Origin of the sequence: Pseudobutyrivibrio sp. AR14, from assembly GCF_900101325.1 — a bacterium.
Lineage (GTDB): Bacteria > Bacillota > Clostridia > Lachnospirales > Lachnospiraceae > Pseudobutyrivibrio.
Map to the genome: position 1 here is coordinate 173014 of NZ_FMUY01000006.1, position 51709 is coordinate 224722.

Here is a 51709-nt window from a genome sequence, read left to right on the forward strand (position 1 = left end):
CATTGTCCTTCCTGTTAACTTTAATAATCCAGGAGCTAATTAATGGAAACTATTCAAATTAGAGATGAATTTATAAAACTTGGACAGCTACTAAAGCTAGCTAATTTAGTTGAGTCTGGAGCTATGGCCAAAGAAGTCATTGAAGAAGGACTTGTAAAACATAATGGTGAAGTTGAAACTCGCCGAGGCAAAAAAGTTTATCCTGGTGATGTTGTTGAATTTAATGGAGAAAGCGTAACAGTTACTAATGATAATTAAATCCATTGAGCTAGAGAATTTTAGAAATTATGATTCGTTAAATATTAATTTTGATGAACATACTACTATTCTATTTGGCGACAATGCCCAGGGTAAGACTAATATTTTAGAGTCTGCCTATATGAGTGGTACTACCAAATCTCATAAAGGAAGTCGTGATAAAGAAATAATTAAATTTGATAAAAATGAGAGTCATATTAAAACGGTCATTTCAAAAAATGACCGTGACTATCAAATAGATATTCATCTTAAGAAAAATAAATCAAAAGGTATTGCAATTAATAGAGTTCCAATTAAAAAAGCCGCTGATTTATTTGGTCTAATCAATATTATTTTCTTTTCACCGGAAGATTTAAATATTATTAAAAATGGTCCAGCTGAGAGAAGAAAATTCATGGATGCTGAACTTTGTCAAATAGATAAAATATATCTTTCTGATTTGACAAATTATAACAAAGCTTTAAATCAGAGAAATGCTCTACTAAAAGAGATGATTTATAAACCTGATTTAAAAGAGACATTGCCAGTATGGGATGAGCAGCTTATTACATATGGCAAAAAGATAATAACAAGACGTCAACAATTTATTAATGATATCAACATTATAGTTAAAGATATCCACTCTAAAATTACATCAGGTAAGGAAAATATAGATGTAAGTTATGATCCAAATATTGAGGACATTTTTTTCCTTGATGAATTAGTAAAAAATAAAGAAAAAGATATGAGATTTTGCCAGACTTCAGTAGGGCCTCATAGAGATGATATTAAGATAACTGTTGATGGAATAGATATTAGAAAATTTGGAAGTCAGGGTCAACAACGTACTTGTGCTCTCTCACTTAAACTTTCAGAAATTAAACTTGTTGAAAATACAATAAATGACAAGCCAATACTTCTCCTTGATGATGTTTTATCTGAGCTTGATAAAAATCGTCAAAGTGATTTATTAGATAATTTACTTGATACACAAACTATCATTACTTGTACTGGACTTGATGAATTTGTAAAAAATCGATTTAAGCTAAACACAGTTTATAAGGTAACAGATGGTTCTATAGAATTAATTACGGAGGAACTAAATGAGTAAGGAAGTTAATCAGGAATATGGTGCAGACCAAATACAGATTTTAGAGGGACTTGAAGCTGTTCGTAAGCGTCCTGGTATGTATATTGGTTCTACCTCTGAAAGAGGTCTTCATCATTTAGTATATGAGATTGTAGATAATGCAGTTGATGAAGCACTTGCAGGATTTTGTACTCATATTCAGGTAACTATTAATCCAGACAATTCAATTACAGTAGTTGATGACGGTCGTGGTATTCCTACTGGTATCAACAGCAAAGCTGGAATTCCTGCGGTTGAAGTTGTATTTACAGTACTTCATGCCGGTGGTAAATTCGGTGGTGGCGGTTACAAGGTATCAGGTGGTCTTCATGGTGTAGGTGCATCAGTTGTTAATGCACTTTCAAACTGGGTTGAAGTAGAGATTAAGCGAGAAGGCAAAATCTTCAAACAGCGCTATGAACGTGGCAAGACAATGTATCCTCTTAAAGAGATTGGAACTTGCGATGCATCTGAAACAGGTACAAAAGTTACATTCTTACCAGATGACACAATATTTGAGACCACTGTTTTTGATTTTAAAACATTAAAAGTAAGACTTCGTGAGACAGCCTTCCTTACAAAGGGTCTTAGAATTACTCTTACAGATACAAGAGGAGAAGAACCTAGAGAAGAAAGCTTCCATTACGAAGGCGGTATCAAGGAATTCGTTCAATATATCAACAGAGGTAACGAAGCACTTTATGATGAAGTTATTTACTGTGAAGGAACAAAGGACAATATCTATGTTGAAGTTGCAATGCAACATAATGATGGATATCAGGATCAGGCCTACAGTTATGTAAATAATATTGTTACCCCAGAAGGTGGCACTCATCTTACTGGTTTTAGAGGTGCTCTTACAAAGGTATTTAATAAATATGCTAGAGATTACAAGATTCTAAAGGATTCTGATCCACAGCTTGATGGTGATGATATTCGTGAGGGTCTTACAGCAATTATTTCTATCAAGATTGAAGAACCTCAATTTGAAGGTCAGACCAAGCAAAAACTTGGCAACTCAGAGGCTCGTGGAGCGGTAGATGCAATCGTATCAGAACAGCTTACATGGTTTTTAGAGCAGAATCCTACTATTGCTAAAAATATTTGCGAAAAATCGCTGCTTGCGCAGCGAGCAAGAGAAGCAGCCAGAAAAGCTCGTGATCTCACTCGTAGAAAAACAGCATTAGAAGGAATGTCACTTCCAGGAAAGCTTGCGGACTGCTCAGATAAAGATCCTAAAAATTGCGAAATCTTTATCGTAGAGGGTGATTCCGCTGGTGGTTCTGCAAAGACTGCAAGAAGCCGTGCAACTCAGGCAATTTTACCACTTCGTGGCAAGATTCTTAATGTAGAAAAAGCCCGCGAAGATAGAATCTACGGTAATGCCGAGATTAAGGCAATGATCACAGCTTTCGGTACAGGAATTCATGAGGACTTTGATATTTCAAAGCTTCGTTATCACAAGATTATTATCATGACTGATGCCGATGTTGATGGTGCTCACATTGCAACACTTATGCTTACATTCCTTTACAGATTTATGCCGGAGCTTATTAAGCAAGGCTATGTATATCTAGCTACTCCTCCACTTTACAAATTGGAGAAAAACAAAAAAGTTTGGTATGCATATTCCGATGAGGAATTAAATCAGATTCTTACTGAAGTTGGTCGTGATAGTTCTAACAAGATTCAGCGATACAAAGGACTTGGTGAGATGGATGCTGAGCAGCTTTGGGAGACAACAATGGATCCTGAAAAGAGAATTCTTAAGCGTGTAGTTATTGATGATGAAGATGCTTCAGAAATCAATGTTACATTCTCTACTCTCATGGGTGACAAGGTAGAGCCACGTAGAGAATTCATCGAAGCTAATGCAAAGTACGTACAAAACTTAGATATCTAAAATTTGTAAAAAAATTTCGGGCTTCGCCCGAGTAGCAAAGATAAAGGATTATTATGGACGACAAAATTTTTGATAATATTCATGAAGTTGACCTAAAACAAACAATGGAAACATCCTACATCGATTATGCCATGAGTGTAATTGCCTCTCGTGCGCTACCAGATGTAAGAGATGGTCTTAAGCCAGTTCAGCGAAGAGTTCTATTCTCAATGATTGAGCTTAACAATGGTCCTGACAAGCCACACAGAAAATGTGCTCGTATTGTCGGTGATACAATGGGTAAATATCACCCACATGGTGACAGCTCAATTTACGGAGCACTTGTCAACATGGCTCAGGAATGGAACACTCGTTATCCACTAGTAGATGGACATGGTAACTTTGGTTCTGTGGACGGTGATGGCGCAGCTGCCATGCGATACACTGAGGCCCGCCTTTCAAAGATTTCCATGACTATGTTTGGTATCAATTACAAGGATGACAAGTTCACCACTGGTAAAGATATTGACATGGATGGCGTTGACTTCATGCCAAACTTTGATGAGACTGAAAAAGAGCCTACAGTTCTTCCAGCTCGTTATCCAAACCTACTTGTTAATGGTACAACTGGTATCGCAGTAGGTATGGCAACCAATATTCCACCTCATAATCTGAGAGAAGTTATTGGTGCTGTTAATAAAATTATAGACAATCAGATTGAGGAAGATAGAGATACAGAAATCGATGAGATCCTTGAGATTGTTAAGGGACCAGATTTCCCAACTGGTGGTGTTATTCTTGGAAAGGCTGGTATTGAAGAGGCATACCGCACAGGTCGTGCTAAAATTAGAGTCCGTGCCGTTTCAGAAATTGAGCCAATGGACAACGGTAAGAATCGTATCGTTGTGACAGAGCTTCCTTACATGGTAAACAAGGCTCGACTTATTGAAAAAATCGCCGAGCTTCACAAGGATAAGCGAATCGATGGAATTACAGATCTTAGAGATGAGTCATCACGTGAAGGTATGAGAATTTGTATCGAGCTTAGACGTGATGTTAATCCTAACATCATTCTAAATCAGCTTTACAAGCACACTCAGCTTCAGGATACATTTGGTGTTATCATGCTTGCACTTGTTGATAATCAGCCAAAGATTCTTAATCTTAAGCAGATGCTTGTACACTATCTCAATCATCAGAAGGATGTTGTTACTCGTCGTACAAAGTACGAGCTTAACAAGGCTGAGGAGCGAGCTCATATTTTAGAGGGCTTACTCATCGCTCTTGATAATATCGATGAAGTAATTCAGATTATCAGAAGTTCTGCAGATGTTGCTACAGCAAAAGCTACATTGATGGAACGCTTTGGTCTTTCAGATGCACAGGCTCAGGCTATTGTAGACATGAGACTTCGTGCTCTCACAGGTTTGGAGCGTGACAAGATTCAGCAGGAGTACAATGACTTACAGATTCTTATCGGTAAGTTAAAGGCAATCCTTGCAGATGAAAAAGTTCTTCTTGCAGTTATCAAAACTGAGATTACAGAGATCGCTGATAAGTACGGAGATGATAGACGTACTAGCATCGGATTTGATGAATTTGATATCAGCATGGAGGATATGATTCCTGTAACTAACACAGTTGTTACATTTACAAAGCTTGGATATATCAAGCGTATGAATGAAGACAACTTTAAGGCTCAACATAGAGGTGGCAAGGGAATCAAGGGTATGGACACAATCGATGACGATTATGTTACAGAGATGCTCATGATGTCGTCACACGATTATCTCCTCTTCTTTACAAATAAGGGTCGAGTATATCGAATAAAGGCATATGAGATTCCAGAGTCTAGCCGAACAAGCCGAGGAATTGCAATTGTTAATATTCTTCAGCTTCAGCCAGATGAGAAAATCACAGCTATGATTCCAGTTGAGGATTATCATGAGGATAAATACCTCTTCATGGCTACAGCCGATGGATTTGTTAAAAAGACAAAGATTACTGAATATGAAAATATCAGAAAGAATGGTCTTACAGCAATAACACTTCGTGACGATGATACTCTTATTGAAGTTAAGTTAACTGATGGGGATGAAGATGTAATCATGGTTACAAAGTATGGTCAGGCAATTCGATTCTCAGAGACTGAGGTTCGTGCAACTGGTCGTGCTACAATGGGTGTAATCGGTATGAATCTTTCAGCTGATGATGAGATTATCGGCATGCAGCTTATCTCACAGGGTGAGAGTTTGATGACAGTATCAGAGAACGGTCTTGGTAAATGTACTCTTATGACTGAGTTTAACACAATCCACCGTGGTGGTAAGGGTGTTAAGTGTTACAAGATTACAGAAAAGACAGGAAATCTGATTGGTGCAAAGGCAGTGGAGAAGGATGATGAGGTAATGCTTATCAATACTGCTGGAACAATTATTAGAATAGAAGTTGCAGGTACAACACTTCTTAGCAGAATTACATCTGGAGTTAAATTAATCGACTTAAAAGAAAATACTAAACTAATTAGTATTGCAAAAGTTAGAAAAAGTGATACAATTCTGTCAGAAGAGGTTGAAGAATTAAATGAAGGTTCAACAACCGAATCATAGTTTCAGGTAACTTTTAATAGCAATGGGGCTGTTATTTACTTTAAATAGCAGCCTTTTTATTTTGAAAAATTTTGCTTTAGTCATGTAAAGCAGTGATAATTTAAAGTAATAACAGGATATTGTGATGAAGATAATAAATACTACTACAATTAGTGATAACGTAAAAGAGATGTGCATCGAGGCAAATTATTATCTCTCAGAAGATATGAATTCTGCACTTAAGAATGCTACTAATAGTGAGAAATCTGAGCTAGGAAAGAAAATTTTAAACCAGCTTCAAGAAAACTTAGATATTGCTGACAAGGAAATGATTCCAATTTGCCAGGATACAGGTATGGCAGTTTTCTTTGTTGAAGTTGGACAGGATGTCCACATTGAGGGTGGCTCTCTTACAGATGCTATTAATGATGGCGTAAGAAGAGGTTACACAGATGGCTATCTTAGAAAGTCAGTTGTAGGTGACCCAATAGAGAGAGTTAACACAAAGGACAATACTCCAGCTGTAATACATTACGATATTGTGCCTGGAGATGAGCTTAAGATAACAATAGCTCCAAAGGGATTTGGCTCTGAGAATATGAGCCGTGTCTTTATGCTAAAGCCGGCAGACGGAATAGAGGGTGTGAAGGATGCAATCCTTACAGCAGTCAAGGATGCTGGACCAAATGCTTGTCCACCAATGGTTGTTGGTGTTGGCATTGGAGGTACATTTGAAAAGTCAGCACTTATGGCTAAGAAGGCTCTTACAAGAGAATTTTCAGACCGTCCAACTATTCCTTGGGTTAAGGATTTAGAGGATGAGATGCTTGAAAAGATTAATAAATTAGGCATTGGACCAGGTGGACTTGGAGGTACTACTACTGCCCTAGCAGTTAATATTAATACCTATGCTACTCATATAGCTGGTCTTCCAGTTGCAATTAATATTTGCTGTCACGTTAATAGACATACAACGAGGGTAATGTAATGGAACACAGAATAACAACACCAATCACATCAGAAATTACATCAAAACTTTCAGCAGGCGACTATTGTTACATCACAGGTTACATATATGTTGCTAGAGATGCCGCCCATAAACGAATGGACGAGGCACTTAACAAGGGAGAAGAACTACCAATACCAATAGAAAATGAAACAATTTATTACATGGGACCTTCTCCAGTAAGAGAAGGTAGACCAATAGGTTCGGCTGGACCTACAACAGCAAGTCGTATGGACAAATACGCACCACGTCTTTTAGATCTTGGACTTAAGGCCATGATTGGTAAGGGCAAAAGAACAAAAGAAGTAATTGATGCTGTTGTTAGAAATAAGGCTGTGTATTTTGCAGCAGTTGGAGGAGCCGGTGCCCTCCTATCAAAATGTATTAAATCATCTGAGGTTATCTGTTATGATGACCTTGGAGCAGAAGCAATCCGCAAGCTATATGTGGAAGATTTTCCTGTTATCGTTGTAGTTGATTCTGAGGGGGACAACTTATACGAGACAGCAATCAAAGAATTCGCTAGATTATAAATTCTTTAATCAATAAGGGATTTTTAATATAAAAGAAAGAAATTAGAAAAGGAGTATAAATGATTTGGCGAAGTATATTTCAAAACGAATTTTACTGGCAATAGTGTCTCTATGGATAATTACATTAATCACATTTTTTGCTATGAACGCTATTCCAGGTGGCCCTTTTAACAAGGAAAAGGCCACAGATCCAGCGGTTATCCAGCAGTTAGAGGCTAGATATAACTTGGATAAACCACTTGGAGAACAATACAGACTCTATATGAAGAACCTTCTTCACGGAGATTGGGGTATTTCAACAAAATCAGGTCGTCCTATCTGGAATGATATGATTGAGAAATTCTCAGTTTCAGCTGGTTTAGGTCTTAGAGCTGCAGCAATTGCTATTATTTTTGGTATTATTCTTGGTGCTATTGCAGCACTTAACAGAAATAAATTACCAGACAGACTTATAATTTTCTTTACAACTTTAGGAACGGCTATGCCTTCCTTTGTTCTTGCTACACTTTTATTATTAGTATTTTGTACATGGCTAGGTTGGTTTGATGTTTTCTCAGCAAACAGTGTAAATTACTTACTACCTGTAATTGCCCTTGCAGTATATCCAATGGCATATATTACACGTCTTACAAAGACTAGTATGCTTGATGCATTAAATCAGGATTACATCAGAACAGCTAGAGCTAAGGGTGTTTCTAGAACAAAAGTTATCTTTGTACATGCCCTTAGAAATGCTCTTATTCCAGTTATCACCTATGTAGGACCAATGGTAGCATATATCCTTACTGGTTCTATGGTTGTAGAGAGTATCTTTACAATTGGTGGACTTGGCTCAACATTTGTAACATCTATTACTAACAGAGATTACCCAACAATCATGGCAGTTACAATTTTCCTTGCTATGCTTATGGTTGTAGCAAATCTACTTACAGATATTGTATACAAGCTTGTTGACCCTAGAATTAAACTGGATTAGGAGGAAGAATATTTTGGATAATAAAGAAATGAAAAGAAGCTTCCTCTCTGCTCAAGTTGATGTATCAAAATTCAACGCTAGCAATTTTGAGAAAGCTACAGATGATGAAAAGCGTCAGCAGGACGTTATGGGTGAGTCTACTACTTTCTTTAAGGATGGTATGAGACGTCTTCGCAAGAACCCACTTGCAATGGGAAGTATTGTTGTATTGGTTGCTATCATTTTAGCAATTCTTATCGCGCCACACTTTGTTCCATATAGCTATGACGAGGTCATAACAGTCAATGGACAGCGTGATAAGACTATGACAAACCTTGATTTCATGTGCTATTCCGACAAGGAACTTGCATATATGGAAGAGACAGGTGAGGATTTATTCCCTCATATTTTTGGTACAGATGGTCTCGGTAGAGATTACTTTATTCGTGTTATTTATGGTACAAGAGTATCACTTGCAGTAGGTGTTGTTGCAGCACTTATGGTAGTGCTCATTGGTATCATTTATGGTTCAGTTGCAGGTTATTTTGGAGGCAAAATCGACCTTGTAATGATGAGAATCGTAGATATTATTTATTCATTGCCAGACATGCTAATTATTATTCTTTTGTCGGTTGTACTTAAGGAAGTATTGGCAGGCAAACTTGCAGGAACAGTATTTTCAAGACTTGGAACAAATATGATTTCTATGTTTATTGTATTTGGTCTTCTTTATTGGGTAAGCATGGCTCGTCTTATCAGAGGTCAGATTCTTACTATTAAAAATAATGAGTATGTTCTTGCAGCTAAATGTATTGGCACACCAAATCGCAAGATTTTAACAAAACATATTTTACCAAACTGCTTATCAGTAATTATTATTACTACTGCCCTTCAGATTCCAAGTGCTATCTTCACAGAGAGCTACTTGTCATTCTTAGGATTAGGTGTTTCTATTCCACTTTCATCACTTGGTTCACTTGCCAATGATGCAAGAGCCGGTATGCAGTCTTATCCAGCAAGACTTGTAATTCCAGCAGTTATTATTTGCTTAATCGTACTTGCACTCAACCTTTTAGGTGATGGTCTTAGAGATGCATTCGATACAAAGCTTGATTAATTAGGAGGAAATTATGGCAGATTCAAAATATGTTTTAGAAGTTAATGACCTCCATACAAGCTTTTTTACAGATTCAGGTGAGGTCAAAGCAGTAAACGGTATTAATTTTAAGCTTGAGCCAGGTAAGACTCTTGGAATCGTAGGTGAGTCAGGTTCAGGTAAATCAGTTACAGCTTATTCGATTATGCAGATTCTTGCTCAGACAGGACGTATCACTTCAGGTGAAGTTCTTTACAAGGGTGAGGATATTACAAAATACTCTGAAAAAGAGATGCAAAAGTTTAGAGGAAGCAAATGCTCTATCATCTTCCAGGATCCTATGACAAGCTTAAACCCAGTATTCACAGTTGGTTATCAGCTTGAAGAAGCAATTATGCTTCACACAAATAAAAGTAGAGCCCAGGCAAGAGAAAGAGCTATTGAGCTTTTAAAGTTAGTTGGCGTTAATGACCCAGAAAAGAGAATTTATCAGTATCCACATGAGCATTCAGGCGGTATGAGACAGCGTGACATGATTGCCATGGCCCTTGCTTGTGAGCCAGATATTCTTATTGCCGATGAGCCAACAACAGCTCTTGACGTTACAATTCAGGCACAGATTCTTGAGCTTATGCAGAAGCTTCAGAAGGAGCTTGGAATGGCAATTATTATGGTTACCCATGATCTTGGTGTTATCGCATCTATGTGTGATGAGATTATGGTTATGTATGGTGGCCGAGTTTGTGAGAGAGGTACAGCAGATGATATCTTCTATGCCCCAGCTCATGAATATACAAAGGGATTGCTTCGTTCAATTCCACGTAAAGAAAATATGAATAAAAAGCTTGTGCCAATTGGTGGTACACCTATCAATCTTCTTAACATGCCAGCAGGTTGTGCTTTCTGCCCTCGCTGCGATGAGGCTATGAAGATTTGTCTTACAGAGGCACCAGAGGAAATCCGTGTTGGCGACACTCATCTTGCAAGCTGCTGGATGAATGTAAAAGAAGCGTTTGAAAATAGTAAGGAGGCATAGAATGAGTGAAGAAAAATACCTCCTTGAGGTAGAACATTTAAAGCAGTACTTCCCAGTAAAGGAAGGATTTAGAAAGGTACCACTTAAGGCTGTAGATGACATTTCATTTGCAATTAAGCCAGGTGAGACATTAGGACTTGTTGGTGAGTCAGGATGTGGTAAGACAACAGTTGGTCGTACTCTCCTTCGTCTTTATCAACCAACAGCCGGACGTATTGTATTTGATGGAGAAGTTCTTTTCGACAGTGAAAAGAAAATTGACGTAGATATGCATCCATATCGTAAGCAGATGCAGATGGTTTTCCAGGATCCATATTCATCACTTGATCCTAGAATGACAGTTGAGGATATTATCGGTGAGCCTCTCGATGTACATAAGCTCTACTCTTCTAAGGGCGAGCGTCGTGACAAAATATTGTCACTTATGGAGACTGTAGGACTTAATGCTGAGCATGCAATGCGTTATGCCCATGAGTTTTCTGGTGGACAGAGACAGCGTATCGGTATTGCACGAGCACTTGCTGTAGATCCAAAGTTCATCGTATGTGATGAGCCTGTATCAGCACTTGATGTTTCAATTCAGGCCCAGGTTGTAAATATGTTTGAGGAAATCCAGGAGAAGCTTGGAGTTGCCTACTTATTTATCGCCCATGACCTTTTAGTTGTACATCACATTTCAGATAGAATTGCTGTTATGTACTTAGGTCACATAATGGAAATTGCAGATGCAGACGATTTAAATGATAATCCAGTACATCCATATACACTTTCTCTTCTTTCAGCTGTACCTATTCCAGATCCTGAGACAGCTAGAAATAGTAAGAGAATCATTCTTGAGGGTGATGTTCCAAGTCCTCTAAAGATGCCAAGTGGATGTCCATTTAGAACAAGATGTAAGTATGCTACTGAGCAGTGTGCATGTGAGATGCCACCACTTACTGATAGAGGAGACAGACATTTTGTAGCATGCTGGAATAAATAGATTTTAAACCAAGAAGGGGTTTAGAATAAATAATTAAGATTAAAGGAGAAAGAAGCATGAAAAAGAAACTCTTAGCAGTTCTTCTTGTTGCTTCAATGGCAACAAGCATCGTAGCATGTGGTAACAAGGGTCAGAAGCCTTCATCATCAAATAATGGAGATGGAAATACAACCGCAGAAGCTACAACAATCAACACAGACACTACAACACTTAAGATTAATCTTGCATCAGAGCCAGATTACCTTGACCCAACACTTAACTCATCAACTGATGGTGCAGCACTTGCACTTAACTCATTCGTAGGACTTTATACCCTCGATGAGAACAACAACTGTGTGCCAGCACTTGCAGATGGCGAGCCAGAGGTTTCAGAGGATGGACTTCATTACACATTCAAGCTCATCGAGTCTAAGTGGTCAAACGGTGAAGAGCTTACAGCTAACGACTTCGTATACAGCTGGAACCGTGCAGTAGCACCTGAGACAGCAGCTGACTACGCTTATATGTTTGCACCTATCGCAACAAATGAAGATGGAACACTTAAGGTTGAAGCAACTGATGATTATACACTTGAAGTAGAATTAAACGCTCCATGTGCTTACTTCTATGATCTTCTTGCATTCCCAACATTCTTGCCAGTTTATCAGCCAGATGTTGAGGCAGCTAATCCTGACGGAACAACACCAGGTGCTTGGGCACAGAATCCAGGATTCGTATGTAACGGTGCATTTACACTTTCAGAGTGGAAGCACAATGAATCAATGGTATATACAAAGAACCCTAACTTCTACAGAGCAGACGAGGTTTCTCTTGAGAAGCTTGAGTTTATGCTTTCAAATGACTTTACAGCAATTTATGCTGCTTACAACTCAGGAGATCTTGATTTTGTAGATCAGCAGATACCAACTGATGAAATTGAGTCACTTAAGGGTAACCCAGAGTTCCACGTACTTGATTCACTTGGAACATACTATGTTGGATTTAATGTAAATTCAGATATTTTTGATGGTCTTACACCAGAGCAGGCAGCAAAGATGCGTCAGGCTCTTTCACTTCTTATTGACCGTCAGTGGATTGTAGATACAGTTGAGCCTACAGAAAAGACTCCTGCAGATACATTCATTCCTGATGGAATGGCTGATGGTAACGGTGGTGTATTCGAAGCAGCTGACGCTGGCTACTATGATGCTACTACAACAGGTGCGGGCAATGTAGAAGAGGCTGTTAAGCTTCTTGAGGACTGTGGCTATTCATTCACAGATAAGGGTGATGGCACATACGATATCTCTCCTGCACTTGAGGTAACATATCTTACAAACCCATCTACAACACACGAAGGTGTTGCAGCACTTATCCAGCAGGATTGGGGCAAGGTTGGTATTCAGGTAAAGGTTGAGACTGAGGACTGGAACGTATTCCTTGAGGATAGAAAAGCTGGTAAGTTTGATATCGCTCGTGAGGGATGGATTGCAGATTTCAACGATCCAATCAACATGCTTGAGATGTGGGTATCATACGGTGGAAACAACGATATGCAGCTTGGTAAGAACCCAACACCACAAGCTCCAGATTGGACAGAGTATGATGAGCTTATCCAGGAGATTTATGTAGAGACAGATTACGCTAAGCGTGCTGAGCTCATGCACAAGGCAGAGGATATGCTTATGAGCACATACGCAGTTGTACCTGTATACTACTACAACCACATCTATCTTCAGAAGTCTAATGTAGAGGGTGTATATGCTACAACTAACATGAATATTTACTTCATGTACGCTAAGAAAACAGCAAATTAATAACTATTAAAAAACTTGGGGAAATCGCTAAGATTTCCCCATTTTTTTGTTGACAAGAGCCATATACTCTAGTAGAATAACACTTGCGTCGAAACAAAATAAGTAATTTACCTACAACTTTGGAGAAGTACTCAAGAGGCCGAAGAGGCGCCCCTGCTAAGGGTGTAGGTCGGGCAACCGGCGCGAGGGTTCAAATCCCTCCTTCTCCGTTTACTTTTATAATAAGGTGCCATAGCCAAGTGGTAAGGCAAAGGTCTGCAACACCTCTATCACCAGTTCAAATCTGGTTGGCACCTCTAATTTAAATCCCTCGACCCTAGAAAATGGGGGCGAGGGATTTTGTTATTATTTTTTATTTAGCGAGATACATGAACAAAAGGAAAGCAGTGAAACTGCGATTTTGAGAATGTATACTGAATAATATTTATGAGTATAGAAGAATTGTAAGGAGGAAATGCAATGACAATTTATGATGAGCTGGTAGCTCGAGGCCTCATTGCTCAGACAACAAATGAGGAAGAAATCAAAAAATTAATAAATGAGGGCAAGGCAACTTTCTATATCGGCTTTGATTGTACTGCAGACAGCCTTACAGCTGGACATTTTATGGCTCTTACTCTTATGAAGAGACTTCAGATGGCAGGCAATAAGCCAATCGCTCTTATCGGTGGTGGTACTACTATGATTGGTGACCCATCAGGCCGTACAGATATGAGAAAGATGCTCACACGCGAGGATATCGATCACAATGCTGAGTGCTTCAAGCGTCAGATGGAGAGATTCATCGATTTCTCTGATGATAAGGCTCTTATGGTTAACAATGCAGATTGGTTGCTTAATCTTAACTATGTAGACCTTCTTAGAGAGGTAGGCGCATGCTTCTCAGTTAACAACATGCTTCGTGCTGAGTGCTACAAGCAGCGTATGGAGAAGGGTCTTTCATTCCTTGAGTTCAACTACATGATTATGCAGTCTTATGACTTCTATTACATGTTCCAGAAATACAACTGCAACCTTGAGTTTGGTGGTGATGACCAGTGGTCAAACATGCTTGGTGGTACAGAGCTTATCAGACGTAAGCTTGGTAAGGACGCTCATGCTATGACTATTACTCTCCTCACTGATTCACAGGGTAAGAAAATGGGTAAGACAGCTGGTAATGCAGTATGGCTTGATCCTAATAAGACTTCACCATTTGAGTTCTACCAGTACTGGAGAAATGTTGGTGATGCAGATGTTCTTAAGTGCATCCGTATGCTTACATTCCTTCCTATCGAGGAAATCCAGAAGATGGATAGCTGGGAGGGCGCACAGCTCAACGAGGCTAAGGATATCCTTGCTTATGAGCTTACACAGATGGTTCACGGTACAGAGGAAGCTGATAAGGCTCGTGAGGCTTCAAAGGCACTTTTCGCAGGTGGAGCTAACTCAGAGAATGTACCATGTCACAAGCTTGCTGATGAGGACTTCAGAGATGGTAAGGTAGACATTCTTCAGATTCTCGTATCTGCAGGTCTTTCTGCTAGCCGTGCTGAGGCACGTCGTAACGTACAGCAGGGTGGCGTATCTGTTAATGGAGAAAAGGTCTCTGATCCATTCACATCATATGAAAAGTCAGCTTTTGCCGAAGAGTTCATGCTTAAGAAGGGCAAGAAGTCATTCTGCAAAATTGAGTGCTAACAGATATTTAGAGCTTAGAGAAATCTAAGCTCTTTTTTTATTTGTTCTTGTATGACTGCCTAAAGAGGAATACTATTAACTTAAGGAGCAAAAGTATAAAGGGGGATTAAAAACATGATAAATAAAATTGCAATTGTACCTTATGCAGAATATGGAAGAACTGTTATGGGAAAGGATAATAGTATTAATCCTTTAAAGAAAAACAAATCTTCAATAATAAAAGAAAATCTTGAGTCTCAAATCTCTGGAGATGTTAAAGTTATAATAGATGTTAATCGAGGAGATTTGAATTTTCTTAAGAAAGATGGTGTAGACTGTTTTCTAATTCCTGAATACATAAAAAGCTATGTAGATTATGGGGATAATAAGGATAAATGCTTTTTCTTATCAACTGATGAGTATGATTCAGGAAATGTTGAAAGATTTGTAGAGTATTTAAAAGAACAGTAATTATATTTGAGACCTGTCTAAAATTGTATTATAATTGCCTCTCAGGAGGAAAGATTATATGGACAACGTAGGACAGGTCTTTTATTACCAGTGGGAAATGGATTTACTTCACTGGTTTCAGAGTATAAGAAATGATTTTTTAGATTTTATATTTCCTAAGATTACAGTGCTTGGAAATGCAGGATTATTTTGGATAGGACTTACAATTATACTTCTAATAATTCCTGCTAAGAGGAAAACAGGAGTACAGGCAGCTATAGCGCTTATACTTACAGCCCTTATTTGTAATGTCATTTTAAAGCCAGGGATTATGAGAAGTAGACCTTGCTGGATAGAAGAAATTGAGATGCTAGTTAGCATACCACATGACTACTCTTTCCCATCAGGTCATTCCAATGCAAGCTATGCGGTTGCAACTGCTATTTTTACTAGAGACAAAAAGCTTGGAATTCCATCACTTGTGCTAGCAACACTGATTGCTGTAAGCCGCTTGTATGTTTTTGTACACTGGCCTACAGATGTGCTAGCTGGCTCCATAATAGGAATCTGTGGAGGAATCGCAAGCTTTTTCATAGTAAATTCAATTTATAAGAAATGGTCTAAATGATGCCCGTATCTAAACCATTTCAACAACTAACAATTCATAAGGAGAGAGCACAATTTCTGTGCTTGTAGATGAAAAGTTATCAGGGGTTTTGCTTACATTTGTAAGCAAGACCTTTTTAATTTTAGAAGGAAGACTAATAGTCTGGGCATCCTTCTGAAAATTAGCCAAAACCATAATATGCTTATCTCCAACTCTGTTATAGGCAATGAGGTTATGTTGTCTTTTCAAGAAAGGAATAAATTTGCCATAAACAAATGTTGATTCATATTCTGGACTTTTTCTAAGAGCGATAAGGTTTTTATAAAAATTCCATACTGAATTAGGGTCATCCTTTTGAGAAGCATAGTTAATGCTTTTATATTTAGGATTGACCATAAGCCAAGGTGAGGCTGATGTAAATCCTGCATTAGCACCATCTGACCATTGAAATGGAGTTCTTGCATTATCTCTAGATTTCTCAGCAAGTAGTTGAAGAGCTTGTTCTTTTGACAATCCCTCATGGATAGCATTTTCATATATGTCAGCATTAGCGCAGTCATCCAGGTCATTTATATCTTTAACAATATCAAGATTTTCCATACCTATCTCCTGACCCTGATAGATAAAAGGAATACCAGGAAGAAGGAAATAGATTGCAGCCAACATCTTTTTGGTAGCATCAGATAAAGCATCTTTTGGAATAAATCTAGAAACCCCTCGTGGTTCATCATGATTTTCAATTATATTTGAAAGAAAACCAATACCCTCTACTCTCTCATGAGCTTTGAAGATGGCGTTCTTGTATAAATCAGGTGTCATCTCCTCTTCTATCAGCTCAGCTGAAAAATCAAACATAGTAGAAAAATATCCATCGTTACCAATGAAAAGAGGAAGCTCCTCGTCCTTTTCATTGAACACCTCTCCCACAGAGAAAGCCTGATATTTTCTAAATGTTTCAGTAGCCATCTCATCTAGGAATTCACCGATTCCAGAAGCCTCTGCCAGCATATTATTCATAGATGTCATACCATCATCCCTGTCAGCAGGATAATCTGAAAATGGCAGTTTCTTTTTTATATTTATAATGGCATCAATTCTAAAACCAGCTATTCCCCTATCAAGCCACCAGTTAATCATTTTATAGATTTCTCGACGAAGCTTTGGATTCTCCCAATTTAAATCAGGCTGCTTTTTATGGAAGACATGAAGGTATACTTTATCATCATGTCCTGGTAATTTTTCCCACACGCTGCCACCAAAATAACTGCGCCAGTTACAAGGAAGAGGTTCTCCGTCTTTGTGATCTTCAATGTAAAAATATTTTCCATATTCACCATCAGGATCAGCACATGCCTTTTTAAACCACTCATGCTCATCGGAGCAATGGTTTACAACAAGGTCCATTACAATTCCAATTTTTCTCTTTTTGCCCTCTGCGATTAATCTATCTAAATCTTCTAGAGTTCCAAATCGAGGATCGATATTATAGTAATCCGAAATATCATATCCCTGATCAGCTAAGGGAGAGCAATAAATTGGTGAAAGCCAAAGAATGTCAATACCAAGCTCCTTGAAATAATCAAGCTTTTCAATGACTCCATTTATATCTCCTATACCATCCCCATTAGTATCGTAGAAACTCTTTGGGTAGATTTGATAAGCAACTTTGTTATGCCACCACTTTTTTTCCATATCACCTTTCTCCTATCAGTAAATCTAAGTAAAAGCTAACATAAAAATATTGACAGGTAAATAAGTTATGCGTATAACTAAAAACAAGGAGGAGAATGTTATGGTAAGAATAAAAGATATTGCTAAGACTTGTGGGGTTAGTACAGCGACAGTTTCTTACGTGATACATGGTAAGCATGAAAAAGTCTCTAAGGAAGTACGGGAGCGAATCGAGGCAGAGATAGCAGAAACGGGGTACATAACAAATCAATCTGCTATTAATCTTGTAAGCAGATGCTCAGGATTGATAGGTGTAGCTGTTATGAATACCAGTGAAAAAAAGGATATTATGGGGGACCCTTATTTTAGTATTCTCTTCTCTTACTTGGAGAAGGAGTTTAGAAAAAGGGATAAATACATCCTAATCATACTGGACCAATCCCCTGAGAAAGTTGTGAAGGATGCTTTGCGCTGGAACTTAGATGGATTAATTCTAAGCAATTATACAAAAGAGAATATGATTGCAATCAGCCGAGAATTCGTTAAGCCAATTGTCACTATAGATGCAGCCTTCATACATGAATACGATAAGATGGTTCAGGTATTTATAGATGATTATCTGGGAGGATATAAAATCGGACAGTATTTTGCATCCATCAATCACACAAATGTAGCAATGCTAGATGATAATGACGAGGAGGAGACACGCCACAGATGGCGAGGTTTTAGGCAAGCGTTTTTGGATAATGGTATTAATATAGACGAGGACTCACATTTTATCATCAATATAAAAACCGAAGAATTACAAGAAGGACTAGATAGATTTTATCAAAAGCTAATGGAAAAGACTGCAGTATTTTGCAACTCCGACTTCTATGCTCTTAGATTAATCAAGTATTTGAATGAGCATGGAAAAAAGGTTCCAGATGATATTTCTGTAGCAGGTTATGATGACATTTTCTTTTCAAAAATATCCAGTCCAGAGCTTACTACAATCAGGCAGGATGTGCAGATGAAAGCAGAGATGGCTGTAGATAGCATGATGAGAATGATTAAGAATAAGCCAGTGGAACATAACATAAAACTGCCAGTTGAACTCATCGTGAGGCAGTCATGCAAGTCGTTGTAAATAATTAATAAAATTCAAAAAGTAAATATGGCACATAGTAATAGTTATGTGCATAACCTTTGACCCAAGCAAATGCTTGGGTTAATTTTTACTTACAAGGTTATTCGTATAACTAAAGGAGGACTAAATGGAAAAGGCTTGGTGGAAAGAAAGTGTTATATACCAAATATACCCTAGATCATTTTGTGATTTTAATGGTGATGGTGTTGGTGATTTAAATGGTATTAGAAGTAAGCTTGATTATTTACAGAAGCTAGGAATAAATGTGATTTGGCTCAGCCCAATTTACAAGTCACCTAATGATGATAATGGTTATGATATATCAGATTATCAGGATATTATGGATGATTTTGGAACCATGGAAGATTTTGTCGCTCTCTTAAAAGAGGCTCACGAACATGGAATAAAAATCGTAATGGACTTGGTAGTTAATCATACTTCTGATGAACATAAATGGTTTGTGGAAAGCAGATCTTCAAAGGATAATCCAAAAAGAGATTACTACATCTGGAGAGAACCAAAAAATGGTAAGGAGCCAAACAATTGGGGTTCATGTTTCTCCGGTTCTGCTTGGGAATATGATGAAAAAACAAATATGTACTATCTTCACTGCTTTTCAAAAAAGCAACCTGATTTGAATTGGGACAATGAAAAAGTCAGGGATGAAGTATTTAGCATGATGGACTGGTGGTGCAAAAAAGGTATCGATGGATTCAGAATGGATGTAATTTCCATGATATCAAAGGTGCCAGGTCTTCCAGATGGAAACCAGTCAAAAGGTGCTCTTTATGGAGACTTGTCAAATACTACAAATGGTCCAAAGGTACATGATTATTTGCAGGAAATGAGAAAGCGAGTGCTTTCAAAATATGACCTGATTACAGTTGGCGAATGCGCGGGAGTCACAATAGATGAAGCAATAAAATATGCAAATCTAGATGGATCAGAGCTTAACATGGTTTTTCAGTTTGAGCACACTAGCTTAGATTATGAAAATGGCGGCAAGTGGACTACAAAGAGATTTAACTTACCTGAGCTTAAAGAAAATTTGAGCAAATGGCAGTACGAGCTAGAAGGAAAAGCTTGGAATTCACTTTATTGGGATAATCACGATCAGCCTAGAATTGTATCTCGCCTAGGGGATGATTCTTCTTTATCGGCTAAATGTATAGCAACAGTTCTTCACATGATGAAAGGTACACCTTATATCTACCAAGGAGAAGAACTTGGAATGACAAATTATCCATTTAGGACAATAGACGATTGTAGGGATATCGAAATTCTAAATGCATACAAAGAATTAGTAGGCGGCGGATACATGACAGCTGAAGAGCTGATGGCAGGAGTTAGAGCAAAGGGACGTGATAATGCAAGAACTCCAATGCAATGGGATAAAAGTCATGAAGCAGGATTTACAACAGGAACACCTTGGATAAAGGTTAATCCAAACTACACTTTTATCAATGCCAAAGACGAGTTGGCTGATGAATACTCAGTATTTTATTTTTACCAGAAACTAATCGGGCTTCGAAGAAAGAGTGAATGGTCGGAAGTAATTGTTTACGGCGACTACGAGCTTTTAGACAAGGATGATGAAAATGTATTTTCTTACATCAGAACTTATGGAGATAGAAAGATTTTAGTTATATGTAATCTAAGTGACAGAATAATTGATTACACTCTTCCACTTGATGTAAAAGAAAAGGCCTGTCTGATTAGCAATTACGAGTCAAGTGAACTATCAGATGAGATGTTTCTTCGTCAGTGGTTTGCAGGAGTTTGGGAGATTGAATAATAGGTACCAATGAGCAAAAGCTCTAAAAATAAAAAATGAAGGAGAGGTATTGGTATGAAAGAGAGATTATTATCACTGTTATTAGTTGGACTAATGGGGGCCAGCTTAGTAGGTTGCGGAGGGGCAACTGAAGGCGGTACTGCAGGAGGTGACACAGGAAAAACAATCCGATTAGTCAACGGAAAAATCGAGGTAGATTCTCAGTTAAAGAAGCTTGCCGAGATGTATGAAAAAGAGACTGGTGTACATGTGGAAATCGAATCTATGGGAGGAGGAATCGATATCCAGGGTGAATTAAAAGCTTATTACCAGTCAGACAACATGCCAGATATTTTTGTATGTGGCGGAGCAGCAGACTTTGATAACTGGGATGGATTACTTCAGGATATGTCTGACCAGGAATGGGTACAAGACACTGATGCAGCATTTACAAGTGATGAGGGCGTAGTTGGTTTCCCTTACACAACAGAAGCAGTTGGTCTTGCTTATAATGCAGATATATTAGCTAGAGCAGGGGTAGATCCAGCATCTATTACAGGTCCAGAGTCAATGAGACAGGCATTTGAAACAATCGACTCAAAGAAGGATGAACTTGGACTTACAGCAGTAATTGGTTACTTCGCAGAGCCTGTAAATCTCTATTGGTCTACAGGAAATCATCTTTTTGGAACATATCTTGATTCTGGACTTGATAGAGAAGACAGAACATATATCGATATGTTAAGTGACGGTGGAAAGATTGATGATGAAAGATTTGCTGCTTTCGCAGACATGGTAGAGCTTTTCAATGAATATTCTGATCAGTCACTTTTAGTATCAGGTACTTATGACCAGCAGATTCTCAATTTTGCTTCAGGAAAATATGCATTCGTAACACAGGGTTCTTGGATTGGCGCAACAATGACTGGTGATGATGCAGATGCTTATGCAGAAGCTCACAATTTTGAATGTGGAATGATTCCTTATGCATTTGAAGAAGGAATGGATACTATTCTTACAAATTCACCTTCATGGTGGGCAGTTTACAAGGATGGTAATGTAGCTGAGGCTGAGGCATTCTTACAGTGGATGGCAGGCGAAGAAGCACAGGAAGTTCTTGTAATGGAAGCTGGATTTATCAGCCCATACAAGTCATGCAAATTTGTTGCTAACGACCCATTTGCAGGCACAATCAGTAGTTATACTTTGGCAGGTAAAACATCAGCTTGGCACTGGCTTGAAATGACAGATGGATATTCACAGAACTATACAGGTCAGGTGTTTGCTGATTTTGCATCAGGTACACTCAGTAAGGATGAATTTATTGAAACATTCAAGCAGGTAACTGAAAACGCATATGCTCAGTAAATAAAACCTATGAGATGGAAAGCATGAAAACGGCTTTCCATCTCATATTGAATTTCGTGGGGGATAATGGCATGAATAAAGATAATAAAAAACCTCTGTCATTAGTTTTACTAGCGGCGGGCTGCTTTGGAATTATCTCAGCTCTAATAATGGACATAATGGGAGCTGACAATACATTTAGAGGAGAGCTATTGATAGTTGGAGTTATAGCTTTTCTGGGGGGATTATATATTTATCCAACGCAAAAGTATCATAAAGGAATTATAAATTTCATTTTCTTATTTCCACTTTTATTTTGCTTTGTTGTGACAGTAATCATTCCATTTGGATTAGGACTTTTTTACTCTACAACAGATTGGAATGGAATTAGGCTAACAAGATTCGTAGGGCTTGATAATTACAAGGCTATGTTTACAGAGATAAGTTTCCTATGGTCACTTATCATAACAGTTCTTTTTGTAGTGATTAATATGATAGCTGTAAATGTTATTGGCCTTGCACTTGCTGTACTTTGCACCAGCAAAATAAAAGGCGTGGGATTTTTTAGAGCCGCTTATTTTATACCAAATTTAATAGGTGGCATTGTTCTTGGTTATATTTGGCAGTTTGTGTTTAACAATGTTGTTTTAAATTGGACCCTTCAATTATTTGAATACAATAGCTCAATGCTTTCAAAATATAACACAGCATTTTTAGCCATTGTCATTGTATATATATGGCAATATGCAGGATACATAATGATGATTTATATTACGGGACTTACTACTGTCCCATCAGATGTAATCGAGGCAGCATCAATTGATGGAGCAACTTCTGTGCAGACATTCTTTAGAATAAAGCTTCCAATGATTGCATCTACAATAACTATATGTACATTCCTTACATTACAATCTGCATTCAAGCAGTTTGATGTAAACATGGCACTTACTAATGGAACAGGCTCAGTAAATTTCATGGGACAGTATCTGACAAATGGAACACAGATGCTTGCTCTTAATATTTACAATACAGCCATTACAAAAAATAGCTATGCCCTAGGTCAGGCCAAGGCAGTGCTATTCTTCATCATTCTTTCAATAGTTTCAATAATTCAAGTAAGAGTATCAAATAAGAGGGAGGTGGAGATGTAATGGTAAAAAAATTAACAGTATTGGACCTGATAATAAGAATAGTTGTAATTATCATTGCAATCTTAGTTCTATTTCCATTTTTCCTTATAGTGATAAATGTATTTAGAAATGCAAATGATATAGTTAGCAATCCTGTAAGCCTTGCAAATATGTCATTTGAAAAGTTAATAAACAACCTGACCTCGGTAATTAATAATACCAATTTTAGCTTTTGGTCAGCTTTTGCAACATCCGCTATTGTAACAGTGTTTTCCCTTGTTTTACTTGCACTGTTTGGTGGAATGGCAGCTTGGGTAATCTGTAGAAACAAAACAAAATGGTCTGCGCTTATTTACATGGTTTTTATTGCATCAATGATTATCCCATTCCAGGTTGTAATGCTTCCGCTAATTTCTACATTTAGAGATGTAGGAAAATTTCTTGAAATCACAATGCTTCAATCCTTCCCTGGCATTGTATTTGCTTACCTTGGTTTCGGCGGGGCAATGACAGTTTTTATCTTAAATGGATTTATTAAAACAATTCCATTTGAGCTGGAAGAAGCTGCCTCCATCGATGGTTGTTCACCTGAGGGAATTTATTTTAGAATCATTCTTCCACTGCTGAAGCCGCCGATTGTTACGGTGACAATATTAAATGGTATGTGGATATGGAACGATTATCTTCTTCCATCACTGATGCTTGGTCACAATGGAAAGGTAAAAACACTTCCTGTGGCAGTACAGGCATTTATTGGCTCCTATGTAAAACAGTGGGATTTGATACTTACAGCAGCATTTCTTGCAATCATCCCAATGATTATTCTGTTCTTATTTGCACAAAAGCAAATTATGGGTGGTCTTGTTGATGGAGCAATTAAATCCTAGTATTGCATATTGCGAGATAATTTAGTATATTGTATACATCTCGTGAGGGAGTAGCTAGCGTATTTTGATACGTTGCTTGTCAACAGACTCGGTTTTTATAACCTGGCAATCATTAAATAGTGAGACTCACGTGTAACCTTTGGTTGCACGTGGGTCTTTTTTAGTATGAAAGGGAATGTAAAAGGAGAAAAAATGACAGTATTTGATATTTTCTTGTTCGGAGTTGGATTATCTATGGATGCTTTTGCAGTAGCCATTTGCAAAGGACTTGCCATGAAAAAAGTAAACAAAAAGCAATGTTTTTTGATTGCTTTATTCTTCGGAGGCTTTCAGGCCTTGATGCCGTTACTTGGATTTATTCTTGGCAATACATTTGCAAAGATGATTGTTGCTTATGACCACTGGGTTGCATTTATTTTGCTCCTTTATGTTGGCGGTAAAATGATAGTGGAAGCTATTGGAGAATGGAAGGATAAAGACAGTGTTACAGAAATGGATCCTCCACTTGATTTAAAGGAGCTTACCTTACTTGCAATTGCAACTAGCATAGATGCTCTTGCTTGTGGAATTACATTTTCCTTCTATGAGGGATTCAATATAATAAGAGCTATAGCAATCATAGGTGCTACTACATTTGTAATATCAACAGGTGGCATTTATGTTGGAAATATATTTGGAAGTAAGTTTAAGGCAAAAGCTCAGCTAGTAGGTGGAGGGATTTTGATTTTCCTTGGAGTTAAGATTTTGCTTGAACATACAATGGGGATTACACTTGGATTTTAGGAGGATATTATGTCTACATTTTTTTCAACAATACCAGGGGCATTGATACTTCTGTTGGCAGGTTTTGTATTTTTGATTAAGGGTGCTGACTTTTTTGTAGAAGGAGCATCTGCAGTTGCTAAAAAGCTTCATGTGCCAGCTCTTGTTATCGGTATGACAATCGTAGCCATGGGTACTTCTCTTCCAGAGCTTTCTGTATCTGTTACAGCTTCCCTTGCTGGAAGCAATCAGCTTGCCATAGGAAATGTTGTTGGTTCTAATATTTTCAATCTTATGGTTGTACTTGGTAGCTGTGCTTTGTTCTCAGCTCTTGATGTAGCAGATGACACTATAAAAAAGGATTTTCCATTTTCTGTAGGATGTGTGATAGCCCTTGTAGCTATGGGACTTATTGGTCATTCAGTAGGACATATTGATGGCATAATTCTTTTAGTTGCTTTTGTATATTTCATGTACAGTATGCTTCAGGCTGCAAAGAAATCTCGCAAGGAAGCAGCAGAAAATGATGAAGAGGCAGAAATAGTAGACATTCCTGTATGGAGATGTATTGTTTATATTATCGGTGGCGCTGTAGCTATTAAGTTCGGTGGTGACTGGGTTGTTAGCTCATGCTCTACTCTCGCTCTTAAGTTTGGCATGTCAGAGACACTTGTTGGTCTTACAATTGTGGCCCTTGGCACATCCCTTCCAGAGCTTGTAACATCAGTTGTTGCAGCTAAGAAAAATGAGCTTGATATGGCTATAGGAAATGTTGTTGGTTCAAATGTATTTAATGTATTACTGATTCTTGGAACAGCAGCTGCCATCTCTCCTATGAATTACCTTACAGTAAATGCAATTGATGCATCTATTCTTATTGCATTTTCAGCGATTGTATGGATTATTTGTGCTAAAAAGAAAAAGCTTACACGCCCACATGGTATTTTGATGTTGGCTCTTTATGTTGCTTATTTAATTTATATCATCATAAGAGACGGCGGTGTAGCATAAAACCGGCACTTGTGTTAAAATCAAAAGGTTTAAAGGGGAATTTTGAAAAAGGGAGGTAGTCTAATGGGTATATTTGATGATCTTTCAGATAGAATTGCACATACTACTAACGATATTGGTAAGTTTGCTCAGAATGCTTCTGATATGACTAAGCTTCAGTATGACAAAAAGGTCAAGGAAGCTGAGCTTCTTAAGCTATACGAAAAGCTAGGCAAAAAATATTACGAAGAACATAAGGATGAAAACATGGATGAGGTGAAAGAAATCACTGCTGTCATCCTTAGAATAAAAGAATTAAATGATGATATCATGTCACTTAAGGGAGGCACAGCTTGTCCTAAGTGTGGCGCTTTAGTCAAAAGCGGCTCCAAGTACTGCAGTGCTTGTGGGGAAAAAATAGACGATTATTTTGAAGATTAGGAGTTTAAAAATGGGTAACAAAGGCAATTATTACATTACTACAGCTATTGCTTACACATCTGGTAAGCCACATATCGGAAACACATACGAAATCGTACTGGCTGATTCGATTGCACGTTTCCGTCGTCAGGAAGGATATGATGTATTTTTCCAGACAGGTACAGATGAGCACGGTCAGAAAATCGAGCTCAAGGCAGCAGAAGCTGGTATTACACCAAAGGAATTTGTTGATAATGTCTCAGGACAGGTTAAGTCAATCTGGGATTTAATGAATACATCTTATGATAAGTTCATCCGTACAACAGATGAGGATCATGAGAGACAGGTTAAAAAGATTTTCAAGAAGCTCTACGACAAGGGCGATATTTATAAGAGTTCATACGAGGGACTTTACTGTACACCATGTGAGTCTTTCTGGACTGAGTCACAGCTTGTAGATGGTAAGTGCCCAGACTGCGGTCGCGAGGTACAGCCAGCTAAAGAAGAGGCTTACTTCTTCAAAATGAGCAAGTACGCAGACAAGCTTATCGATTACATCAATACACATCCTGAGTTTATTCAGCCTGTATCTAGAAAGAACGAGATGATGAACAACTTCCTTCTTCCAGGTCTTCAGGATTTATGTGTAAGCCGTACATCATTTACATGGGGAATCCCAGTAGATTTTGATCCAAAGCACGTAGTTTACGTATGGCTTGATGCCCTTACAAACTATATCACTGGCATTGGTTATGATTGCGACGGTGAGTCATCTGATAGATTCAAGGCATTATGGCCAGCAGATCTTCACCTTATTGGAAAGGATATCATCCGCTTCCATACAATTTATTGGCCAATCTTCTTGATGGCACTTGATCTTCCACTTCCAAAGCAGGTATTTGGTCATCCATGGCTTCTTACTAAGGCTGCTGATGGTGGCGATGACAAGATGTCAAAGTCAAAAGGAAACGTTATCTATGCAGATGAATTAGTTGATTTCTTTGGCGTAGATGCTGTTAGATATTTCGTTCTTCACGAGATGCCATTTGAAAATGATGGTGCTATCTCATGGCCACTTATGGTTGAGCGTGTTAATTCTGATCTTGCAAACACACTTGGTAACCTTGTAAACCGTACAATCTCTATGAGCAATAAATATTTTGGTGGTGTTGTAGAGGACAAGGGCGTAGTCGAGGATGTTGATGCAGATCTTAAGGCAGTAGTTACTGGCACTGTTGCATCAGTTGAGTCAAAGATGGCTGAGCTTCGTGTTGCAGATGCTATTACAGAAGTATTCAATCTCTTCAAGAGATGTAACAAATATATTGACGAGACAATGCCTTGGGCACTTGCAAAGGACGAGGCTAAGCAGGACAGACTTGCAACAGTTCTTTACAACCTTGTAGAGGGTATCTCAATTGGTGCTACTCTTCTTAAGGCATTTATGCCTGAGACATCAGAGAAAGTACTTGCTCAGATTGGTGCTAAGGAGATTCCTTACGATGAGCTTTCTACTTTCGGTCATTATGTAAATGGAAACAAGGTTACAGATGCTCCAGAGATTCTCTTTGCTCGTCTTGATCTTGATGAAGTTATGGCAAAGGTTGCTGAGCTTCACCCAGCACAGCCTGAGGAGGCAGTTGCTGATGATGAGGAAGGCATCGATATCGAAGGCAAGCCAGAAATCACATTTGATGATTTCATGAAGTTACAGTTCCAGGTAGGTAAAATCGTATCTTGCGAGGCAGTTAAGGGCTCTAAGAAGCTTCTTTGCTCACAGGTTAAGATTGGTTCTACAACAAAGCAGATTGTTTCTGGTATTAGCAAACACTATTCTCCTGAGGAAATGGTAGGCAAAAAGGTAATGGTTCTTGTTAACCTTAAGCCAGCTAAGCTTGCAGGCGTTCTTTCAGAAGGAATGCTTCTTTGCGCAGAGGATGCTGAGGGCAATCTCTCACTTATGACACCAGAGCGCAACATGCCTAACGGAGCAGAGATTTGTTAGGATTGTAAACGTAACATGCGAGTGTAAAATTGAGGTTATGAATGATTTTTGAGACACATGCTCATTATGATGATGAGAAGTTCGACGGGGATAGAGTCGAACTTCTTTCGCATTTATTGAAAGAAAATAATATTGGAAATATTGTTAATGTGGGAGCTAGCTTCAGAGGATGCAAGGACAGCCTAAAGCTAGCTGAGTCCTATGACAATGTCTATGCAGCAATAGGTATTCATCCAGAGGAAATAGACGAGGCATCTGATGAGGTATTGGAGTGGCTTAGAGAAAATGCCTCAAATCCAAAGGTTGTAGCTATTGGAGAAATAGGCTTAGACTACTATTGGGTCAAGGACCCTGAGGGTCGAGCAAAGCAGCGCATCTGGTTTGATAAGCAGATGGATCTTGCAAAAGAGGTAAATTTACCTGTAGTTATTCACTCTAGAGAGGCTGCAGAAGACACTTTTAACACAATTAAGAGTTATAATACACAAGATGTCAAAGGTATTGTCCATTGCTATTCTTATTCAAAAGAATTAGCATTAGAGTATGTAAAGATGGGATGGTACATAGGTGTTGGCGGCGTTGTCACATTTAAAAATGGCAAGAAGCTTGTTGAGACCGTTGAAGCAATCCCTCTTGAAAATATAGTCCTTGAGACAGATTGTCCTTATATGGCACCGGAGCCACATCGCGGTAGCCGCAATTCATCCATTTATTTAAAATATGTAGCAGAAAAAATTGCCCAGTTAAAAGGGGTAAGTGTAGAGGAAGTGGAAAGAATCACTTACGAGAATGCTCTTAGAATTTATTCAAAATGTAAAAGGAATTAAGAATGGCTTATTTAAGTAATCCAACATATACAAAGGCGGTCCTTGAAGCACACGGATTTTCCTTTCAAAAAAAATATGGTCAGAACTTTCTTATAGATGGTAATGTTCTAAATAGCATTATCGATGCAGCAGGAATTACAAAAGATGACTTTGTATTAGAGATTGGCCCTGGAATTGGAACAATGACACAGCGTCTTTGTGAGGAAGCTAGAGAAGTTGTTGCTGTTGAAATTGATAAGACCTTGATACCGATTTTAGATGATACTTTATCAACATATAAGAATTGGTCGGTAATCAATCAGGATATTTTAAAAGTAGATATTAACAAGCTGGCCCTAGAGAAAAATGGTGGTAAGCCAATAAAGGTAGTTGCTAATTTGCCTTACTACATCACTACCCCAATCATAATGGGATTGTTTGAAAGTCATGTTCCACTTGAATCCATTACTATTATGATTCAAAAGGAAGTGGCAGATAGGATGCAAGAAGGTCCTGGTTCCAAGGAATATGGAGCGCTTTCTCTTGCAGTTCAGTATTACAGCAAGCCAGAGATTGTATGTGAGGTACCACCAAGCTGCTTCATGCCACAGCCAAAGGTATCCAGCACTGTTATTACACTTAAGTGTCACAATAATCCACCAGTTGAATGCGATGAGAAGTTACTGTTTCAAATAATTAGAGCTTCATTCAACCAGCGAAGAAAGACACTACAAAATGGTCTCAGCAACGGTCTTCATTATTCAAAGGAACAGATTGCTGAGGCAATTGAAAAGGCGGGCTTTAGCCCAACTATCAGAGGGGAGGCACTTTCGTTAGAGGAATTTGCTAAATTAACGAACGTATTAAAAGAGTTATAAGCTATCAAACTATACATTTGGAGAGCAGAAGACATGGATGTCCGAAACTACAACAGAGAAGTTCAACTTCTCATAAGTGAAATCCAAAAGAATAGAGGTAAAGATCCAGCAGCATTACTATCTGCCTGTGATAAGTTGTTAGCATATGGCAAGAGTATTAAAGATGATGCTTTGATAGGCTACGCCTTTTTTTCAAAAGGTGAGACTTATTATCTCTTGAATGACGCCTCTAATTTCTATTCTCAGATGTTATCATGTATGGGTCCTATGGAGCATGTTAGGGAATGGGGCTATGTTGCTATGGCCAATAACATGCTAGGCATTGTTTCTCTTAATAGAGGCAATGCGCCATTTGCCCTTGATTATTTCATAAAAGCAATCAGCATTTGTCAGGACTACTCTCTCCCTGACATTGAGTGGATGATTCATATGAATCTAGGCTCACTTTATCTAAACATAGAGGAATATCAAAAGGCTATTTCCCACACTGAAATTGCATATAGACATCTTCTAGATAATTATTCAGTGGATGATTATATCGAAAATGCCACTGCCATCATGCTTGGAATGGGTCGAGCTTATCTTAAGCTAGATAGAGAAGATAAATATCTAGAGATAGAGAAAAAGCTTAAGACAGAGTCTTTGCCATATTTACAGGATTTGGACAAAATCGTTATTTATTGTTTTTTTGCTAGAGTTCATCAGGCTATTGGAGAGGCAGATGCCAGAGACTACTGGATCAATATGGTCAACGAGAATGCTAGCACCAGCATGCCTATTTTGGATGTATTTGATGATTTTTACGATTATTTGCAGATGCTTTTGGCTATTGAAAAGTATGATGATTTCTTTAAAGCATACTCTGTTTTAGATGACTTAACAAAACACACCTCAATTAAAAATCTAGAGAGAAAGCTTTTAACGCTAAAAATCAGATACTACCGTAAGGTAGGACAGATTGAGGAATATAAAATTGCATCTGTTCTCTACTTTGAGCTCTCTGAATTTATGGAGCGAGAGAATCGTTTGATGGTTAGCAACATGATTGTTATGCGCAATTCGTATATGGAGCTTACACAAATCAACCGAAAAGTAGAGGAAGAGAATACATTTCTACAAAAACGTTCAGAGACAGACCCTCTTACAGGGATGTATAATAGGTTGAAGTTGAATGAGTACAGTGAGGAAGCTTTTGAAAAAGCCATCATTAATCGTTCATCAATAGCCGTAGAGATTTTAGATATCGATTACTTCAAACAATACAATGACAATTACGGTCATCAAGCAGGTGATGATTGTATTAAATTTATAGCTTCAACTCTTCTAGAATTATCGAAAGAAGATCGAATATTCACAGCTAGATACGGTGGAGATGAATTCGTGGTCATCTACGAGGGCTTTACCAAAGAGGAAGTGGAGAATAAGGTTGATAATCTAAGAAACATGATCTATAAGGCAAATTGGGAGCACAGATTCTCCCTTAGCGATGACAGGGTAACCATTTCTCAAGGCATCTGCTATGGAACGCCTGAAAGTGATACTACCCTATTCGCATATTTGCAGTTGGCGGATGAGATGCTTTACGAGGTAAAGCAAGAGAGCCGTAACAATTATAAGATCTGTGATGCTGCGGAGAGAAATACTAAAAAGTAGGGGAAAGTATGAAAACCGTTAAAAAGATATTCTTTAATGATGTTATTAGCCTGATAAAGAACTTTTTTGCATTGACTATAGTGGTGGGAATTTGTTTTCTTCCTGCACTATATGCTTGGTTTAATATTTATTCTAACTGGGACCCTTATGCTAATACAGGGGCTCTTAAAATTGCAGCAGTATCCCTTGATGAAGGATTCACAGATGATGAGGGTGAGTACCACAATCAAGGTGATACTATTATCGAGAATCTTCACGAGAATACAGCCGTAGACTGGCAGTTTGTAGAGACTTCAGACGAGGCAATAAACGGTGTGTATAGCGGCAAGTACTATGCAGCAGTTGTAATTGATAAGCAGTTCACTTACAACATGTATAATGTCTTAACAGAGGAGGTTAATCGACCTACTCTTCTTTTCTATGAAAATCAAAAGAAAAATCCAGTAGCAACTAAAATTTCAGATACTGTAGTTCAATCTTTGCAGAACAACATTAATGTAGCTTTTACAGAAGTTGTTGTCAGCAGGGTTTTTTCTAGTGCTTCTGATGTCTCAGCTGATTTAGAAGAAAAAGGTGGCTTGGATGAAACCATCGAAAAGCTAGAGTCTCTAAGTAATGATTTAAATGGATATCAAAATACAATTACAGAGATTATTGATAATGACGCTCAGCTACAGGCAGCTCTTCAGCAGGCTAAGACGGATGCAAATAATATTCAACAACAGGCTCAATCAGCAGCCAATGCAGTAGCTAGTTCCGCTTCTGTTTCTCAAAATGCCAATGTAACTTTAAGCAGCTATGCAGATGATATTAACAGTGCTATCAATCTTATCAACACAAAGGCGTCAGAGATTAATCAGTATCTTGATATTGCAGCAGCATCTAATGATGCAAAAGTAATTGCTGACAATATAAAAATGGCCCTTCAGAAGATGGCAGAAATAGAGCTTATTACCGCAAATTTACCTAATAACTTGGGAGATATAGTATTTGAGCAGGCTAAAAGCGATATTTTAAGCAAGCTTAATAATGCCCAGTCGGCTTTGACTATAGCGGCAGGTCCTTTGCAGACATTATCAGATAATCTAGAAAGCATATCTGCAACACTAGAGGCACTAGGTATTACAGGACTTACCCAAGAGCAGATACAGTTTTTATATTCAGTAGGTATCATTGATGAAGCCACTTATCAAAAGATTGTTCAGCTTTCAGATGTAGAGGCACAAAAGGCAGAAATCCAGAATATCATCGGAAAGATAAATGCATTAAATTCCGAAATTAACAACCTAATTGAATTGACTAACAGCGTAAATTACGAGGATATCGATACATCAAAAATTCAAGAAAAGCTAGATAAAATTAATAGTATAGATACAGAAAAATTGGCTTTACTTGGAGAACAGAAGCTAAAAGAAATAGTGTCAAATATTAAGACTAATAGCGATGGTCTTGAAAATCTCATAAAAACACAGTTGAGGGATAAAGTATCAGAAGGTCTTACATCTTTGACAGGAACACTTAACAATACTAATGCCCTACTTAATTCTGTGGGAGAGACTTTTGGAAATCTAGTAGTAGTTTTCAGCGCAATCGACAATACCATTGACTGTGCAAATACTAGTCTTGATAAAACAAGAGAGGCTATTGTCTACGTAAATGGCAGATTAATAGATGTAATAGATCAGGTTAAAAACGCTGCATCAAATGAGAAGATATCTGTGCTTGTAAACGCCCTCTCCGGTGACCCAGAGGTATACGGCAAGTTCTTCTCTACTCCAGTGGAGGTGGTTACAGAGGCAGTTTATCCTGTGGAGAATTATGGTTCAGCTGTTGCACCATTCTATTCAACCCTCGCATTTTGGGTTGGTGCCCTTATTCTAACAGCCATCATCAAGATAAAGCCAGATAAAGACAAATACCCAGATGCGTCTGCAAGACAATTATATTTCGGAAGATATGTCCTTTACTGGGTATTAGGACAAATTCAAGCGGTTATTATTGTGCTAGGAGACCTTTTCCTCCTTCATGTACAGTGTATTCATCCTGGACTTTTTATGCTGGCAGCCTCAGTAATAGCAACAACCTTTACCATTTTGATTTATTCCATTGTAGTTACTTGGGGAGATGCAGGAAAGGCCCTTGCAGTAGTAATTGTAGTTATACAGATTGCCGGAAGTTCAGGTACTTATCCAATTGAGTTGTTACCTGACTTCTTCAAAAAAGTATATATCTTCTTCCCTTTCCCATACGCAATCAACGCAATTCGAGAGTGTTTATGTGGAATGTACGAATTAGATTACCTTAAATACTTAGGATGCCTAGGTATATTTATAGCAGTGTCCCTTGTAATTGGTTTATTAATAAGGGTTCCATTTGAATCTCTAAATCATTACATGGAAGAGAGAATGGAAGACACTGAGATGATGTGAGGGTGGAGTTATAAAAAGGGAAAAGAAATGAGTAAAAACAAAGAACAAATAGTATATGAAAAATTCTTAGAACTGCAACAGGAGACACATCTTAAAAATCAAAAGAAAATAAGGGTGGGTCTTAAGATAAATATCTTATTGCCACTTGTATTTCTTGCTATTAGTTTTATTAGCAATCGTTCAAAATTGGTGTTTCTTGTGCTTTGGATTGCATCCCTTTTTGGAATAGCATTCTATCTTCTCTATGTAGAATATATGGATTTCAAGCTTCAAGAGCAACTAAAGGAACTTGGAATTATGGAGGAAGAGGCAGAGGCACAAGCCCTTATTGGTGAAGAGGTCCTTCAGAGTATCGATGAGATTAAATCTATGGGGGAGAAGCTAAAACGATGATTAATGTAATCAAGATAATAGTCGCAGATATAAAAAGATTATCGGTAAATGTTGTGGCTATGGTAGTTATCATTGGCCTAACGGTAATTCCATGTCTATATGCCTGGTTTAATATTCTCTCCAACTGGGATCCGTATGGGCCTGATGCAACAAAAAATCTTCAGGTTGCTGTAGCATCTTCAGACCAGGGCATTGTTATTGGAAATTACGAGTTAAATGTTGGCGAAATAATCATTTCAAATTTAAAAGAAAACACAACAATTGGTTGGGTTTTTACTGACACAGCTCAGGAAGCCATAAGTGGAGTATATTCGGGAAAATACTATGCTGCCCTTGTAATTGACGAGGAATTTAGCGCCGATATGATAAGTTTCTTGGGAGGAGAAATAGAAAATCCTGTAATTACTTACTATGAAAATGACAAGAAAAATGCCATTGCCCCTAAGATAACAGGCAAGGTCAAGACTGCAATTGAGCGAGAAGTAGACCATGCATTTGTGGGCACTATGGCTGAGGTGCTATTAAACGCCAGCGAATACTTTGCAACTCTAAATGAGCAAGGAAATATTACAGGTCAGGGAATAGAAAAGCTTGAGCAGTTAGATTCGGATTTAAATGGATTGATTGCTATTTTGGATTCTTATATAGCGTTATCCGATGCTGCTGATAGCATTACAGAAGCGGGTCAGGCAGTGGCAGATAGCGCAGGTTCCATTACCTCTCTTGCAGGCCAGATGGCTGAGAATGCGCAGAATACTGGGGCAACAGCCCAGGCAGATATTCAGAAGCTAAAAGATGAAATAGATAAAAAAGTTGGAGATATAAACAGTAAGTTTAGCAATGTGGATGCATCTATAGCCACTATTAATAATGCCTTAAACAGCATATCATTTGGCAATATAGATACAACTCAGTTGCAATCAGAAATCAATTCCATTCAAAAAGCATGGAAAGATGAAGAAGGAAAAGGTCTTTATCAAATGCTTGTCGATGCCAAGGACTTTATTCCTGGAGCGGATGCTCAGCAAATCTATCTTGCTACTATAGCGCAAATAGATGGAGAAGTATCCAATCTTACTACTGATTTAAACAATCTTGTCAGCGCTTCTGCAAAAACAGAGGCTGAGTTTAACGAGGCGAAGGAAAAGCTTACAAAAGATGTGGCTACAGTCTTAGCTGACACAAAAACAGTACGAGATGATTATTTAAATAAGATTTCACCTCTAGAGCAGACTGCCATTAATTCAGCAAGCGCTACAATAACTGAGCTTGAAAAGCTTTTAAATTATAATGCACAGAGTATTGATTTGGTTATTGATAATCTGGAGAATTATGCAGATTTGATTAATCAATCAAAGGAAACACTTGTAAAATCAAGAGATGAAGCTGTAGAAATGGAGCAACAGCTAGCCAATCTCATAACGGATATAAAGGGCGTTAGCGATAATGAGGCCTACCAAAAGTTTATGACTTTGCTACAGTCGGACCCAGAACTTTTATCTGATTTCATCAGCAGTCCAGTTGATATCTCTGATGAGTACATTTATCCAGTAGCAAATAATGGTTCTATGACCGCCCCATTTTATATTGTTCTTTCTATTTGGGTTGGTGCATTAATCATGTCCACAATTCTTAAGACAGCTGTTAAGGACACAAGCGGCATGGAAAATGTTAAGAATTGGCAGTGCTTTGTGGGAAGATTCTTTACAACATTTATTATAGGTCAGATTCAGACAATAATTACAGTTCTTGGAGCATTTTTGTTTGTAGGAATACAATGCCAGCATTACTTCCTGTTTTGGTTGGCATGTGCATGGACATCCTTTGTATATTCACTACTGCTCTATTCATTTGCATACTCATTTGGAAACATCGGAGAGGCACTTTCCGTAATCCTGATGGTTATTCAGGTAGCAGGTGCAGGCGGAACATTCCCTATAGAAGTACTTCCAAAGGTGTTCCAGGTGCTTTATAAATTTATGCCATTTAACTATTCCATGAATGCAGTCCGAGAGTGTATCGGTGGTTTTTATGAGAATACATACCAAAGATGTATGTTGACGTTGATTGTTTACGTAGTGATAGCCGTATTTATAGGTGTTGTGCTCTATCATCCATTTAAAATACTCAATGAAAAAATAGAGCACAGCAAGGAAAAATCAGGAATTCTACTTTAAAAGTTTGCTACCGTGAGGAGGAAGCTCTACATCAAAGTGCTGTCCTCGATAATCAAAGGACAGATGTTTTGTATCTGCAGTATTATTTAGAGCAACAATTACAAAATCATCATTCAAAACGCGGGCAAAAACAAGGGTTTCATTTCTTACCTGCACCTCTTCATAGAGACCGGTTTTAAGTGGCTCCAGATTTTTTCTCAAATCAATCAGAGTTTTGATATGATCAATTAAGTCTGGATTCTTCATAGTTTTAATATCTATAGCGGGCCTGAGAGCATAGTCTCCATCCCCGCTTTTTTTATCCCCTTTAATACCCCACTCACTGCCATAATAAATAGATGGAATACCTGGCATAGTAAATAACAGTGAGTAAGCAGGATAAATATTAGCCTCATCTGTCAAAAGAGTGGCAATACGATTAACATCGTGGTTGTCGATGAAATTATAAAGATATTTGCCGGAATATAGACCGCCTTGTCCCCACTGCCTCTTCATGGCATAGTTTATCTCGAAATAATTGTGGTCATTGTGGCTAGAATAGATGCCCTTCCAGCATTCGTAATTAGTTACAGCATCCAGCATTTCCTCATTTACATAGATATTGTAATCACCATGAATTATCTCGCCCATGAGCCAGAAACTGGATTTCTTTTGCTCAGTAAAATTTTTCAGACGCTTAAAGAAGCCTCTTTCTATACAGTCAGCTGCATCAAGTCTGAGACCATCAATATCAAACTCATCTATCCACATACCAATGGCATCGAGGATGTGTTTATCAACAGCTTCGCACCAGTGATTAAGCTTTACCAACTCTTCTGCCCTAGCCCAGCACTCATAAGATAGACCATCATTGTGCCAGTTGTTTCCACCGAAATTAAGCCCGGAAATCCACTCCCTATAAGGTGAGTTTTCTCTATTTTTAAGAACATCTAAAAAAGCAAAATGGCCCCTGCCAACGTGATTAAACACGCCGTCAAGAACCACTCTAATTCCATTTTTGTGGCAAGCTTCTACCACCTTTTTAAAGTCATTATTGTCCCCAAGTCTAGAATCAATCTTGTAATAATCCACTGTATCATATCCGTGTGTGGATGATTCCATAATAGGTCCAAGATATAAAGCATTAACGCCCATATCTGTTAAATGAGGAATCCAGTCAATCAAAGTAAGAATTCTGTGACCGGCAGTCTCCTCTCCCCTATTCTCCCTTGGGCAATCAAACGCGCCAAGCGGATAAATATGGTAAAACACTGATTCTTTAATCCACCCTATATCTCTCATACTCAAGCCCCCCCTAGCTTAAATTAATTATTAGCTAAATATGCGTACATACAATGGTCAAGTCTCTTTCCATTAATATTGATTTTATCTCTAAGCAATCCCTCGTATTTAAAACCTATTTTTTCAACCATATGAATACTTGGTTTATTGTCAGGTAAAATCAAGGCTTCAAAGCGATGCACCCCATAATCCCTTGCAATTACAGGAAGGGTGGCACGTATAGCCTCTGTGCAATAGCCTTTATTTAAAAATTCCTGATCCATTTTGTAGCCGATAGTACAGCTTTCATAAATAGGTCTTACAATATTTCGATAACTTACAGTGCCAATGATTCTGTTTGGATCATCCTTTTCAAAAATCCAGTAGCGAACCATTATGCCCTTAATGATATTTTTGTATTCAAAATCCAGTAACTTACGCTGGTGTGAAAGAGTATAAAAGTCCTCTCCCATCACAGGTTCATATTTCTCGAAAACACTACCGTTACGCAAATAGAAGTCTAAAACCTTCTGAGCAGAATCATAGTTAAGAACTTTTAAAACCAGCCTGTCTGTAGTAACCTCAATTTTCATACTATCCCCCAAAAAATTATTAATCGACGCCTCTAATACTAGTGTTTGGTATATAAGGGCGAAGTAGATTTACAAACTCCTGAAGAGTCTCTACTGAATGAGGACTGAATATAGGATTAATAACCTGTTCTGATTCTCGATAGCTTTGCAAATAATAAGCTTTTGCCCCTGAAAGCCATCTACCAATAGATTCCATGTCAGAAATATCATGGCACTCCCGCATGATTGTGGTCCTAAATTCGTAGTCCATTTTACCACTAATTAAAAGAGAAACTGTGTCCTCTATTGGAGAAATATCAAAATTTTTCATGCAGGCAATTGTGTTGTATTTTTCTTTGGAATGCTTAATATCCATGGCAACATAGTCGATTAAGCCTGCATTAATAAGATAATTAACCATATCAGGATTGGTTCCATTGGTATCTAGTTTAACCAAAAGTCCCATATCCTTTATCTGCTTAATAAAATCGGGAAGATCCTTGTGTAGAGTTGGCTCGCCGCCTGTGATGCAAACACCGTCCAAAACTTTTGACTTTGCCTTAAGGTGTTCAAATATTTCATCAGTGGAATATGCCTGCACATCCGAAGGTGGCATAACAAGGTCTCTGTTGTGACAATATGGACATCTAAAATTGCAACCACCTGTGAAAATAGTGCTAGCAATTTTTCCAGGATAATCTAAAAGCGTTGTTTTCTGTAAGCCTAGTATAAGCATAAGTCATTCCCTTTTATTGGTAAAAGTGTTAACATAGAATAGCTAAATTTTAAGAAATTAAGCATAATTTCCAAGTAAAAGTATAGCAAAATAGGAGGTGAAAATCCATGATGTCAGAAGAAGAGCGTTATATGAAACAGGCGCTCAAGCAGGCTAAGAAAGCCTATGACATTGATGAAGTCCCAATAGGATGCGTGATTGTTCAGGATGGTAAAATAATTGCCCGTGGATACAACCGCAGAAACACCGATAAAAGCGTACTTGCTCATGCAGAGATTGCTGCCATTTCAAAGGCATGCAAGAAGACAGGAGATTGGAGACTTGAGGATTGCACCCTTTATGTTACACTTGAGCCTTGCCAGATGTGTGCTGGTGCCATAGTGCAGGCTCGTATACCCAAGGTAGTAATTGGAGCCATGAATCCAAAAGCTGGATGTGCTGGTTCTATTATAAATGTCTTACAGATGAAACAGTTTAATCATCAATGTGAGGTTGAGTCAGGTGTTTTAGGCGAAGAATGCAAGATGATGATGACTAGCTTTTTTGAAGAACTAAGACAGCGAAAGAGTCAATTAAAGTAACGGTAGGATTTTGTTGACAAAAAGCCCTTAGTTATCATAAAATAAGGGCTCCGAGCGATTTGCTCGAATTAGATATCACTTGGCGGCTACCCTAGAGTTGCTATGATCTTTGGGTCCCTCGTAATGGGCACCTACGAATCGTGTCAGGGCAGGAATGCAGCAGCACTAAGTAGGACCGTTCATCTGACGAGGGGTTACCTGGAGGGAGTTTCTTTAGGGTGGCTACCAAATGGTATCTGGTTCGGCAGCTCGGTATTTTTATATGTATAGGTGAAAATATGGGAGCACAGGACAGAACAGAACGAGTTTTAAGAGAAATGCATGTGCTATTTTCAAAGGCACAGCCATATGAGGGAAGCACAAAAAATGTCATTGTGGACAAGAATGCCATGATGGATCTTTTGAAAGAACTTAATGAGTGCATGTACGATATGATGGAAGAGCATGAACTCACTGTTAAGAGCCGCGACAAAGCTAATCGTGAAATGCAAAAGCAAGGCGATGACATTGTATTTGATGCCACCAGAAAGGCAGAGGACATATATGCCGCATCCCTTATGTATACAGACAATGCTCTAGAGAGCATTCAAAACATTGTTAAGGAGTCCCAGGAATCTGTTGCGAAGGTTTACGAGGAAGCCATTAAAAAGATAAAAGAAGAGAACAGAGCAATTAAGACTAATCAGTTAGAGCTTAAGAGCCATCTCAATGATTTGATAGATACACAGAAGTATTTGAGACTTATCGATGAGGAGAATATGCGTCTTCTCAAGGAAAAGAATGAGGGAGGCGAAGAAGGATTTGATTCAGCTCCTAAGTATGCAGCTCCAGAGATTCGTATCGATAAGGATTATTTTGCTAGAGCTGGTCTAGAATATGACGATTTAGATGAGCCTGCAGCAGAAACAGAGGAGGCAGGTATTTCCTCAGATGATTTAGATGCTGAATATTTTAAATGGCAGCAGGAAGAGTCAGAGGAAGACAGCAAGAAAAATGGTAAAAAGGGCTTTGGTAGCCTTTTTGGATTAAAGAAGTAAAAAGGAGAATAAAGGAATGAAGCTTTACAACAACGGAGTATACCTAATTAATGGCACCCAGATAATTGAGGATAGTCATGAGGCAGCCGCTGCAATCGAGCACGCTACTGGACGCAAGGTCACAAAGGACGAGGCACATGGACAGACTATGGCCTATTCGATTCTTTCGGATCACAACACATCAGGCAACATGGATCACTTACAGATTAAGTTTGACAAGTTAGTCAGCCATGATATTACCTATGTAGGAATTATCCAGACAGCAAGAGCTTCAGGCCTTGAGAAGTTCCCTATTCCATATTGCCTTACAAACTGCCACAACTCTCTTTGTGCAGTAGGCGGTACTATCAACGAGGATGACCACATGTTTGGTCTTACTTGTGCTAAGAAATACGGCGGAATCTATGTTCCACCACATCAGGCTGTTATTCACCAGTTTGCACGTGAGATGATGGCTGGAGGCGGTAAGATGCTTCTCGGTTCAGATTCTCATACTAGATATGGTGCACTTGGTACAATGGCAATGGGCGAAGGTGGCCCAGAGCTTGTTAAGCAGCTTCTTAATCAGACATACGATATCGCTATGCCAGGCGTTATTGCTGTATATATGACAGGTACCCCTAGAAAGGGTGTTGGTCCTCAGGACGTTGCCCTTGCTATCATCGGCGAAGTATTCGATAAGGGTTACGTTAAGAATAAGGTAATGGAGTTCGTAGGCCCTGGTGTTGCCAACCTTTCTATGGACTTTAGAATTGGCGTGGATGTTATGACTACAGAGACTACTTGCCTTAGCTCAATTTGGACTACAGACAAGAAGACTGAAGAGTTCTACGAGATTCATGGTCGTAAGGAAGAGTACAAGGAGCTTAATCCTGGCCAGGTTGCTTACTATGATGGCATGATTGAGATTAATCTTGATGAGATTAAGCCAATGATCGCTATGCCATTCCACCCAAGCAACACATACACAATTGATGAATTAAACGCAAATCTTATGGATATCCTTGATGACTGCGAGAAGAGAGCAAAGGTTTCTCTTGACGGTCAGGTAGAGTTCTCTCTCAAGGATAAGGTTAGAAATGGTAAGTTATACGTAGATCAGGGTATCATCGCTGGTTGTGCTGGTGGTGGTTACGAGAACATCTGTGATGCAGCAGATATTCTTCGTGGCGCAAGCATTGGACCAGATGAGTTTACTCTCTCTGTATACCCAGCTTCTACTCCTATTTACATGGAGCTTGTTAAAAACGGTGCTGTTGCAACTCTTATGGAGACAGGTGCTATTGTTAAGACTGCATTCTGTGGTCCTTGTTTTGGTGCTGGTGACACACCATCTAACAATGGTTTCTCAATCCGTCATTCTACTAGAAACTTCCCTAACCGCGAGGGTTCTAAGCTTCAGAATGGTCAGATTGCATCAGTTGCACTTATGGATGCTCGCTCTATTGCAGCTACAGCAGCTAATAAGGGTTACCTTACAGCAGCAACAGAAATCGATGTAGATTATACAAAGCCAAAATATCACTTTGATGGCAGAATTTACGCAAACCGTGTATTTGATTCACACGGCATAGCTGAGCCTGAGACAGAGATTCACTTTGGTCCAAACATTAAAGATTGGCCAAAGATGAGCGCTCTTCCAGAGAATTTATTCCTTCAGGTTGTTTCTGAGATTCATGACCCAGTTACAACAACTGATGAGCTTATTCCATCAGGTGAGACATCATCATATCGTTCAAATCCACTTGGCCTTGCTGAGTTTACTCTTTCACGTAAGGATCCAGAGTATGTTGGACGTGCTAAGAATATCCAGAAGGCTCAGAAGGCATTAGAGGCTGGAGAGTGTGCTGGTGAGGCAGTTCCAGAGCTTAAGGCAATTGTTCACAAGGTAAAGGAAACTTACCCAGATGTTAATCATGACAATTTCGGTGTAGGTTCAACTATCTTTGCAGTTAAGCCAGGTGATGGTTCAGCTAGAGAGCAGGCAGCATCTTGTCAGAAGGTACTTGGCGGTTGGGCAAATATTGCTAATGAATATGCTACAAAGAGATATCGCTCTAACCTTATTAACTGGGGTATGCTTCCATTTGTTATTCCAGAAGGAGAGCTTCCATTCAAGAACTTAGATTATCTATTCATCCCTGGAATCAAGGATGCTGTTATTAATAAGGCAGATACAATCAAGGCTTACGTTGTTAAGGATGAGGGATTAAAGGAATTTGAGATGACTCTCGGAGAGCTTACAGATGATGAGCGTGAGATTATTCTCAAGGGATGCTTAATCAACTACAACAGAAGGTAATTTAGGAGGCATTGTATGTCAGGGGATAATTACGAACAGGACAAATATAGAAGAAAGAAACTGATAGGCAATGTGATAGCTGCTTGCGTGGTGGTAGCTTTTTATTTCATGCTGCGAAATTCTAGAAGTGTTGCAGCAGCATGGGATCATGTATCTACAGTATTTCAGCCGATTTTTATAGGTTTTGTCATGGCCTTTCTCATGAATCCATTTATGGTATTTTTTGAGAAGAGATTCGAGAAAATCTTTAATAAAATTATTAAGACAAAGGCTACAGCTCAAAAGGCTAATCGTACACTTTCCACTGTTTTGTCCTTAATCGTACTTTGTGGAATAGCAGTATTTATCATTAGAGCTATTGTTCCTAACCTGATTAGCACAATAATTTATCTTGCTAACAATATAGAAGATCAGATAGCAGCAGTCCTTGACTGGTGTAACCAGATTACAAAAGGCAATTATAAGGATGTCCTTATGAAGGCTAAGGACAATAATATTGGAGATATTGTAGATCAGGGACTTAAACTTTTAAACCAGTACGTAGATTGGGATAAGAGCTTCATGGTATCTACAATCACTTCAAGTGTTATTTCTGTAGGTAGATTTGTAATAGGTATCATCATAGGTATGTTTGTGTCTGTATATGTCCTTATTTCAAAAGAGACATTTAAGGCTCAGGCTAAGAAGCTTATATGTGGTATTTTTGCTCCAAAGTATTCCAACATAATCCTTGAGATTACAAGAAAGTCAGCAGAGATTTTCTATGGATTCATTATTGGAAAGATACTTGATTCTGTGATTATTGGCTTTATTTGCTATTTTGGATGCTTAATCATGGATATGCCATATCCTGTACTAGTATCTACAATTGTTGGTGTGACCAATTTTGTACCAGTATTTGGCCCATATATTGGAGCGGTTCCAACTGTTGCAATTATTTTCCTTACAGAGCCAATGAAAGGAATTTACTTCCTGATATTTGTTCTTGTATTACAGCAGATTGATGGTAACTTAATTGGACCAAAGATTTTAGGTGATTCCACTGGAGTATCTTCATTCTGGGTTGTATTTGCTGTTGTTACAGGCGCTGGATTCTATGGTGTCTGGGGAATGGTTGTGGCTGTTCCAATTGTAGCGGTAATCTACTACATTGGTGGAAGATTTGCTAGTTACTTGGTGGCAAGAAGACAATTGTCAACTAACACAGAAGACTATCTTTTGCTTGACCATATTGACCTAGAGACCAATGAATTAATTGAGCACGAAAGTGAAAAAACAAAAAGCAAGAAAAAGTCATTGTTTTCAAGGCTTATAAAGAAAAATAAATAATTATTAAATAATTATTAAACCGAGGTTTTTTGGCCTCGGTTTTTTTGATTTTAACTTTAAGGTATGTTAGTATTTTAATAACTATAGGATGCGAGGAATGCATATCAAATTTTGCATTCTAAAACCCATAAGTATGTGTTTTTGGAGAATAATACTGTGGAAAAATTAGAGTACAAAAATAGGATTGACGAGATGAAAGATCTCATCTCACAAAATAAATTCGCTGACGCCATGTCTGTAGCTGAGTCAGTAAATTGGAGAAAGGTACATAATATCAACGATTTGATTGCTGGTAGCGAGTGCTACGAGGCAGCAGGTAAAATCGAAGAAGCCAGGGAGTTATTGTTCCTGGCACATGAGCGTTCTCCAATTGGTCGAATGATTATCTATAAGCTGTGTATGATTTCCATCAAGCTTAAGGATATCGAGATGGCTCAGGAATACTACAATGAGTTTGTTCAAATTGCACCTCATGATAGTCTAAAATATATCCTGAAATACAATATTAGTATTGCTAAAGGGGCGGACAATGCCACTTTAATCAAGATTCTTGAGCAGCTCAAGGAAAGTGATTTCATTGAGGAATGGGCTTATGAGCTTGCTTATCTTTATCACAAGACCAATCAGGCGGAAAAATGCATAGGACTTTGCGACGAAATCATTCTTTGGTTCGGAGACGGTCCTGTAGTTGAGCGGGCCCTTGAATTAAAGATGCTTTACCAGCCACTTGATAAGGCACAGGAGGACAAATATCGTAGCTTCCAGCAGAAAAAGGATGGATTGGCTGAGATTCATCCATACAGCAATATCAATCCAAGCGAAGTGCTTCCTCAGATGCCAGCAATTGAATTGCCAGAGGGACCGGAGAGATTTGATACTATTAATCTTCAGGCCGAGATTAAGAAGAATATCGACGAGATAATGAAGGCTACAGATACGGGCGAAGTATCTGAGAATATTGGCGCCATTAAGAATCTTGTTGAGGAGATTCCTTATTTACAGGTTAAGGGAGAGCTTGAAGATGCTCTAGAAGATGAGGACGAGTTCTCAATAAATGATACCTTCAATGAATATCTTAAAGAGGGTAATGATGGTCAGATAAGTCTTTTACTTCCTGATGAGGCTGAGGATGAAGAGGCCCAGGTAGAGGGTCAGATGACCATAGAGGACGTTCTTGCTGAGTGGGAAAAGACAAAGCGTGCAGCAGAAGCGGCCATGGAAGATGCGAAGACTAAGGAGCTAGAGAATGCTAGAGCTAGAGCCCTTAGAGAAGCAAACAATGTGCTTAATCGTCTTGAGGGCGTTATGTCAAAACTTGATGCCGGCATGACTTCTGCAGAACTTTTAAAAGAAGAATACTTATCCGAACAGGATGATAATACAGACACAGATCTTAAATTATCTGAGAATTCTACAGAAGAACTTACTGAGGAAATAACAGATGATATTATCGAGGAGGAGTCTGAGGAGAACTCTGAAGATACTCCGGAAATTAAGCCTTGGCCAATTTTAAATCAGGATGAGGACCAGGAGCTTGATGATTTCCAAAATGCAGAAGATCCAGATGAAGCAGAGGAAACAGAACCTAAGAGCTTTACTATCCCTAAGCTCAACATCGAGGGATTAGAAGAGGGCTCTCTAGATATTCCTGTGATTAATCCGGCTGGTGCGGCGGCGATACCAGGTGCGGTTTCTGCAGTGGCAGATCCAGTATTACATGCTGCAGAGGCATTAGATAAGGCTAGTTGGCAGCCACCTACACTAGAAGATACCGAGGAGATAGACGAAGTGGACCTAAAAGAAGCTTCCCAAATGATTGCTGATGTTAACGATTTCCTACAGAAGGAGATTGATAGACTTACATTAGGAAATGAGCAGATTAGCGCTCAGGTTCCAGAACCAGTTGATGAAGATATTATTTTACCAGAGATTAAGCTACCTGAAATAAAGATGCCAGATGAAATAGAAGAGGAATTTGATGAACCTCTTACAGAAGCATATGACGAGCCGGAAGAGCCTCTCACAGAAGAGATAGACCTAGACGTAGTTAGCCAGGAAGATCAGGAATTCTTTGATGAAGATGAGGAAGAAGAAATACCAGAGGATAGCGTACCTGATATTAATATTTCAGATATCGAGCTTCCACCAATAGAACTTCCTCAGGATATATTAGAGGATACAGGTGTTGAGCCTATTCAGAGTGAGCCAGTATTTGCTCCAGAGCCAATACCTCTTCCACAGTCAGTAATGGCAGACCCTCTTCCAGAAGTAACACAGGTTACTTTGGATGAGCCAATTGCTCCAGTGGCACCAGTTGTTTCACCAGCTCAGGTCGCAGACACTGCCAACACCGCTGCCAATGCATCAGGCTTCGAGCTTGAAGATGAAGATTTAGCAATATTCTCATATTTCTTACCAATAACAGGCATGAAAAAGAGCATAGCTCAGGCTATCACTGGCGCAGCTGCTCATTTAGCGCAGGCCGGTTCCAAGGGTGGAAGTATAGTTATTATCGGTGAGCCAGGATCTGGAAAGACACAGATGGCCACTAGTATCATAAAGGTTCTTGAGAAAAAGACTGGATATCCAAAGGGTGGTATCGGCAAGATTTCCGGCGAAAAGCTAAACGAAAAGGATATACAGAAGCTTTATTCAAAGATTCAGGGAGGATGTCTTATTATTGAGGCAGCCGGTGGCATCTCAAAGGAGACAGCCGTTACTCTATCTCTTTTAATGGAGCAGGATAACTCAGGCACAATTATAATTATTGAGGATAACAAAAAGGGAATCGAGAAAGCATTACTGAGAGATGGTTCCTTTGCTAAGCGATTCACAGAGAAAGTTGTTATACCAGTATTTTCAATTGATGAACTTGTTTCATTTGCTAAAACATACGCAATGGAAGCTGGCTGTACCATTGATGACATGGGTGTTTTAGCTCTATACAATCGAATCAATCTTATCGGTCGTTATGATCATGCAACTACTATCAAGGAGGTTGCAGAGATTATGGATGAGGCTATTGATAAATCTACTAGGGGCGGATTCTTCAACAAGCCTAAATACGACAAGAATGGCAACATAATCTTAAAAGAGAAAGATTTTGATAGATAACACATTTTAATTAGCGGGAGAAAATAAGGGGATTTTAGAATGAGTTACTTCACTGATTTAGACGGGTATTTATTTGGGCAAGGAACACACTATGACATCTATAAGAAGATGGGTGCTCATAAGGCTAAGCAAGGTAAGCAGACAGGCTTTTACTTTGACGTATGGGCTCCAAACGCTACATCGGTAGCGGTCATAGGTGAGTTTAACAACTGGGATGAGACTAGAAATTATATGCAGCGAGTTGAGCCTGAGAGCCAGGGAATATTTGAGGCATTTATTCCTGAAGCAAAGGAAGGCCAGCTTTACAAGTACCTTATCACCACATCAGATGGAAGAAAGCTCTATAAGGCAGACCCTTATGCTACCTATGCTGAACTTAGACCAGGTACAGCATCTATCATTTACGACAATACCAAATTTAAATGGACTGATTCATCATGGATGAGACAGAGAAAGGCTAATTCCAACTTTTGGGAGAAGCCAATGTCCATATACGAAGTTCACCCAGGCTCATGGAAGAGACATCCAAGACCAGAAAATGATGGATTTTACAGTTACAAAGAATTTGCTCACAGCCTGACAGAATATGTTTTAGACATGGGATATACCCATGTTGAGCTTATGGGAATCTCAGAGTATCCTTTCGATGGATCTTGGGGATATCAGGTCACAGGCTACTATGCACCTACATCGAGATATGGCACTCCAGATGATTTTATGTATTTAGTCAACTATCTACATAAGAATGGAATAGGAGTTATTCTTGATTGGGTACCAGCTCATTTTCCGAAGGATGCTCATGGGCTTGCGGATTTCGACGGAGGTCCTCTATATGAATATCCAGACCCAAGAAAGGGAGAGCATCCAGACTGGGGAACCAAAATATTCAATTATGGCAAGGCTGAGGTTAAGAATTTCCTTATCGGTAGCGCACTACAGTGGGTAGACGTTTATCATATTGATGGACTTAGAGTTGACGCAGTTGCATCCATGCTATATCTCGACTATGGCAAGAAGCCAGGTCAGTGGATTCCTAATGAACATGGCGGCAATGAAAATCTTGAAGCCATTGAGTTTTTCAAGCATATTAACACTCTTATCCGCGGCAGATATCCAGGAACAGTGATGATTGCCGAGGAATCTACGGCATGGCCTAAGATTACAGGCGATGTGGAAGATGGTGGTCTTAATTTTTCATACAAATGGAACATGGGTTGGATGCATGATTTCATAGATTATATGAAGCTAGACCCATATTTTAGAAAAGACAATCACAACAAGATGACTTTTGCCATGAGCTATAACGAGGCAGAACGATATATTCTTGTTTTGAGTCATGATGAAGTTGTTCATCTCAAGGGCTCCATGCTTGCTAAGATGCCAGGATTAGAAGTTGATAAATACAGAAATCTTATGGCAGGTTATGCATTTATGATGGGTCATCCTGGCAAAAAGCTCCTATTTATGGGACAGGATTTTGCCCAGGGGACAGAGTGGAGCGAAGCTAGAGAATTAGACTGGTACGTTCTTGACAATCCAAATCATAGACATGTATCTAGGATGTTCAAGGATTTACTTCATATTTACAAATCATATCCAGCTATGTATGAGCAGGATGTGTCTTGGGCTGGTTTTGAATGGGTTAATGCAAATGATAGCTATAGAAGCATATTTAGCTTTATCCGCAAGGCCAAAAATGGGAAAAATAGCATATTATTTGTAATCAATATGACTCCAATGAGATATGATGATTACAAGGTGGGAGTTCCTACCAGCAAAAAGCTTAAGCTTCTATTAGATAGCCAGCTTGAAGCTTATGGTGGAGAAGGCAGTCTGATACCAGAAACCCTCACTCCAAAAAAGGAGGAATGTGATGGTAGGGATTACTCAGTAGCCTTTAAAGTGGCACCATATCAAGTAGCAATATTTGTTTATTAATTAAGTGGGCTGTGAAATCAGCCCATTTATTATATATAGGAAGTATAAATGGAAGAGTTTAAAATAATAAAATTACCGGAGAAAACTGAAGAAGAGGAAGTTGAGGTTGAGGAAAAGCCCCTCCGTGAGATTGATGAAAATTATGAACCTCCAAAGAAGAGATGGATTTTCCTAATTCTCCTTATTATCATAGTAGCAATTTCCTTGATGGTAATAAAAATATTCACAACATACAGCGACTATCAAGTTGAAAAGACCTATGAGAGAAATGAGTCAGCGGAAAGTACATACTGTGACTATAAAGGTAACTTACTGAAATACAGTCCAGATGGTGTATCTTGCACTACCTATGACGGCTCTTTGATTTGGAACTATACTTACGATATGGTTAATCCAAATATGGATGTATGCCAGGACTACATTGTAGTCTACGATAAAAAAGGAAGTGAAGTAGATCTCTTTTCCTCAAAAGGATTTGTAAAGTCAATCACAACAACCACACCTGTTCTTGAGGCCAAGGTGGCTAGTCAAGGTACAGTGGCTCTCCTTTTACAGGAGAATAGCGTTAGTTATATTCAGTTGTATGGTAAGGATGGCACACTCCTTGCCTCAGGTGAAATCCATCCTGAGAACAAGGGATTTCCAGTGTCAATGGCACTTTCTTCAGATGCCACAAGACTTTTACTTTCTATTGTAAATGTAAATTCAGGAGAACTTTCTTCAGAGCTTGTGTTCTATGATTTTACAAAGGAGGGAAAAGAAGAGCAGGATAATATTGTTGCTTCTTATACATATTTAGGCTCTATAATTCCTAAGGTTGATTATGTAAAAAATGATAAAGCTATAGCTTTTTCCGATTCTAAGATTATTTTGTTCAATAACAATCTCAGAGCTACTGTAGCAAAGGAGATATCTGTAAATGGAGAAATGAAGAGTATCTTCTATAATGATACCCATTTCGGATATATAAGTGAGACTGCAAAAGAAGACGGTGAGGTTGTCAATAAATTAAACGTTTATAATCTTTATGGATTTAGATGGATGTCAAAGGAAATTGACGGTAGCTATGAAAGTGTTCAGATAATGGATAATAATGAGATATTCATTAGAAATGAAAATGAAATTACTATATATAACCTTCAAGGCATAGCAAAGTTCAACTATAAATTTGATGAGGTTGTATATAATATCATTCCAGGCTCAACTTCTAAAAGATACTATTTAATAGAAGAAAACAAAACTGAGCAGATATGTATTAAATAGCACGAAGAAAAGGGTGAATAATGGATATTAATATTTTACTTGTAATTTTTATAGTGTTGATGGTCTTTTTTATAGTTCGAGGTGCCCAAAGAGGCATGATAAGGATTATATATAGCCTAGTTGCTTGGATATTCCTTCTCCTCTTTGTAAACTATGGAAAAGTATATGTGGCAGATTACATAAAGCTCCATACAGAAATACCGACACGTGTAGAGAATGCCATAGATGGTCATTTGCACACCAAATACGATAGTTCTGAAGCAGAGGAAGTGGGTTCCGGTAGAGATGCTGTCCTTTCAATTGTTCCAGAGTTTGTAAAAGATGATATAGAGACTAGTATAGAGAACTCTATCGACAATATCATAAAAGCAATAGCTAAAGAGCTATCTGATGCAGCTATTAATGGAATATCAAATATTATTCTTATTGCTGTTGGAATAATTATTATCTATATAATAGATAGATTATTAAGAGCTGTTGGATTTGTTCCTGGCATTAGGGATGTGAATAGACTTCTTGGAATTATAGCTGGAGCAGTAGAAGGTATGCTAGTTACATGGTTTGCAATGTATCTAGCTGATTGTTTTCCAACATCCTTTTTTGGCCAATTTATAATAACTTACGCCAAGGAAAATCAAATGCTTTACTATATCTATACAAATAACCTAATTGAAAGAATTATCGGAATATAAAGACATTAATTTTTTTAAAAAAAGGTGTTGACTATAAGGTTGGCAGATGATATTATACTATTCGTTCCGCTGAGAGCGGTACACACTTAGAAAACACTGAGTTTTCTGAGAAAAAGATTTTGAAAAATAAATCAAAAAAGTTGTTGACAAACAGCTGGCGACATGATAGTATAAACGAGTTGCTGCTGAGGGCAACAACAAAGCGAAGATTGATAACTGAACAGTGAAACAAACCTTGAATTAATACAAGTTTTTAAAACATGTATCCTTGAAATTCATTTAGTTTCTAAGACGAAACAAAACCTTTATTAGTAAACAAGTCAGTTTTATACTGATTCGGAATTAAACTTTTTAACATGAGAGTTTGATCCTGGCTCAGGATGAACGCTGGCGGCGTGCTTAACACATGCAAGTCGAACGAAGCAATTTTCTACGATCCCTTCGGGGTGACGGATTATTGACTGAGTGGCGGACGGGT

General features: G+C 38.4%; 42 protein-coding genes, 2 tRNA genes, 1 rRNA gene and 1 other RNA gene (1 of these 46 cut by a window edge). 42 read left to right on the top strand and 4 right to left on the bottom strand.

Annotated features, from left to right (window positions below):
- The 17 genes from dnaN to BLP50_RS07560 form a co-directional block, all read left to right on the top strand.
- Positions 1–43, top strand: the 3' end of a protein-coding gene (gene dnaN / locus BLP50_RS07480; protein WP_090153280.1) for a DNA polymerase III subunit beta. Its footprint begins 1073 nt before the window's first position; only the last 43 of its 1116 coding nucleotides appear in the window; its start codon lies off the left edge, out of view; the stop codon is at positions 41–43.
- Positions 43–258 carry a S4 domain-containing protein YaaA gene (yaaA, locus tag BLP50_RS07485; protein WP_090153283.1) on the top strand — a complete coding sequence of 72 codons (216 nt, stop codon included), beginning with the start codon at positions 43–45 and terminating at the stop codon, positions 256–258. Before dnaN ends, yaaA begins: the two co-directional genes overlap by 1 nt.
- Positions 248–1348, top strand: a complete 1101-nt coding sequence (gene recF, locus BLP50_RS07490) for a DNA replication/repair protein RecF (protein WP_090153285.1) — start codon at positions 248–250, stop codon at positions 1346–1348. Before yaaA ends, recF begins: the two co-directional genes overlap by 11 nt.
- Complete coding sequence (gyrB, locus tag BLP50_RS07495) at positions 1341–3269, top strand: DNA topoisomerase (ATP-hydrolyzing) subunit B (RefSeq protein ID WP_090153287.1); 1929 nt, start codon at positions 1341–1343, stop codon at positions 3267–3269. The genes recF and gyrB overlap by 8 nt, the downstream gene beginning before the upstream one ends.
- Before the next feature lie 53 nt (positions 3270–3322).
- Positions 3323–5857, top strand: a complete 2535-nt coding sequence (gene gyrA / locus BLP50_RS07500; RefSeq protein WP_090153289.1) for a DNA gyrase subunit A — start codon at positions 3323–3325, stop codon at positions 5855–5857.
- 124 nt (positions 5858–5981) lie between these two features.
- The gene (locus tag BLP50_RS07505; RefSeq protein WP_090153291.1) at positions 5982–6824 is read left to right on the top strand and encodes a fumarate hydratase; all 843 of its coding nucleotides are present in this window, start codon (positions 5982–5984) and stop codon (positions 6822–6824) included.
- The gene (locus BLP50_RS07510) at positions 6824–7375 is read left to right on the top strand and encodes a Fe-S-containing hydro-lyase (RefSeq protein WP_090153293.1); all 552 of its coding nucleotides are present in this window, start codon (positions 6824–6826) and stop codon (positions 7373–7375) included. The genes BLP50_RS07505 and BLP50_RS07510 overlap by 1 nt, the downstream gene beginning before the upstream one ends.
- A gap of 64 nt (positions 7376–7439) precedes the next feature.
- Complete coding sequence (locus tag BLP50_RS07515; protein ID WP_090153295.1) at positions 7440–8351, top strand: ABC transporter permease; 912 nt, start codon at positions 7440–7442, stop codon at positions 8349–8351.
- Between the two features lie 28 nt (positions 8352–8379).
- Positions 8380–9447 (top strand): ABC transporter permease, encoded by a 1068-nt coding sequence (locus BLP50_RS07520; protein ID WP_176753724.1) that lies wholly within the window; start codon positions 8380–8382, stop codon positions 9445–9447.
- Positions 9448–9460: 13 nt separating this feature from the next.
- Positions 9461–10462 carry an ABC transporter ATP-binding protein gene (locus BLP50_RS07525; protein WP_090153297.1) on the top strand — a complete coding sequence of 334 codons (1002 nt, stop codon included), beginning with the start codon at positions 9461–9463 and terminating at the stop codon, positions 10460–10462.
- A 1-nt stretch (position 10463) separates the two neighbouring features.
- On the top strand, positions 10464–11444 hold the full coding sequence (locus tag BLP50_RS07530; protein WP_090153299.1) for an ABC transporter ATP-binding protein: 981 nt from the start codon (positions 10464–10466) through the stop codon (positions 11442–11444).
- Positions 11445–11500: 56 nt separating this feature from the next.
- On the top strand, positions 11501–13240 hold the full coding sequence (locus tag BLP50_RS07535; protein WP_090153301.1) for a peptide ABC transporter substrate-binding protein: 1740 nt from the start codon (positions 11501–11503) through the stop codon (positions 13238–13240).
- Between the two features lie 121 nt (positions 13241–13361).
- Positions 13362–13449, top strand: a tRNA-Ser gene (locus BLP50_RS07540).
- A 16-nt stretch (positions 13450–13465) separates the two neighbouring features.
- Positions 13466–13536: transfer RNA gene (locus BLP50_RS07545), tRNA-Cys, on the top strand.
- Positions 13537–13699: 163 nt separating this feature from the next.
- Positions 13700–14920 (top strand): tyrosine--tRNA ligase, encoded by a 1221-nt coding sequence (gene tyrS, locus BLP50_RS07550; protein ID WP_090153303.1) that lies wholly within the window; start codon positions 13700–13702, stop codon positions 14918–14920.
- 114 nt (positions 14921–15034) lie between these two features.
- Positions 15035–15370, top strand: coding sequence for a hypothetical protein (locus BLP50_RS07555; protein ID WP_090153305.1), 336 nt, complete (start codon positions 15035–15037; stop codon positions 15368–15370).
- Between the two features lie 58 nt (positions 15371–15428).
- On the top strand, positions 15429–15977 hold the full coding sequence (locus BLP50_RS07560) for a phosphatase PAP2 family protein (RefSeq protein ID WP_090153308.1): 549 nt from the start codon (positions 15429–15431) through the stop codon (positions 15975–15977).
- Positions 15978–15986: 9 nt separating this feature from the next.
- Here BLP50_RS07560 and BLP50_RS07565 read toward each other — a convergent pair whose 3' ends face one another.
- The gene (locus tag BLP50_RS07565; protein ID WP_090153310.1) at positions 15987–17648 is read right to left on the bottom strand and encodes an alpha-glucosidase; all 1662 of its coding nucleotides are present in this window, start codon (positions 17646–17648) and stop codon (positions 15987–15989) included.
- A gap of 100 nt (positions 17649–17748) precedes the next feature.
- On the opposite strand from BLP50_RS07565, the gene BLP50_RS07570 reads away from it, so the two are divergent.
- From BLP50_RS07570 to BLP50_RS07640, 15 genes are all read left to right on the top strand, one after another.
- The gene (locus BLP50_RS07570; protein ID WP_176753722.1) at positions 17749–18756 is read left to right on the top strand and encodes a LacI family DNA-binding transcriptional regulator; all 1008 of its coding nucleotides are present in this window, start codon (positions 17749–17751) and stop codon (positions 18754–18756) included.
- Positions 18757–18883: 127 nt separating this feature from the next.
- Positions 18884–20551, top strand: a complete 1668-nt coding sequence (locus BLP50_RS07575; RefSeq protein ID WP_090153314.1) for a glycoside hydrolase family 13 protein — start codon at positions 18884–18886, stop codon at positions 20549–20551.
- A 54-nt stretch (positions 20552–20605) separates the two neighbouring features.
- Positions 20606–21898 (top strand): ABC transporter substrate-binding protein, encoded by a 1293-nt coding sequence (locus tag BLP50_RS07580; protein ID WP_090153317.1) that lies wholly within the window; start codon positions 20606–20608, stop codon positions 21896–21898.
- Between the two features lie 71 nt (positions 21899–21969).
- Positions 21970–23028: a carbohydrate ABC transporter permease gene (locus BLP50_RS07585; RefSeq protein WP_090153318.1), complete on the top strand. Its 1059-nt coding sequence runs from the start codon at positions 21970–21972 to the stop codon at positions 23026–23028.
- Entirely contained in the window at positions 23028–23894 is an 867-nt protein-coding gene (locus BLP50_RS07590) for a carbohydrate ABC transporter permease (RefSeq protein WP_090153319.1), read from the top strand. The genes BLP50_RS07585 and BLP50_RS07590 overlap by 1 nt, the downstream gene beginning before the upstream one ends.
- Before the next feature lie 192 nt (positions 23895–24086).
- On the top strand, positions 24087–24677 hold the full coding sequence (locus BLP50_RS07595; RefSeq protein ID WP_090153321.1) for a manganese efflux pump MntP: 591 nt from the start codon (positions 24087–24089) through the stop codon (positions 24675–24677).
- Between the two features lie 9 nt (positions 24678–24686).
- The gene (locus BLP50_RS07600) at positions 24687–25667 is read left to right on the top strand and encodes a calcium/sodium antiporter (protein WP_090153322.1); all 981 of its coding nucleotides are present in this window, start codon (positions 24687–24689) and stop codon (positions 25665–25667) included.
- Positions 25668–25730: 63 nt separating this feature from the next.
- Positions 25731–26087, top strand: coding sequence for a zinc ribbon domain-containing protein (locus BLP50_RS07605; RefSeq protein WP_090153324.1), 357 nt, complete (start codon positions 25731–25733; stop codon positions 26085–26087).
- A gap of 10 nt (positions 26088–26097) precedes the next feature.
- Complete coding sequence (gene metG, locus BLP50_RS07610; RefSeq protein ID WP_090153326.1) at positions 26098–28071, top strand: methionine--tRNA ligase; 1974 nt, start codon at positions 26098–26100, stop codon at positions 28069–28071.
- A gap of 41 nt (positions 28072–28112) precedes the next feature.
- Complete coding sequence (locus tag BLP50_RS07615) at positions 28113–28898, top strand: TatD family hydrolase (RefSeq protein ID WP_090153327.1); 786 nt, start codon at positions 28113–28115, stop codon at positions 28896–28898.
- A 2-nt stretch (positions 28899–28900) separates the two neighbouring features.
- Positions 28901–29755 carry a 16S rRNA (adenine(1518)-N(6)/adenine(1519)-N(6))-dimethyltransferase RsmA gene (rsmA, locus tag BLP50_RS07620; RefSeq protein WP_090153329.1) on the top strand — a complete coding sequence of 285 codons (855 nt, stop codon included), beginning with the start codon at positions 28901–28903 and terminating at the stop codon, positions 29753–29755.
- Between the two features lie 33 nt (positions 29756–29788).
- Positions 29789–31408, top strand: coding sequence for a tetratricopeptide repeat-containing diguanylate cyclase (locus BLP50_RS07625; RefSeq protein WP_090153331.1), 1620 nt, complete (start codon positions 29789–29791; stop codon positions 31406–31408).
- An 8-nt stretch (positions 31409–31416) separates the two neighbouring features.
- Positions 31417–33837 carry a YhgE/Pip domain-containing protein gene (locus BLP50_RS07630; protein ID WP_090153334.1) on the top strand — a complete coding sequence of 807 codons (2421 nt, stop codon included), beginning with the start codon at positions 31417–31419 and terminating at the stop codon, positions 33835–33837.
- 27 nt (positions 33838–33864) lie between these two features.
- Positions 33865–34230 carry a hypothetical protein gene (locus BLP50_RS07635; protein ID WP_090153336.1) on the top strand — a complete coding sequence of 122 codons (366 nt, stop codon included), beginning with the start codon at positions 33865–33867 and terminating at the stop codon, positions 34228–34230.
- Positions 34227–36407, top strand: a complete 2181-nt coding sequence (locus tag BLP50_RS07640) for a YhgE/Pip domain-containing protein (protein ID WP_090153338.1) — start codon at positions 34227–34229, stop codon at positions 36405–36407. Before BLP50_RS07635 ends, BLP50_RS07640 begins: the two co-directional genes overlap by 4 nt.
- Here the strand turns inward: BLP50_RS07640 and BLP50_RS07645 are convergent.
- Genes BLP50_RS07645 through BLP50_RS07655 form a run of 3 tightly spaced genes read right to left on the bottom strand, consistent with a single transcriptional unit; the run spans position 36399 to position 38975 of the window.
- Entirely contained in the window at positions 36399–37688 is a 1290-nt protein-coding gene (locus BLP50_RS07645; RefSeq protein WP_090153339.1) for an alpha-amylase family glycosyl hydrolase, read from the bottom strand. The two genes, BLP50_RS07640 and BLP50_RS07645, sit on opposite strands and share 9 nt — an antisense overlap.
- Positions 37689–37711: 23 nt before the next feature.
- A complete protein-coding gene (locus BLP50_RS07650; RefSeq protein WP_090153341.1) occupies positions 37712–38260 on the bottom strand; it encodes a GNAT family N-acetyltransferase in 549 nt (182 codons plus the stop codon).
- 19 nt (positions 38261–38279) lie between these two features.
- A complete protein-coding gene (locus tag BLP50_RS07655; RefSeq protein WP_090153343.1) occupies positions 38280–38975 on the bottom strand; it encodes an anaerobic ribonucleoside-triphosphate reductase activating protein in 696 nt (231 codons plus the stop codon).
- A gap of 110 nt (positions 38976–39085) precedes the next feature.
- Here BLP50_RS07655 and tadA point away from each other — a divergent pair, with 110 nt between their 5' ends.
- The 10 genes from tadA to BLP50_RS07705 all read left to right on the top strand — a co-directional run.
- Positions 39086–39556 carry a tRNA adenosine(34) deaminase TadA gene (gene tadA / locus BLP50_RS07660; RefSeq protein WP_090153383.1) on the top strand — a complete coding sequence of 157 codons (471 nt, stop codon included), beginning with the start codon at positions 39086–39088 and terminating at the stop codon, positions 39554–39556.
- A 50-nt stretch (positions 39557–39606) separates the two neighbouring features.
- An RNA gene (ffs, locus tag BLP50_RS07665) (signal recognition particle sRNA large type) lies at positions 39607–39809 on the top strand.
- Between the two features lie 25 nt (positions 39810–39834).
- Complete coding sequence (locus tag BLP50_RS07670) at positions 39835–40593, top strand: hypothetical protein (protein ID WP_090153346.1); 759 nt, start codon at positions 39835–39837, stop codon at positions 40591–40593.
- A gap of 16 nt (positions 40594–40609) precedes the next feature.
- Positions 40610–42895 carry a hydratase gene (locus tag BLP50_RS07675; protein ID WP_090153348.1) on the top strand — a complete coding sequence of 762 codons (2286 nt, stop codon included), beginning with the start codon at positions 40610–40612 and terminating at the stop codon, positions 42893–42895.
- A gap of 15 nt (positions 42896–42910) precedes the next feature.
- Positions 42911–44224, top strand: coding sequence for an AI-2E family transporter (locus BLP50_RS07680; protein ID WP_090153350.1), 1314 nt, complete (start codon positions 42911–42913; stop codon positions 44222–44224).
- Positions 44225–44380: 156 nt separating this feature from the next.
- On the top strand, positions 44381–47338 hold the full coding sequence (locus BLP50_RS07685) for a tetratricopeptide repeat protein (RefSeq protein ID WP_090153352.1): 2958 nt from the start codon (positions 44381–44383) through the stop codon (positions 47336–47338).
- Positions 47339–47377: 39 nt separating this feature from the next.
- Positions 47378–49276 (top strand): 1,4-alpha-glucan branching protein GlgB, encoded by a 1899-nt coding sequence (glgB, locus tag BLP50_RS07690; RefSeq protein ID WP_090153354.1) that lies wholly within the window; start codon positions 47378–47380, stop codon positions 49274–49276.
- 48 nt (positions 49277–49324) lie between these two features.
- Entirely contained in the window at positions 49325–50539 is a 1215-nt protein-coding gene (locus tag BLP50_RS07695; protein WP_090153356.1) for a DUF5711 family protein, read from the top strand.
- Between the two features lie 167 nt (positions 50540–50706).
- On the top strand, positions 50707–51231 hold the full coding sequence (locus BLP50_RS07700; protein ID WP_330386071.1) for a CvpA family protein: 525 nt from the start codon (positions 50707–50709) through the stop codon (positions 51229–51231).
- A gap of 352 nt (positions 51232–51583) precedes the next feature.
- Positions 51584–51709: ribosomal RNA gene (locus tag BLP50_RS07705) — 16S ribosomal RNA — on the top strand; the annotation flags it as partial.

What these genes read in the sequence shown, in the direction of transcription:
- BLP50_RS07675 (WP_090153348.1), top strand. Translation starts at nt 40,610, where the DNA reads ATGAAGCTTTACAACAACGGAGTATACCTAATTAATGGCACCCAGATA.
- recF (WP_090153285.1), top strand. Translation starts at nt 248, where the DNA reads ATGATAATTAAATCCATTGAGCTAGAGAATTTTAGAAATTATGATTCG.
- BLP50_RS07555 (WP_090153305.1), top strand. Translation starts at nt 15,035, where the DNA reads ATGATAAATAAAATTGCAATTGTACCTTATGCAGAATATGGAAGAACT.
- BLP50_RS07505 (WP_090153291.1), top strand. Translation starts at nt 5,982, where the DNA reads ATGAAGATAATAAATACTACTACAATTAGTGATAACGTAAAAGAGATG.
- BLP50_RS07525 (WP_090153297.1), top strand. Translation starts at nt 9,461, where the DNA reads ATGGCAGATTCAAAATATGTTTTAGAAGTTAATGACCTCCATACAAGC.
- yaaA (WP_090153283.1), top strand. Translation starts at nt 43, where the DNA reads ATGGAAACTATTCAAATTAGAGATGAATTTATAAAACTTGGACAGCTA.
- BLP50_RS07605 (WP_090153324.1), top strand. Translation starts at nt 25,731, where the DNA reads ATGGGTATATTTGATGATCTTTCAGATAGAATTGCACATACTACTAAC.
- BLP50_RS07535 (WP_090153301.1), top strand. Translation starts at nt 11,501, where the DNA reads ATGAAAAAGAAACTCTTAGCAGTTCTTCTTGTTGCTTCAATGGCAACA.
- tyrS (WP_090153303.1), top strand. Translation starts at nt 13,700, where the DNA reads ATGACAATTTATGATGAGCTGGTAGCTCGAGGCCTCATTGCTCAGACA.
- BLP50_RS07625 (WP_090153331.1), top strand. Translation starts at nt 29,789, where the DNA reads ATGGATGTCCGAAACTACAACAGAGAAGTTCAACTTCTCATAAGTGAA.
- BLP50_RS07680 (WP_090153350.1), top strand. Translation starts at nt 42,911, where the DNA reads ATGTCAGGGGATAATTACGAACAGGACAAATATAGAAGAAAGAAACTG.
- BLP50_RS07570 (WP_176753722.1), top strand. Translation starts at nt 17,749, where the DNA reads ATGGTAAGAATAAAAGATATTGCTAAGACTTGTGGGGTTAGTACAGCG.
- BLP50_RS07630 (WP_090153334.1), top strand. Translation starts at nt 31,417, where the DNA reads ATGAAAACCGTTAAAAAGATATTCTTTAATGATGTTATTAGCCTGATA.
- BLP50_RS07640 (WP_090153338.1), top strand. Translation starts at nt 34,227, where the DNA reads ATGATTAATGTAATCAAGATAATAGTCGCAGATATAAAAAGATTATCG.
- BLP50_RS07590 (WP_090153319.1), top strand. Translation starts at nt 23,028, where the DNA reads ATGGTAAAAAAATTAACAGTATTGGACCTGATAATAAGAATAGTTGTA.
- BLP50_RS07565 (WP_090153310.1), bottom strand. Translation starts at nt 17,648, where the DNA reads ATGGAAAAAAAGTGGTGGCATAACAAAGTTGCTTATCAAATCTACCCA.
- rsmA (WP_090153329.1), top strand. Translation starts at nt 28,901, where the DNA reads ATGGCTTATTTAAGTAATCCAACATATACAAAGGCGGTCCTTGAAGCA.
- BLP50_RS07530 (WP_090153299.1), top strand. Translation starts at nt 10,464, where the DNA reads ATGAGTGAAGAAAAATACCTCCTTGAGGTAGAACATTTAAAGCAGTAC.
- BLP50_RS07635 (WP_090153336.1), top strand. Translation starts at nt 33,865, where the DNA reads ATGAGTAAAAACAAAGAACAAATAGTATATGAAAAATTCTTAGAACTG.
- BLP50_RS07600 (WP_090153322.1), top strand. Translation starts at nt 24,687, where the DNA reads ATGTCTACATTTTTTTCAACAATACCAGGGGCATTGATACTTCTGTTG.
- BLP50_RS07560 (WP_090153308.1), top strand. Translation starts at nt 15,429, where the DNA reads ATGGACAACGTAGGACAGGTCTTTTATTACCAGTGGGAAATGGATTTA.
- BLP50_RS07520 (WP_176753724.1), top strand. Translation starts at nt 8,380, where the DNA reads ATGAAAAGAAGCTTCCTCTCTGCTCAAGTTGATGTATCAAAATTCAAC.
- BLP50_RS07510 (WP_090153293.1), top strand. Translation starts at nt 6,824, where the DNA reads ATGGAACACAGAATAACAACACCAATCACATCAGAAATTACATCAAAA.
- BLP50_RS07580 (WP_090153317.1), top strand. Translation starts at nt 20,606, where the DNA reads ATGAAAGAGAGATTATTATCACTGTTATTAGTTGGACTAATGGGGGCC.
- BLP50_RS07695 (WP_090153356.1), top strand. Translation starts at nt 49,325, where the DNA reads ATGGAAGAGTTTAAAATAATAAAATTACCGGAGAAAACTGAAGAAGAG.
- BLP50_RS07650 (WP_090153341.1), bottom strand. Translation starts at nt 38,260, where the DNA reads ATGAAAATTGAGGTTACTACAGACAGGCTGGTTTTAAAAGTTCTTAAC.
- BLP50_RS07615 (WP_090153327.1), top strand. Translation starts at nt 28,113, where the DNA reads ATGATTTTTGAGACACATGCTCATTATGATGATGAGAAGTTCGACGGG.
- BLP50_RS07585 (WP_090153318.1), top strand. Translation starts at nt 21,970, where the DNA reads ATGAATAAAGATAATAAAAAACCTCTGTCATTAGTTTTACTAGCGGCG.
- tadA (WP_090153383.1), top strand. Translation starts at nt 39,086, where the DNA reads ATGTCAGAAGAAGAGCGTTATATGAAACAGGCGCTCAAGCAGGCTAAG.
- BLP50_RS07595 (WP_090153321.1), top strand. Translation starts at nt 24,087, where the DNA reads ATGACAGTATTTGATATTTTCTTGTTCGGAGTTGGATTATCTATGGAT.
- gyrB (WP_090153287.1), top strand. Translation starts at nt 1,341, where the DNA reads ATGAGTAAGGAAGTTAATCAGGAATATGGTGCAGACCAAATACAGATT.
- glgB (WP_090153354.1), top strand. Translation starts at nt 47,378, where the DNA reads ATGAGTTACTTCACTGATTTAGACGGGTATTTATTTGGGCAAGGAACA.
- metG (WP_090153326.1), top strand. Translation starts at nt 26,098, where the DNA reads ATGGGTAACAAAGGCAATTATTACATTACTACAGCTATTGCTTACACA.
- BLP50_RS07655 (WP_090153343.1), bottom strand. Translation starts at nt 38,975, where the DNA reads ATGCTTATACTAGGCTTACAGAAAACAACGCTTTTAGATTATCCTGGA.
- gyrA (WP_090153289.1), top strand. Translation starts at nt 3,323, where the DNA reads ATGGACGACAAAATTTTTGATAATATTCATGAAGTTGACCTAAAACAA.
- BLP50_RS07575 (WP_090153314.1), top strand. Translation starts at nt 18,884, where the DNA reads ATGGAAAAGGCTTGGTGGAAAGAAAGTGTTATATACCAAATATACCCT.
- BLP50_RS07670 (WP_090153346.1), top strand. Translation starts at nt 39,835, where the DNA reads ATGGGAGCACAGGACAGAACAGAACGAGTTTTAAGAGAAATGCATGTG.
- BLP50_RS07645 (WP_090153339.1), bottom strand. Translation starts at nt 37,688, where the DNA reads ATGAGAGATATAGGGTGGATTAAAGAATCAGTGTTTTACCATATTTAT.